This is a genomic window from Vaginella massiliensis, from assembly GCF_900089075.1.
In the GTDB taxonomy this organism is placed as follows: Bacteria; Bacteroidota; Bacteroidia; order Flavobacteriales; family Weeksellaceae; genus Weeksella; species Weeksella massiliensis_A.
Map to the genome: position 1 here is coordinate 57672 of NZ_LT593745.1, position 57671 is coordinate 115342.

Here is a 57671-nt window from a genome sequence, read left to right on the forward strand (position 1 = left end):
CTTGGGCGGAATGTGGGCAAACGAATCTTGGGGACGATACTGGTCATGGGACCCGAAAGAAACTTGGGCATTCATCTCGGTTATAGTCTACGCTTTTGTACTGCACATGCGTTTGGTTCCAGGCTTACGCGGATTGTGGACGTATAACATTGCGGCGATGTGGTCTATTTGGACCGTCATCATGACATATTTCGGCGTGAATTATTACCTATCAGGGCTACATTCCTACGCTGCAGGCGACCCCATTCCAATTCCACTTTGGGTTTATCTCACAGCGCTGGGAATGCTTTTGCTAAGCGTAGCTTCTAGAATAGGATACAAAAAATCTCATCAAAAATAGAAAAAAGCACTTATGGTGCTTTTTTTGTACATTTATAATTAAAAAAACATGATAAAATACATTTCAATCAGCCTAATTGCCCTGAGTTTTCTAGCTTGCAACGCACAGAAACAAGATAAAAACCTCAATTTACAAAAAGAAAAAAGCATGCATTTACCCAATATTTATTCCTACAGCTTCGAAGATATAAACGGCGAAACCTATAATTTTGCCGACCTAAAAGGTAAAAAAATAATCATCGTCAATACGGCTTCGAAATGCGGATACACCAAGCAATACGAGGGATTGGAACGCATTTATCAGCGATACAAAGACCAAGGTTTAATGGTCATCGGCTTTCCATCAGACAATTTCATGGGACAAGAATACGACAACAACGAAGAGATTGCAAACTTCTGCAAACTGAATTATGGCGTTACTTTTCCGCTCATGACCAAAAGCGATGTAAAAGGAAAAAATCAGAATGAAATTTTCAAATTCTTGACTAAAAAAGAATTGAACGGATTAGAAGATGCGACAGTCGGCTGGAATTTCCATAAATTTCTGATCAACGAAGACGGAACCCTCGCAACCGATTATCCATCGAAAGTTGAACCCGAAAGCGAAGAAATCATCGCTTGGATCGAAAATAAATAATAACCTCAATGAAATTGGACATCTTAGCCATCGGAGCGCATCCAGACGATGTAGAATTGGGCTGTGGCGGCACCATTGCCAAATTGATTGCCAACGGTAAAAAAGTTGGTATTGTAGACCTCACACAGGGCGAACTCGGCACGCGAGGCACAGCAGAAATCCGAAAACAAGAGGCAGAAGACGCCGCAGAAATATTGGGCATAACGGTGAGAGAGAATTTAGGTTTTTCCGACGGATTCTTCACCGATGATCCCGAACATCAACTAAAATTGGTCGAAGTCATCAGAAAATACAAACCCGAAATCATTCTGAGCAACGCGCCTCACGATCGACACCCAGATCATGGCAAAGCCTCTAAGCTAATCGATACTGCGGTTTTTCTTGCGGGCTTACCAAAAATCGAAACCAATGAGCCGGCATGGCGACCAAACAAACACTTCCACTACATTCAATGGTTACCGCTCGAACCAACATTTGTGATGGACATCAGTGGTTTTTTGGACAAAAAAGTAGCCTCTTGCATGGCGTATCAGACCCAATTTTACAACCCAAAATTGAACGACCAGCCCGCTACAGCAATTTCGTCTGAAAATTTCACCAACTCTATCCGCTATCGAGCTTGGGACTTAGGTCGATTGATTGGCACGGAGGCAGGCGAAGGATTTATCGCTCGTAGATACATTGGCGTTCAATCACTTGATGATATTATTTAATCTTTTCTACATTTTTTCTTTGATATTACAAGATTTCAATATTATATTTGCACTCCAATTACGGTGGTTGTAGCTCAGTTGGTTAGAGCGTCGGATTGTGGTTCCGAAGGTCGTGGGTTCGAGACCCATCATCCACCCAAAAACTTTAGAATTTAGTTTCAAAAGAAAATTCGTCACATGGTGGTTGTAGCTCAGTTGGTTAGAGCGTCGGATTGTGGTTCCGAAGGTCGTGGGTTCGAGACCCATCATCCACCCTGCAAAGGCTAATCTGCTTAGGTTAGCCTTTTTTATTCTCTATTTTTCATCAGCTCTATTTAAATTTAAGTCCACTCGACTGCCAAACACCTGGAGGAAATTTAATATTAAAATTCGCTTCGAATACTAAAGATGGCTTGATTCAGCACTTTTAGACTTTAGAAAAAGCTGAAACAGCATTCAATATGAAGCAGAATTCAGTACTTTTACTATTCCAAAAAATAATCATTATGAAAAAAACGCTTATCCTTTGTTGGGTTGCATTCGCTACGATACTCCACTCATGCAACACCCAACAAAGCATGACAAAAACCGAACAACACATGAACACTTTTCAGCCACAATATTATGCCGATTATACCTTAACAACCGACTTATCTCATCTGAGTTCGAATGAAAAAGAAATCATCAAACTGATGATAAAAGCAGCCGATATAATGGATGATTTATTTTGGCAACAAGCTTATGGAGCAAAAATAGACATCATAGATGCGACCAAAGGCGATTTGCGCGAATATGTGAAAATAAATTATGGTCCTTGGGATCGATTAGACAACGAAAAACCTTTTGTAAAAGGCGTTGGAGAAAAGCCTGCTGGTGCAATGTTCTACCCAAAAGACATGTCCAAAGAAGAGTTCGAAAATGCCAATCTGAAAGATGGAAAATCTGAATACACCTTGGTTCGTCGCAATCGCGATGGGCAATTGTACACCATTCCATACCACGAAAACTATAAAAATCAGTTACAAAAGGCAGCAGCATACCTCGCAAAAGCGTCTGAATTGGCAGAAGATCCAGGTTTGAAAAAATATCTTTTGTTACGCTCTTCTGCTTTGTTGAATGACAATTATTATCCGAGCGATTTGGCTTGGATGGATATGAAGAATTCTAATTTGGATATTGTAATTGGTCCGATCGAAACTTACGAAGATCAATTGTTCGGATACAAAGCATCCTACTCTTCTTACGTGTTGGTAAAAGACATAGAATGGTCTCAACGCTTATCCAAATTTGTACAATATCTTCCAGAATTGCAAGCAAATCTTCCCGTAGAGGCTAAATACAAAGCAGAAAAACCTGGAACCGATTCTGATCTGAATGCCTATGATGTGATTTATTATGCTGGAGATTGTAACGCAGGCGGAAAAACCATTGCCATCAATTTACCCAATGATGAACGCGTACAGCTTGAAAAGGGAACTCGACGTTTGCAATTGAAAAATGCAATGCGGGCAAAATTCGATAAGATTTTAGTTCCGATCGCAAACGAAATGATTGATGATTCGCAACAAAAAAACATCAAATTCGATGCATTTTTTTCTAATGTGATGTTCCACGAAGTGGCACACGGATTAGGAATCAAAAATACCATTACTGGCAAAGGAACGGTGCGCGAAGCCTTGAAAGAAACGCAATCTGCTTTAGAAGAAGGCAAATCCGATATCCTAGGTTTGTACATGGTAAACGAGCTGTTGAAGAAAGGCGAATTGCAAGGAACGCAAGAAGATTATTTCGTGACCTTCTTGGCTGGAATTTTACGTTCGGTACGATTCGGGGCGAGTTCTGCGCACGGACAAGCCAATATGATTTGCTTCAATTATTTTGCGGAACATGGTGCATTCGAAAAACTAGCAAACGGCAAATACAAAATAAACGTTGCCAATATGGAAAAAGCGATGAACGGACTTTCTGCTTTGATTCTGAAATTACAAGGCGACGGAGATTATGAAGGCGTAAAAAAACTAGTAGAAACAAAAGGTAAAATAGGAATTGCGCTTCAAAACGATTTAGATAAAATAAAAAAGGCCAACATTCCGGTAGATATTAAATTCAATCAAGGATTGGATGTTTTGGGTCTGAAATAAAATAGGAAGCACAAAAAAAGAGGCGGTATCAAAACTACTAAATTTCGCCAGACATCGATACTGCAAAAAGCTCGGTTTTGGCAAAGAATTTAACGTTACAAGACCGCCTCTTTTGAATTATATCACGCCAATATCTTGACGATAATACTCGTAATCAAAATGAATTTTCTTGATGTTTTCGTAGGCAATAGCACGGGCATCTTCCAACGTATCGCCCATTCCAACGACATTGATCACGCGTCCTCCCGACGTCACCATTTGCTCTCCCTGTAATTTCGCTCCTGCAATAAAAGTCGGACAAGTCACCTTATCCAATCCGCGAATTTCAAAACCTTTGTCGTAATTACCTGGATAACCACCCGAAACCATCACCACACAGCATGCCGATTGATTTTTGAATTCTAAGTTGAAATCTTCTCCTTTTATCGATTTGGTTACTGCATCGTACAAGTCTGTATCCAACAGTGGCAGAGTAGTTTGCGTTTCTGGGTCACCCATTCGCAAATTATATTCTAATAAATAAACGCCTTTTGGCGTAATCATCAAACCGAAGAAAATAACTCCAGCAAATGCCAAACCTTCTTTGATCAATCCGCATTTTGTAGGCTCCAAAATTTCTTCTTCGAACATGCTGAAATGTTCTTCTGTAAACAATGGATTTGGAGCAACAACGCCCATTCCGCCAGTATTGAGACCAGTTTCGCCTTCGCCAATTTTCTTGTGGTCTTTGGCAGCAATAAAAGGAACGATTTTCTTACCGTTGAAAAACGATAAAATCGATGCCTCGAATCCTTCTAAATATTCTTCGATCACCACTTCGTTTCCTGCATCGCCAAAGGTCTTATCTTCCATGATTTCGAGAACCGCTTTTTTTGCTTCTTCAAAATCTTGGCAAATAATCACGCCTTTTCCAGCAGCCAAACCAGAGGCTTTGACCACGATAGGATATTCTTGCGATTCTAAATATTCGATTGCCAACATTGGTCCTCGAAAATTTTTGTATTTTGCAGTTTTCACGCCATATTTCGACATAAAATCTTTGGCAAAAGCCTTAGACGCTTCCAATTGTGCAGCTGCTTTATGCGGACCGAAAATGGCTAAATCTTCTGCTTGGAACAGGTCTACAATTCCTTCTGCCAGCTCGGCTTCTGGTCCTACGAAAGTTAGATCGATCTGATTTTCTTTGGCAAAATTTTTCATTTCCTCAAGGGAAGAAAGCGCCACATTGGTACCAATTTGTGCTGTTCCGGCATTTCCTGGAGCGAAAAAGAGTTCGAGTTCTTTGCCTTTTCGATTGAAGTCTTCTGCAAACTTCCAACCAATGGCGTGCTCTCGACCACCACTTCCGATGATTAATATTTTTGTGGTGGAATCTGAATTATGAGTGATGTTGTTCATTTTTACTTTTCTTCTATTTTTAATGCATAAAATGTCTCATTCCTGTCACCACCATCGGAATTCCGTGTTCGTTACAAGCAGCCACAGAATCTTCGTCTTTGATAGATCCGCCAGGTTGAATAATTGCTTTGATTCCGTTTGCGGCAGCAAAATCGACCACATCACGGAACGGGAAAAATGCATCGGAAGCCAATACCAAATCCTCTTGTACCTTTTCTTTTGCTCGTTCTATCGCTTGTTGAGCAGCCCAAATGCGATTCGTTTGTCCGCCTCCAATTCCGTATGCTTGTCCGTTGGTTGCCACTACAATTGCGTTGGATTTTACCCATTTTACAATTTTTTGAGCAAAAATCAAATCGGTCATTTGTTTTTCAGACGGTTGTGCTTGGGTCACCACTTTCAAATCTTTTGAGAATTGGTTATCGGTCGATTGAACAATCAAACCGCCATCCACTTTTACGTAAGTTACTTTATCAGAAACTGGATTATTGACTTTGATGATGCGTACATTTTTTTTAGCTTTGAAAATTTCTAAAGCTTCTTCTGTAAACGCTGGAGCGATAACGATTTCTAAGAAAATTTTATTCAATTCGACAGCTGTTTTTCCGTCTACTTCTTTGTTGAAAGCTACAATTCCTCCGAAGATTGACATAGGGTCGCATTCATAAGCCTTCAGATAAGCATCGACCACTGTTTCGCCAATAGCAACGCCGCATGGTGTAGAATGCTTCACGGCACAGCAGGTTGTTTCTTCGAATTCGACAACCACTTTGTAAGCCAAATCCATATCTCGAATATTATTGAAAGACAACTCCTTACCTTGTAAATATTCGAAATCTTTCATAGCACCATTTTTTGTTTTATCTACGTAGTAAGCCGCTTTTTGGTGTGGATTTTCACCATAACGCAAGTCCATTACTTTTTCGTAAGAAGACTCTAAGAATTGAGGGAAGTCATCACCCAACAGGTAAGACGAAATAGCCGCATCGTAAGCAGCCGTGAGGTTGAATACCTTTCCTGCACACCTTTTACGGGTTTCGATCGAGGTGGTTCCGTTTTCACGGATTTCATCCATAACTTTTTGATAATCACTCACATCTGTCACAACAGTTACGTCATAAAAATTCTTTGCAGATGAGCGCAACATCGAAGGACCACCAATATCGATAAACTCGATCATTTCTGCTTCTGATAAACCCGTGTTCATTTTTTCGAAAAATGGATACAAATTTACGATGACAATATCGATAGGGTTAATTCCATGTTCTGCAATGGTTGCCATATGATTTTCGTCTGCACGACGAGCCATGATACCGCCGTGAATTGCAGGGTGTAACGATTTTACTCGTCCGTCTAAAATTTCTGGAAAGCCCGTTACATCTTTTACTTCGGTTACTTCAATCCCATTGTCTTGCAAGTGTTTGAATGTTCCTCCTGTCGACAAAATTTTGTATCCTTGATTGACCAAGAATGTTGCAAACTCTAATAAGTTTGACTTGTCCGAAACACTGATTAAGGCTTGTTTCTGCATTGTGATTAGTTTTATATTTTTAAGTTTTTAAAGTTTTATACTAAAAAAACCTCAAAGACCAATAGTCCTCAAGGCGATATGATGGATATTATGCTTCGCTAATTTGCTTTATGGCTTCTACCAAAATTTTCTTTTCTACCTCGGCTACTTTCCGTTGTAAATCAGAAACTTGGTCTTCATCCTCCACCTCAAAAGTTCCTTGAACGATGATGTCGCCCTCGTCTACTTCGGCTGTTACATAATGCACCGTTGCTCCAGAAATTTTATCGCCCGAAGCTAAAACCGCTTCATGCACTTTGGAACCGTACATGCCTTTTCCGCCAAATTTTGGTAACAAAGATGGGTGGATATTGATGATTTTATTTTGCCAGTTTTGGGTAAATTCGGGTTTGAGAATGCTTAGAAAACCTGCCAACACAATCAAATCGATGTCTTCTCCTTCTAAATTATGCGCCGCATCTTCGCTAAAAGTTTTACGGTCGAGCACATAAGTGCGAATGTTTTTATCCAACGATCGTTCGATTGCGAAACAGTCTCGATCTGTCATTACCATCGAGATTTCTACATTCGACAAATAACCCGATTCTACAGCATCGATAATGTTTTGAAGATTTGTTCCTCCGCCAGAAACAAACACTGCTATTTTCATTGTTTTAGAATATGAAATTAATTGGAAATCTTGCGTGATTGGTACTGCTAATGAGCGTACGACAGAAAAACAAGATTTCTACAAAGTTATATCAAATCTTAGACAGATAAAACCTGTATTCATTATTTTTTTAGGTTTAATGGTTGGAGGAAGTTTTAGCCTAAATTAAAGTTTAAAATGGTAAAGAATTAAATAAACAATAATGCTTTCTTGATTTCTTCGTAACTAAGCGCTCCATCAAAATAATCAAAAATTGGTTTGAGGATTTTGTTGTCTACAATTTCGATTTCACCATAGGCAAATCTCACCTTTTCTATAATTTCTTTGGAAGGTTTGAAAGGTGAAAGATCAATACAAGGATCTATTTCTTTTATTTTGCCAAGATGATCTACGATTACAGAGGTCGTCAAGCCTCGTTTTTCGGCAATCTGCTCCAAGCTCAAACCTTCTTTTACATAGTCTAAGGTAATTTCTACGGTTGATTTTTTCTGACCTTTTTCTTTTAACTTATTTTTCTCAACATTTTTGGCGATTTGTTTTCGATCTAGCGTTCCTCCTGCATAACGGATGAATGTAGCCCAAGTAGATTGGAGTTGCTTTTGGTCCAACACCTCATCGATATGATGCGAAAGCTCTTGAAAACGTTTGTCTGCTTTCATGGCCAACGCATCGATTTCTAATGCCGTTTGATTGAGCCCATGCAGATACAGCGATTCTAAGTTGCGCAAACGTGACAAGGCAACGTAACCTTGCCCCTTCTCGAATGCTTTCGACAAATCGATATAGGCAGAATCTAAGGTCATCCCTTGAGATTTGTGAACTGTAATTGCCCAAGCCAAACGCAAAGGAACTTGAGTGAAGGATGCTAAAGCTTTGCCCGTTTCGTCTTCTATTGCCCAGGCTTCGGGTTTTGCAACAAAAAATTCGCCATCGGTAGATTTTACAATTGGCTCATCTTTTTCGGTGTAGCCAGTTACCGTTCCCAAGGTTCCGTTGACAAATCCGACCTCGAAATTGTTACGAACAAACATCACCTTGGCTCCGATTTTCAGTTCGAGTAATTCTTCTGCCAAAACAGATTTTTTCAAAACTTCTATCAAAGCAGAATTTCCGGCAAGTTTTGCCTTGTACAACTTGGCAGTCGCATCGATTTGCTGTAATTGTCCTTTGTTGATTCGATCTACATCTATATTATGGGTAAACAAACGCGTTTGTGACTCCATTTCGTCTGGAAAATACGAGATTCTAGACTCGAGTAATTCAAGGCAACGAGAAGAGATATTTCCCGATCGTATTTCGTTCAACACATCATTCAGTGCATTGTTCGACTGGCGATATTGTTCGGTGAGATAGCAAACGTGCACCCTTGCATTGACCCAAGCCTCAGACATGAAACAGAATTTATCGCGAGACTCTTCCCACTCTTCGCCAATGGGTGGTAATTGGAAGAAATCTCCCGAAAAAACCACTTGAATTCCGCCAAAAGGTTCGTCGTTTTGTTTAAAAAATTTCAAAACAAAATCCACCGCATCCAACTGATTGCGATGCAACATCGATATTTCATCAATGATCAAAACTTTGACTTTTTCCATTTTATCGCGAAAGAATTTTTTTACGCGCAATTTGGCCAAGTAACTTTCCGATACGTGATTTTTTATACCGATTCCCGCCCACGAATGAATGGTTTGCCCGTTCATATGCGTTGCCGCAATACCCGTAGAAGCTGTGATTGCAACGGCAATACCGTGATTTTTGAGGTATTGTATATACTGGTTGAGCACATAGGTTTTACCTGCACCCGCAGAACCAGTGAGAAAGACATTTCGCCCCGATTTTAAGATTGCAAGTGCTTTGGATTGTTGCATGATTGGCTAAAGAAAATGATGAATTGCAAATATATAAATTTTAATACGATGGAATTGGTTTGAAAATTGTTGTGAATAAAGCAAACGTATGAGCTATGATTTTTATTGGAGGAGTTTCAACCAAAGGTAAAACTTTAGAAGAGGGCTATTTTCAATGTCCTATTTGTCAACAGCAACGGCAATACAAATTGCGTAGTTACCGCAAGCATCTTTCCTTATTTTTTATTCCAGTTGTCCCGATAGGAAAATCGGACGAGACGGTTACATGCCAATATTGTAAAACCGAAATGCCGACTTCTGTTTTGAAACAATAGCAAAAGGTCAGGCTTTTTGTACCTGACCTTTTTGATTGTTTTTGATTGGAAAAAGCGATTGAAATTAGTTCAAAACTATTTTTTCTTCGCCTTTTTTTATTTCTCCGATTACGGCACTATTTTCTATCAGATTCAATACTTTTTCTGCGTCATTTTGGTCGACTATCACCACCATTCCTACGCCCATATTGAATGTGCCAAACATTTCATCTTCGTTAATCGCACCTCTTTTTGCTAATTCTTTCATGATAGCCGGAACTTGAATTTTTGATTTTTCAATCACCGCACTCAAGCCTTCTGGCATGATTCTCGGTACATTTTCGATCAATCCACCTCCCGTAATATGCGCAATACCAGTCATTTCGATTCCTGCATCTTTCAACTTGAAGATGTCGTTTTGGTATAATTTGGTCGGCACCAACAAGGTTTCGTATAACGGTTTTCCTTCAAAAACTTCGTTCATATCGGTAAAAATTTTACGCACCAGAGAGAATCCGTTCGAATGAAAACCACTAGATGGTAATGCGATAATTTTCTGACCTTCTTTGATTTTTGAACCATCGATGATTTCGTCGCGTTCAACGATACCAACGCAGAAGCCTGCCACATCGTAATCTCCTACTTGGTACATGCCGGGCATTTCGGCTGTTTCTCCTCCGATGAGTGCTGTACCCGTTTCTTTACACGCATTGGCAATTCCGGTAACAATTTGGGCAGCAACATCCGAGTCTAGCTTACCACAAGCCAAATAGTCTAGAAAGAACAAAGGTTTTGCTCCGTGACACAGGATATCATTGGCACACATGGCAAAGCAATCGATGCCCACTGTGTTGTAAATTTTAGCGTCTAATGCAATTCTCAATTTGGTACCAACACCATCTGTACCCGATACCAATACAGGATTTTTGTATCCACCGATCTGATAAAATGCTCCAAAACTCCCGATGCCATTCAGCACATTGTCGTTGTGCGTCTCAGCAACGGCTTGTTTTATTTTCGATACTGTTTGATAGCCTTCTTCTTTATCTACTCCTGCTTGTTTGTAGGTATTACTCATTTTTTAACGTTTACAATTAAAGTTTTCATTTACTTTTTGCTCAACAACATGCCGAGCTTTCTTCTTTGTTTGTTTGATTGGTATAATTTACAGGATATTTCTCTGTAAAACAACCAAAACAATGGTTTTTGCTTCCAAGTAAATCGATAAGATTATCAACCGTAAGGAAATCTAACGAGTCTACTTGTAGGTATTCTTTCACCTCATCTATTGTCTTGTTTCCAGAAATAAGATCGGCTTTGGAAGGCATATCGATTCCTAAGTAACACGGTGCGATGATGGGTGGCGATGCTGATCGGAAATGAATTTCTTTAGCGCCAGCTTCTTTCAAAATTTTGACCAATAACTTAGACGTTGTTCCACGCACGATAGAATCGTCCAAGACTACAATGCGTTTGTCTTTGATTCTGTTGGCTATCGGGTTCAATTTCAGGTTTACAATTCGTTCGCGCATTTCTTGAGAAGGCACAATAAAAGAACGCGACATATAGCGATTTTTGACCAAAATTGGTTCGTACGGTATTCCCGAGGCTTCAGAAAAACCAATTGCCGACGGGACTCCCGAATCGGGTACGCCAATGACCAAATCGGCATCGACCGGATTCTGTTCATACAATTTTCGACCAGACTCTACTCGGAGATCGTAAATCTCTAATCCTTCTAAATTTGAATCTGGGCGAGCAAAATAGATGTATTCGAAAGCACAAATATCGCGATGTTTGGGCTGATTGAGCGAGTAGGAATGCAATCCAGATTCGTTGACCACTACGATTTCGCCTGGCTCTACATCACGAAAAAAAGTTGCTCCGACCGCATCGAGGGCACAGGTCTCTGAACTGAAAATGTACGCGTCACCCAATTTGCCGATACACAACGGACGGATACCATTTGGATCGCGAAAAGCTGCCAATTGGTTGTTTGCCAACAACAAGACCGAGTAAGCACCTTTTATTTTTTCGGTTCCTTTTTGTATGGCTTCGTGTAATTCTAAATGAGAATATTTTTGGATAGAACGCAAAAGAACTTCGGTATCTGAAGTCGCCAAAAACGGCAAACCTTCTTTTTCCAATTCTTCGCGCAAAGCCGCAACCTCGATTAAATTTCCATTGTGAGCAATAGAAAAATGCGGTTTCCCATACATATTGTAGGTATACAACGGCTGAATGTTTCTTCGGCTTCCGTCGCCTGCCGTCGTATAACGCGTGTGTCCAATGGCTGCATTTCCTTGGTACTCCTCGATTTCGTCTTCCATAGTTTTGAAAACATCGAGTACCAAACCGGCTTTTTTTACCGTTTTCAGCAATCCGTCTTTCAAGAAAGTCACACCACAAGCTTCTTGTCCTCTATGTTGCAAAGCAAATAAACCAAATTGTGTGATGGAATAGGTATTGATATTAGTCGGTGAATAAATACCGAATATACCACATTCCTCGTTTACCGCATCAACGGTGTCGCTTGCATATTTCTTGAGAATATTGCGTTGATAGAATTCTTTGAGGTATTGAGCTTTTAGTTGACTTTTGTAGGATATTTTATCCATTTTTTAATCTTGACTTAATTAGTTAAGAACATTGGTTAATCGGTTGTAAACTTCGTGATAAGCTTCTGATACTTCGCCCAAATCACGACGAAAACGGTCTTTGTCTAATTTCTTTCCGGTTTCTACATCCCATAGACGGCATGTATCGGGTGAAATTTCGTCTGCAAGCAAGATATTTCCGTCTTGATCTTTTCCAAATTCGATTTTGAAATCGGCCAAAATCAATCCTGCTTTTAAGAATAATTCTTTGAGCGCTTCGTTTATTTTATCGGTAATTGCATACAAAGTTTTGAGTTCGTCATAAGTTGCTGCACCCAATAATACAGCATGATGATCGTTGATCAAAGGATCGCCTAACTCGTCTTTTTTGTAACAAATATCGAAAATGGTTACGGGTGATTTTGCTCCTTCTTCCAGACCCAATCGTTGCGCCATCGATCCTGCGACATAATTGCGAACAACCATCTCGAGTGGAATTATGGATACTTTTTTCACGAGTTGTTCACGGTCGTTCAATTGTTCGATAAAATGGGTTGGGATTCCTTTATCGATGAGGTATCGAAAAATCAAGGTTGAGATTTTGTTGTTCATCTCGCCCTTATCTTGTACGGTACCTTTTTTCTGAGCATTGAATGCTGTTGCATCATCTTTGTAAAAGACGATTACTTTGTCGGGATCTTCTGTTGCATAAACTTGTTTTGCTTTTCCCTCGTAAATGAATTCTTTTTTTGATAAGCTCATCGCGTGTAGTGTTGTTTTTTGTTTTGTTTGTTTCGAAATGAAATTCACTTCGTTTGTATGTGTTTGTCTTGATTTTATTATTAAAATAGTTTCGATAAATCGTTTTCTTATCCTCTAAAATAGTCTACTGCATTTTTGAAAATATTCATGTATTCTACTCCTGGAATATTTTTGAACAAGCCTTCTTCGAATCGTTCTGGATGCCCCATTCGACCATAAATCTTTCCGCAAGGCGATACAATTCCTTCTACAGCAAAGGTAGATCCGTTTGGATTATAAGGCATTGCTGACGCTAAGTTTCCTTCTAAATCTACAAATTGCGTAGCAATCTGACCATTAACAATTAGGGTTTCTAACGATTTTTCATCGGCTACGAAACGTCCTTCACCGTGCGAAAACGGAACCCAAAATTCTTTTCCTTCCATTCCTTTCAGCCAAGGTGAATGCGATTTGTTCACTCTCACTTTTGCCAATTGGGCAATGTGACGACCGATTTGGTTGAAGGTAAGTGTTGGGGTATTTTCTTCCAAATCTTTAACTTTTCCGTAAGGTAAAAGTCCCGATTTGATGAGTGCTTGAAATCCATTACAAATTCCTAAAATCAATCCGTCTCGCTCCAATAGATTATGTATTGCTTGTTTGATCTTGTCATTGCGCAAAACCGTTGCGATGAATTTTCCAGAACCTTCTGGTTCATCTGCCGCCGAAAATCCTCCTGGTATGAATAGGATATTCGCTCGATTGATTTCGTTTACAAACGCATCTACCGATTCTTCGATATCGTTGCGACTGCGATTACGGAATGGCAGCACGCTGACCAAAGCGCCTTCTCTACGAAATGCCTTTGCCGAATCGTATTCCGAATTCGTCCCTGGAAATACCGGAATGAAAACTTTAGGTTTTTCTACTTTATGATCTGCATAAGCAAAGCAAACTCGCTCTGCCGTCATATCTTTTTCAGTAATTTTTTGGTTGGTGTTGGATTGATACGGAAATAATGATGCAAAAGTCTCTTTCCATTTAGATTTCAAATCCATCAAATCGATCTCGATAGCGTTCAATCGGAAAGTTGTAGTCTCATTGGTTTTTCCTAATCGATGATAATTCGCCTGAATATTCGCTGGAATCACCAAGTCGTCTTGATGCTCGATGATGATCGCCGCTGGGAAATATTGCCCAAGATCTAAAGTTGTATCTATCTCGAAACCAATCTCGTTACCAAACGCCATATTGGCAAGAGTTTCGGCAATTCCGCCAAATTTTACGGTCATCATCGATCGTACATTGTTTCTGTCTAGCGTATTGATAAAATCGAAAATATCTTTGGTATTCTCACTATCTAACAAATAATCTTGATCTAATGACGGAATAAAAATTGATAACACTGATTGTTTTCCCTGAAGCGTTCCCGAAACAATTTTATCAACTTTTGATGGTGCAACTGCAAAAGAAATCAAAGTTGGTGGCACGTCTATATCTTGGTAAGAGCCCGACATCGAATCTTTACCGCCAATGGCAGGTAAGCCAAATTGTTTCTGCGCCTCTACACTACCCAACAAAGAAGCAAAAGGTTTGCCCCAACGCTCGGGTTCTTGTCTCAATTTTTCGAAATATTCCTGAAAAGTCAAGCGTATATCTCGGTAATTTGCACCTGCTGCAACAATTTTGGTAATCGAATCGATCACGGCAAAATAAGCTCCGTGATAGGTTGACCAGCGTGCAATTTTTGGGTTAAAACCAAACGAAGCAACAGAAACGCTATTTGTAAATCCATCAGTTGGGAATTTTTGTACAGAGACATCCTCTGGCGTGTCCATTGTTTTCCCTCCGAATGCGTTGAGAATAGTAGATCGTCCTACATTGTTATCAAACATTTCGACCATTCCTTTTTGTGAAGCATGATTCAATTCTTGCATCAACTCGATAAAACTTTCCTTGGTAAAAGGTTTGAGCTCGAAAGGATTATCTGCTGCTTCGTCTTTCACTTCTACTTTGGCTTGTTTACGAACGCCATTGGTGTCGAGAAAATGTCGATCGAGTTCTACGATTTTATTTCCTTTCCAAAGCAAGGTCATGGTCTCATCACCGGTAACATCGGCAACACAAGTCGCTTCTAGATTTTCTTCGTTTGCCAACGCGACAAAAGTATCGACATCTTTTGCTTCAACCGCAACTGCCATGCGTTCTTGCGATTCAGAGATGGCAAGTTCGGTCCCATTCAGCCCTGCATATTTCAACGGTACTTTATCCAAATCTACTTTTATGCCTCGAGCAATTTCACCGATGGCAACCGAAACGCCTCCTGCTCCAAAATCGTTGCATTTTTTGATTAGCGCCAACACTTCCGGATTTCTGAAAAGTCGTTGAATTTTTCGTTCTACAATTGCATTTCCTTTTTGTACTTCTGCCGACAAATCGTCGATTTTGAGTCCATCGTGAGTCTTAGAAGAACCAGACGCTCCGCCCACACCATCGCGACCTGTAGCGCCACCAAGAAGGATAATTTTGTCTCCAGCAACAGGTTCTTCTCGTCTTACATATTCTTTTTTCACCGCACCTGCTACAAAACCTACCTCCATGCGTTTGGCTTTGTAACCTGGATCGAAGATTTCGCGAACAAAGGTAGTCGCCAATCCGATTTGATTTCCGTACGAACTGTAGCCGTTCGCTGCTTCTTTCGAAATTTTACGTTGTGGTAATTTCCCTTCTAAGGTATCTTCTATTTTTTCTAACGGATTTGCTGCACCTGTGATACGCATTGCCTGAAAAACATAAGCTCGACCACTCAAAGGATCGCGAATCGCTCCACCTACGCAGGTCGAAGCTCCACCATAGGGCTCTACTTCTGTCGGATGATTGTGTGTTTCGTTTTTGAATTGCAACAACCATTCTTCCTCTTTGCCGTCGACATCGATTGGCACAACAATGGAGCATGCGTTGATTTCTTCCGAAACATCAATATTTTTTACAGTACCATTTTTCGAAAGGTATTTGCCCATTATGGTAGCCAAATCCATCAATCGGATAGGTTTGGTGATATTGAGTTCTTGTCTTATTGTGGTATAAAAATCAAAGGTTTTTTGGAGTAATGCATTGAATTGTGAATTGAACTTCACATCTGTAATTTCGGTCTCGAAGGTCGTATGTCGACAGTGATCGGACCAATAAGTATCCAAGACTTTGAGTTCGGTTTCGGTCGGATTTCGCTGTTTGGATTTGAAATAATCTTGAATGAAAACCAAATCATCCATTTCCAATGCAAGTCCGTACTGCGCATGAATTGCCAACAAAGCAGTTTCGTCTGCTTCTAAAAAACCTTCGACAATCGGCACGTCGCTAGCTTCTGGATTTTGCGGTATTTCTAATTTTGCGAGATCTTTTTCGCGCGATTCTATCGGGTTGATGAGATAAGCTTTTACTTTTTGCAATTCTTCTTGCGTCAACTCTTTATTGAACACATAAAGCAAGCCCGATCGTACTTTTGCATTATCTACGTTCATCAGCACCAAACATTGCTCTGCCGAATCGTCTCGTTGGTTGTACTGACCAGGTAAAAACTCGGTAGCAAAATAGTTGGGCGTATAGGGAAAGACTTCATTCACAGCGTCTTCAACATATTTATAAACCAAATCGGTTACCGGATCTACAAATATTTTGTTGAGCACTTTTGCCAACTGTTGTTCGTCTATATTGAAAAGGTCATAAACGACAAAAACCTTGCATTCGATATGAGAAACAAGGTTTTTGAGTTCTATAGTCGTTTTTTGACTGATGATGTCAAAATCTGATTTTTTTTGAATGAAAAGTCTGTGATTCATTATCTTGTTTGCTGCTTTATTAATCCTTGATGTTAAAGATTTGTATACACTCAACAAACAAATTTATTTCTCGGACAACTCCTAGAAAAAAATCCATTTGTAGTGGCAATTTTACGGTCTGCCGTAGAAACACTCAACCCTATTATGAGAATATACAAATGTTGTAAACTTTAAATAAAATACACTATTTAAAAGTGAAAGACAAAATTAATCAATATTCCAAGGAAAGACAAATGATTCATGACAAAAATATCATAAATTATAAACAATTTGACAACAAAATAATGATGAGGATTTGTGAAGAAAAAAATCATTTGTAGTGAAAGATTTACGGTCTTACGTAGAAACACTCAACCTTATTATGAGCATATACAAATGTTTTCATGAAAAAAACTTTAAAAACTAAAATTACTCTTATTTACCAATCGCAATTTGTCGCAAATTTAAGATAAGATTGTTAATTTCCAAATATTCTTCTATCGAATTATCAACCAAATATTTTCTTTAAATCCAGTCCGCCAAAATTACCCGAACTCATTATCAGAAATACTTTGTTGTCTTTGTTCATTTTTTCTAAATACTCTTGCAATTCTTCTGCTTGGGTCATGACCAAAATCGAGGGGTCGCCAAAGCTGTTTCGGATGTCGTCTGGCGAAATCATTTCCATACGTTTTATCTTCAAAGCTTCGGGATCATAAAAAACAATTTTCACATCGCCTTGGTCCAATGCACCTTTGTATTGCGACAAAAAGTTGGCGTTGAGCGAAGAATAGGTATGGATTTCTAAACAAGCGACAACCTCTTGGTCTTTGTACTGCGTTTTCACAGCATTGGTTACAGAAGTCACCTTGCTTGGTGCATGAGCAAAATCTTTGTAGGCAACAAATTTTGCTGTTCGGTTGAGGAGTTCTAATCGCTTCGAAGCGCCTTTGAAACTTTGAATCGCTTCGTAAAAATCATCTTCCATCACGCCCAGTTGTTTACAAATAGCCTTGGCGCCTTCTAAGTTCATCAAATTGTGTTCGCCAAAAACCTCCAAAGGTATCGGACCGTCTTGCGTTTCGAGATAGGTAATTCCGTCTTTTATAAAGGATTGCGGAACTTCGTATGGAAATTTCTTCAAGGGTTTTTCGATACTTTCGACAACCTCTACCACTTCTTTATCCGTCGCATTATAAATCAATGCGCCGCCATCGACTATGCTTTCTGCAAATTTTCTGAACTGTTCTTTGTAACTTTCGAACGTTGGAAATACGTTGATGTGATCCCAAGCAATACCCGAGATAAGGGCGATATTGGGTTGGTATAATAAAAATTTCGATCTTCTATCAAGTGTAGACGAGAGGTATTCATCGCCTTCCATAATCATGAATTCGTTCTCTTCTGTGAGGTGAACCATCACATCGAAACCTTCGAGTTGCGCGCCCACCATATAATCTACCTCGATGCCGTGAAAATGTAAAACGTGCAACACCATAGTAGTGATGGTTGTTTTGCCATGCGAACCGCCGATTACGACTCTTGTTTTGTCTTTCGATTGCTCGTAAAGGTATTCTGGATAGGAATAAATTTTGAGCCCTAATGCTTGTGCTTTCAACATTTCGGGATTGTCTTCATGTGCGTGCATTCCTAAAATTACCGCATCCAAATCTTCGGTAATTTTTTCGGGGAACCAACCCAAAGTTTCGGGTAAAAGACCACGTTGTTGTAGTCTCGATTTCGAGGGTTCGAAAATCGCATCATCCGATCCGGTTACCTGATATCCTTTTTCGTGTAGAGCTATGGCTAAATTGTGCATGGCACTCCCGCCAATGGCTATAAAATGAATTTTCTTCATCCGAAATATTTGCTTTTTTTGTAGACGTTTATTGCTTCAGTTCTGTGTCAGCTAATGTTTCATCTTCCTCATCATCTAAGTCCTCGTTGAGGTAGTCATCGAGAGAAGAATCTTTGATTTCATCCAATATCTCGTCTATCGGTTTTACTTTGTTGTATTCTGGTGATTGCTCTATGGCATCCATTATTTTTTTCATGATTTCGTCCGACGTATCGTTTTCGTAATCGATATCCAAAGGATCTTTGAAAGTCATGGTCGCTCGAATTCCTTTTTTCTTTATAATCAAACCTTTTTTGTCGAATGCTCGTCGAAATCCGTCGATAACAACGGGGATCACAATGGGTTTGTTGGTCTTGATCAAATGCGCCGTTCCTCTTCTGCCTGGCGCAAATGCTTTGGTCGTCCCTTGCGGAAAGGTTACCACCCAACCGTTTTGAATGGCTTTGTCGATATTCGAAATTTCGTTTAAGTTAACTTTTCGTTGTACATTTTCACCTTTCGATCGCCAAGTGCGTTGCACGGTAACAGCGCCTGTGTAGGCAAATAGTTTGGTAAGGAAAGAGTCTTTCATCGTTTCTTCTGCTGCCACATAATAGAAATCTATTTTCGGATTTAATAGATAAACCGGATTCTTGATGGTGTCGATAAAACCATTCTGAACGCTACAAAAAACATGGTACATGGCAAAAACATCGGCAAAATAGGTCTGATGATTCGACACAAACAAAACATGGGTTTTGGGTAAAGATCTTAATTTTGCAGTTCCTTTTACTTCTAATTTATTGAATCCATTGTATCGATTGTACGTGAGACCTCCTAAAATGAAAATCAAGCTTCTTTTCAGGAAATACAGATGCCCAAAGACATCGCGATAGACGGTTTTCTTTTTTACTTTCTGAGCCAAAATTTAATCTTTTTTTGCTTTACAAAGTTATGCTCTTTTTCACTAATTCTTTGAATTCTTCTAAAATCATTGCGGTTGCTCCCCACAAATAGACTTCTTCACCTATATCATAGCCTGGCATTTCTACAATTTGGTCGCCAACGCTGTAATCGAAACTGGAAATCTCTGCCTCTAAAAACGCTTCTAAATTGATCGGAATAATGTACTGCACCTCCGATTCTTGCGGGATAAAATCTGGAATACCCGGATAATAGCCTACAAAGGGATAGATTAAAAAATTGCTGGGCGGAACGTAAATTTCGGTCAATTGTTTCAGCACTTCGATATCTTCATACACCACGCCCAACTCTTCTACGGTCTCTCGCATTGCCGTTTCGTCAAGCGAAATATCTGCTTCTTCGAATTGACCACCAGGTAAAGACAATTGGTTGGAATGTGGACCATCGTAAATGACGCGCAAAATAAGGGGGAATTCTACATCTCGATCTTCGTTTTCGTACAACAGAATCATTACGGCTGCTACCCGCGGATTGGTCTTTTTGACGGCTTCTATATCAAATTTCTCTCGGTATGGCGGCGAGGCTATTTTCTGAGAATCCCACCCTGGTAAAGGTTCGTTGTAATCTAACAGTAACTCTTTTAAGACTTCTAAATTCAATTGGTATTATTTTAATCAAATGTAAAGAGAATATTTAAAACTGAAAGTCATTTATTGTTTGATATTAATCTATTTCAGCACGGATAAAACGCCTAAACCTTAAAAAAAGTAGGACTATTTTTTTTATTAAAAAGCGAAAGCAATAAATTTGTAACTTAAAATTTAATTCATGGGAAGAGCATTTGAATTCAGAAAAGGACGTAAAATGAAGCGTTGGGCTGCAATGTCCAAAGCATTTACCAAAATCGGGAAAGATATTGTAATGGCTGTAAAAGAAGGTGGTCCAGACCCAGCAGTCAATTCACGTTTGCGTGCTGTAATTCAGAATGCTAAGGCAGCGAACATGCCAAAAGAAAACATCGAGCGAGCGATAAAAAAAGCGACCGACAAGTCGACAGAAAACTATAAAGAAGTACTTTTTGAAGGTTACGGACCTCACGGAATTGCGATTTTGGTAGAAACTTCTACCAACAACAACAATCGTACAGTAGCCAACGTGCGTTCTTATTTCAACAAATGCAATGGGACATTGGGGACGCAAGGTTCTGTAGAATTTATGTTCGATCATTTATGCCATTTCAAAATTGTAAAACCAGAAAATTTCGATTTAGAAGAATTTGAATTTGCGATGATTGATTACGGTGTGGAAGAGGTTTTCGAAGAAGAAGACGGCATAGTTTTATACGCTCCGTTCGAAAATTACGGCACCATTTTCAAAGCATTAGAAGAGAACAACTACGAGATACTTTCTTCTGAGTTCGAACGTATACCGCAAACGACAAAAGAATTGACAGCTGAGCAGCGTGCCGACATCGAAAAGTTGTTAGAAAAATTTGATGAAGACGATGATGTGAATCACGTTTACCACACCATGAAAGAGGAAGACGAGGAAGAAGAATAATCTTGTCTAAATACAAAAAAATCCTTGCCAAGACAAGGATTTTTTGTTTGGTGTTTTTATGCTCTTAGTTCGTGTAACCTGCAAACCATAGATTCAATGGTCGATTTCTTCCTTCGTAACCATCGATCGCATTGATTTGGACTTCTGCATAGCCATCGTTATAATATTTCAGACTCAGCGTCCCAGACACGAAATCTTGATTTCTAATTTCAAAATCATATTCCACAATCTGATTACCACTTATTTTCACACCTTCGTAATACCAAGCAAAATTGAAGGTACGACCGTTGAGATCTAACATATCATAATTGCCTGTAATCGAAGCATTTCTAGGTACAATAATATCGGCCTGAAACAAGGCATCGGTCTGAATAGTATTGTTGTTTGAATTGAGGTAATTGGTAGACAAATCGATCTGATACACTCGGCTTCCATCGGTCAATACTTCTCCGCTAGGGCGAATATTCATGAATTTTATCGGATAGGATAATCCATCATAGGTTACCTCTCCTCTATTCTGGCTATAATCTATCACTTGATTATTTCTCCATCCGTCGTCATCACTAAGACAAGATGTAAAAACAAGCGTCATTGTGAGATACATCAAACCAAAAAGTAATCTTTTAAACATTGCAAACTAATTTATTTCTTTTTCGTAAAAACAAAATTTATACCAATAAAAAAAGGTGCAAAAAATGCACCTATTAAATTTATGAAAAATTGATCTATTTGAAGATTGCTTCCATTTTTTGCCTTTCTTCTTCAGCCAATTCGAGGTCTACCAAAATTCGCCCCGAATGTTCATCGGCAATAATTTTTTTGCGTTGTGCGATATCCATCTGCCGTTGTGGCGGAATTGTAAAGAATGACCCAGCAGATGCACCGCGTTCTACTGGCACAACTGCCAAACCGTTTTTCACATTTTCGCGAATTCTGCTATAGGCTTTGAACAAACGCTCTTCTAATTTCTGTGCGTATTCTTGCGAAAGTTTGATGAGTTTTTGTTCTTCTTTCTCTGTATCTTTCACAATATTTTCTAGTTCGTTTTTCTTGTGAGCCAAATGTTCTTTTATTTTTTCTAACTTCTCGACGAAAGTTGCCTTATTTTGATTTTTGTGTTCGATTTTGGCATTGTATTCCCGAATTCTCTTCTCTGCCAATTGTATCTCGAGCTCTTGATATTCTACTTCTTTTGCCAACGCGTCGAACTCACGATTGTTGCGCACATTGTCTTGCTGTTTGGTGTACTTTTTTATCAAAGCTTCTGCGTTCACAATAGTTTCTTTCTTTTCAGCAATCTGATTTTCTAGATCGGCAATTTCATCGTCAACTTTAGAGATTTTTTTCTCCATTTGAAGAACATCATCGTTCAAATCCTCTACTTCTAATGGTAATTCACCTCGAGTATTACGGATTTCGTCTAGACGAGAATCGATCAATTGCAGATCATACAATGCGCGTAGTTTTTCTTCTACACTCATTTCTTTGCTATTTTTTGTTTCAGCCATAGTTAATAATAATTAACAGGATTGGATTTTATTTCGGAATTAAAGACCACAAAATTAGTAATTTTTTTGCTAATATGTGCAGTCAAAAGATTTTTTGTAAATTGTTCTGATTCAAAATGCCCAATATCCATCAAAACGGTTCGATTTTCTGCCAAAAAGAAATCATGGTATTTGAAATCGGCACTGATGAAAGCATCGGCTCCTTGAGCGATTGCATTTTTGATGGCAAAAGCTCCCGAACCGCCAAGAACAGCCACTTTTTTAATTTTTTTACCCAATAGTTGAGAATGCCGAATAAGCGGTGTATTCATTTGTGATTTTACCAAATCCATAAAAACTTCTTCGTCCATTTCGGCTTCCAATTCGCCAATCATTCCCATGCCAATACGAGAATTTGGGTTTTGCAACGACAACAATCCGAAAGCAATTACTTCGTACGGATGATGGTCTCGCATAGCTTTCAGAATATTTTGCGTGAGATGCGTTGGCACCACAACTTCTATTCGAATTTCTTTTTCGGTATGCAACTCTCCAATTTCACCAATGACCGGATTTGCATTTTCCAAGGCGCGGTATGTCCCATGCCCAGCGATATTATAACTGCACGAATCGTAATCTCCTATTTTACCTGCACCTGCGGCGAATAAAGCCTGTCGCAAAGTTTCAGCGTTTTGTTCGGGTACATAAACAAATAATTGCTGCAAAGAATGCGGTTGCGGAATCAAAATTTTGCGATTTACCAAGCCTAAGCGTTCACAAATTTTGTCGTTGACGCCAACAAACGAATTGTCCAAGGCCGTATGTATGGCATATAAGGCAATATTGTTTTGTATCGCCTTCAGCACAGCTCGCTCGACATAGGTTTTTCCGGTCAGCTTTTTCAAACCAGAAAAAATAATGGGATGAAAACTGACGATGAGGTTGCATTTTTTATCGATTGCCTCCTGCACTACCGATTCGGTTGTATCGAGCGTTACCAAAACGTTGGTCACCTCTAAAGTCTCATCGCCCACTAACAAGCCTACATTATCGAAATCTTCAGCATAGTGCAAAGGGGCGATTTCTTCAACGATTTCTATTATTTGTTTGATTTTCATGACTCAAAAATAAAAATTAAAAGTCAATTTTCGGTAGCGATTCGAGCTTCTATCTCGATTTCTAAAAACTTAAGCCACGAAAAATGTAGGATTATTCGCCCTAAAATTTTCGATTCATTGAAAACATTGACTGGTTTGTAAAAATAATTTTGTTGGAAGTGAGGACTGTATGTGGAATAAATATTCTTGTCTTTGCGTCTATCATTTTTATTTGAGATTAAACAGAAACGAATATAAAAAAAAGCAAGCTCATCGCTTGCTTCCTATATTAATCTAAAATTTCCATATCGAAATAGAGTGTTGCGTTTGGCGGTATCACACCTCCTGCGCCTCTTGCGCCGTATCCTAATTCTGACGGAATAACCAACAAGACTTTAGAACCTCTTTTGAATAGTTCTAAGGCTTCCATCCAACCTTGGATAAGTCCTGTAACACCCACCGTAACTTCTAATGGTTCTTTGCGATCGTAAGACGAATCGATCTTTTCGCCGTTGGCTAATCGTAGAGTATAATGCACTTTGATTGGGTCTCCGTGCACTGGCACTGCTCCATTACCTTCTTCTAGCATTACATATTTCAATCCAGAATCGGTTGAAGATGCTTTTGCCTCCAAGTCTTTCAAACGTGCAATTTCAGCTGCCTTTGCTGCTTCTTCTTTCGCTTTTTTCTCTGCCATTTTTTTTCCATGATTAGCTTTTGCCTCTTCAAATGCTTTTGCTGCGTCGTAGTTTTTGTAATGTTCACCTTTGCGTATTACCTCAACTTTCTCGATTACCACATCTTCTTTTGGCTTATCTTGTGGTCCTTTTTCTACATTTGCAATGGTATCTATAACGTCTAAACCTTCTACCACTTCGCCAAATATCGCATGGCGATCGTCTAACCAAGGAGTCGCCACTTCGGTAATGAAGAATTGCGATCCGTTGGTTGCTGGCCCTGAATTTGCCATCGATAGCAATCCTTTTTTGTTGTGCCGCAACGACTCGTCAAACTCATCTTCGAAGCTATATCCTGGTCCTCCTGTACCCATTCCGTCGGGGTCACCACCCTGAATCATAAAATCTTTGATAACGCGGTGAAAAATAACGCCGTCGTAAAACGGAACCCCTTCGGCTTTTGCTGAGTTTTTTATTTTACCTTCTGCCAGACCAACAAAGTTGGCAACCGTCATAGGTGCTTTATCTTCATAAAACTTAATCAGCATGGTTCCTTTAGAGGTCACCATATTGGCATACAAACCATCTTCTAAACTTTTAAATTCTTCTTTACTCATTGTGCTTGGAATTTTCACACCGCAACTTATTATGGTAAGCATAAGTGTGAGGATTAATACTAGTTTTTTCATTGTTATTTTTTTCGAATTTCGTGAATTTTTATTTCCATAATGATGGGCATGTCTGCCTCAATTTTTTTCTGATCTCCAAATCCTCCATATGCTAAAAACGAAGGCAACAACACGGTCGCTTCCTCCTGCTGATCGATCAATTGCAAAGCGGCATGCAAACCGCGGGGTAAATCTACTCTTCCCAACACAATTTTTTGCACTCCATTTTCTTCAAAACTATAAATGATAGAATCGTCTAGGTTTTTGATTTGATATTCGAATGCTACAAAATCACCTGTTTTGGCCATGGCATCGTTCGCTTTGCCTTCGTTGGAAATCCAAAACCCCATATCGGTTGGTTGAAAGGTGAGTTTAGACGTTTTTCGATAGGCTTCGAACCATTGATTTTCTTCTGCTAAAAGCTGCTTGCCACGTTGTTGCGACCGTTTTAAAAAATCATCGTTGTGATAAGTTACAGGACGCTGAACTACCTTGTCGCCACAGCTAAACAAGCAAAAAATAGCCACCAAAAGCAAACTTATTTTTTTCATTATAATTCAATATTTTTTAGTTGTTCTTGGTATAATGGCAACAAACTTTCGAAATAATGTAGCGTTTCTTCGATAGGCAAATCAGATCGTCCACCAGCGGCATTCATATGCCCTCCTCCGTTGAAATGTTTACGCGCAAATTCGTTGACATCGAAATTTCCTTTGGAACGAAGCGATATTTTAATAAAATTATGATGCGTATCTTCTATAAAAATGACCGAAAAGACGTAATTATCAATGCTCAGCCCGTAATTTACAAAGCCTTCGGTATCGCCTTTCTGAAAACCATTTTCTTTCATTTGCTCGCGAGTGAGGTACATGAATGCAGTACGATAATCTGGCAAGAAAGTCAATTGGTCTAAGGTTACAGCCAATAATTTGAGTCGCGAAGGCGAGCTGGAATCATTGACGTAGGACGAAACCTTGTCTACTTCTACCCCAGCATCGATCAGATTTGCCACAATACGATGTGTTGACGAGGAGGTATTCCTGAAACGAAATCCGCCAGTATCGGTCATGATGCCTGTATAAATACAGCTTGCTATGTCTTTATCAATTTTAGACAAATCGCCCATTGCTTCGATAAAATTGTACACCATTTGGCAAGTTGCTGGCATCGAAGTATCGGAATACATAAAATCGAACAGATCTGGTGCTTGATGGTGATCGATCAACACTTTGGGCGCATGCGATGCTTTTACCCAATTGCCCAAATCATCTATACGACTTAACGTATTGAAATCTAAAATAAAAATCAAATCGGCTTGATGAATGATGGCTTCTGCTCGTTTGGGCTGATAATCTGCTATGACAATGTTTTTTGCTTCGGGCAACCACTTCAGGAATTTGGGGAACTCGTTGGGAGCTACCACATTACAACTATGGTTGAGTTTTTTCAGATACAAACTCATCGCAAGAGTAGCGCCAATGGCGTCACCATCTGGATTCTTATGCGGTAGAATGGCAATCTTTTTGGGCGATGCCAAAAGATTTTTTAAACCTTCGAAATTTGTCATTTGCATAGGTGCAAATATAACGAAATAGACTTGATTTATACATCTCTTTTCTTGAACAACCAATAGCTAAGTGCAATAAACAAGATACAATAAACGATTGCTACGCTACAGATTGCCCAGTCGAATGGTTTTGGGATGAAAAATTCGCCCGTCATCAAGAATTTCCCGATGTCTACCGACGGATAATCTACAACCGAACAATTGACCTCGAATGGCAGATAAGTTGACCATAATTTCAGCTGTTCTGGTGCGTTTTCAAGTGCACTATACCGAACTAAATACTCGATTCCTTTCACCATGGTCTCGCCAAAACTCAACACCACCAGTAATAGAATTGCAAAAGTGCTTTTGCGCAAAAGGAAAGTCAAAAACATCGCCATCACCAAATAACCAAACACCTCTATCAACAACCCAAACGCAAAGACAAAACCACCGAAAGCATGCTGATTCTCGCTATATAAGCTGCCCAAAATCACCACAATTCCGATCAAAATAAAGGTTGAAAAAAGCGAAAGTAAAAACGCCAACAACAATTTCGAAAGAAAAAATTCGCCTTTAGAAAAACCATCGATAAGGTTCTGTTTAACGGTTCCAAAACTGTATTCATTGCTGATGTTGTTGATGAGAATCACGGCAAGAAAAAACTTACCAAACCCCATAAGCCAAGCAATATTGTGCCAGATTACTGGATATTCTAACGCTTTCATTTTGATAAAATCGACCGCTATCCCGTTGATATTCGGGTGAAAATTTGGCAAAATAAAGCCCATCGCAACAATCATTAGAAAATATAAAATCAGAAAAATGCGAGTTCCTCGATTGTAAAAAGTTTTTTTCCACTCGATTAAAAATAGTCGAATCATGCGTTGTAGTTTTGGATTAATTGGAAAAATTGAGTTTCTAAGCTTTCGCGTTTTTGCACCAAATGATTGAGAACAATTCCGCGGTCGAAAAGTTGTTTGTTGAGCTGCTCACCCGTGAGTGCAGTATTCAACCTCACCACTACGAAATTTGTAACTTTTTCTACTTTCGAAAAATAAGGCATCTGTTTCAACTCTCTCACCAAAGCCTCGAGATCAGCTGCACCTAATTCTAAGATTCCGAAACTTGGATGCATCTCTTCTACCGAGCCAGCATACAGTATTTTACCCTTGTTGAGCACCACCACATGCGAGCATACTTTTTCGACCTCATCCAACAAATGACTTGCCAGAATAATGGTTGTTCCCAAAGCTGCAATTTTCTTGATTATTTCTCGTATCTGGATGATTCCCTGCGGGTCTAAACCGTTGGTAGGCTCGTCTAAAATCAAAACTTCGGGGTTATTGAGCAATGCCGAAGCTATTGCCAATCGCTGTTTCATCCCGAGAGAATAGGTTTGAAATTTATCTTCTTTACGATCAGCCAAGCCCACCAATTCCAATTTTTCTTCTATATTTTGATAAGGAACTCCTTTGATCTCGGCTACAATTTCTAAATTCTTTTTAGCCGATAAATACGGGTAGAATTTCGGGCTTTCGATGATGGCGCCAATTTTTTTCATCACCTCGTGAGAGGCATCTTGTCCGAACCATTTCCAACTTCCGCTTGTGGGATTGATAATTCCCAAAATCATCCCTAAGGTTGTCGATTTCCCGCTTCCGTTTGGACCGAGAAGTCCGTAAACATTACCTTTCTCTACCGAAAAAGTAACGTTGTCAACAGCTTGCAGCGAACCAAAACGTTTCGAAAGTTCGTTGATTTCTAAAACTTTTTCCATTGTAATTCTGTCTTTTCGATTAGTCTATATTAAGAAAAATTTCTTACATTCAGCCAGAAAATTTACAATCATGTATCGGATTATTTTTTTAGTTATTTTACTTTTAATTGGCAATTTTTCTTGGGCTCAAGAACTGAAAAACTATCAGTTTTACAACCAAAAAAAGCTAGCGATAAATTTTCATCATGCCGCTAAAATTTTGGCGAAATATGATATTGTACTCTTTGGCGAACACCACAACGACGCCATTATCCATTGGTTACAACTGAAACTCGCAGAAGAGCTTCACAAAAAATCGGAAAAAAAATTGGTCTTGGGCTTCGAGATGTTCGAACGCGACAACCAGGCCGAAATAGAACATTTTCTCAACGGAGAAATAAGCGAAAAAACATTCACAGATTCTGTAAGGTTTTGGTCTAATTACAAGACCGACTACAAACCGCTGATTCTTTTTGCGAAAGAAAGAAACCTGCGCGTAATTGCAAGCAACGTACCCAGAAGATATGCCGCTTTGGTAGCAAAAAATGGTTTAGCAACCTTGGATCAATTGCCAAAAAACGAAAAAAAATGGATGGCTACATTGCCTTTGGTCGTGGACGAAAAAACACCAGGATACCCCGAAATGATCGACATGATGAAAGATCATTCTACCATGAACGCCCAAAACTTTGTTTACGCCCAAGCATTGAAAGACGCAACCATGGCAGAAAGCATTTTACAACATCGCAAAAATGACGAACTCATCCTTCACTACAATGGTGATTATCATTCTAAAAATTACGGAGGTATTTTTCATTACCTGAAGCGTTTCGAGCCGAAATTGAAAGTCGCTGTAATTTCTGTTATAGCAAACAACAAGCTTCTTCCGGAATTTGAAGATCAACAGCAATATACGCCAACCGAAATTTTGTTGGTGATACCCAGCGATTCTCCCAAATCTCATTGATCGACTATCGAGCAAGTTTGCGTGAGGGATTGAAGGCTTGTTTGAGCTCTTGTCTGAAGCGTAGCGAAAGGCAAAGCGAGGCCGGAAAGCCCGACCGAAGGGCACGCCCAAAAAGACTTTCTACTGTGGGTCAACATCGATTTCTAATCGTACCGAACGGTAGGCTGCAACGGTATGCAGTTTTTCTAACTGTTGCAGAATCAATGCTTTTACTTTGGTTAAGGATTGATTGGGTTGAATTTTGAGCATGGCTTGCATGAGGTACAAATTGTTGATGCGTGCAATTGCCGGAGCTTCTGGTCCCAACAACAAATGATTGGCAAAATGTGGGCGCAACAAGTTGATGAATTGCTCTGCCGTCTTCTGTACACGGTCTGGATTTTTGTGTTTGAAACGGAATTGTATCACCCGCACAAAAGGCGGATAATGAAAGGCTTGCCGCTCGTACAAAATATCTTTCATGGTCTGATGATAGTTGTACGTGGTGACGTTCTGCAAGACTTGATGATCGGGTTGAAAACTCTGAATCAACACCTTGCCGCGTTCTTCTCTTCTGCCCGCTCGCCCAGCGACTTGCGTGAGCAATTGAAAGGCTTTTTCGTGTGCTCGGAAATCGGGGAAATTCAGCAATGAATCGGCACGAATCACACCGACCAAGGTTACCTCGCCAAAGTCGAGCCCTTTGGTCATCATTTGCGTTCCGACTAAAATGTCAACTTCTTTTTGTTCGAACTCTTCGATGAGTTTTTCGTAGGCGAATTTTCCTCGCATGGCGTCGACATCCATGCGTTTTATCTTGGCATCGGGGAAGAGTTCTTCGAGCTGATTTTGAATTTGCTCGGTTCCAATACCTTTGGTAACCAACGAATTGCTCCCACAGGCTGGACAACGAAGGGGCTTGCTCTGTGCGTGACCGCAATAGTTGCACTTGAGCAGGTGTTGTAATTTGTAATAGGTAAGGCTTACATCGCAATTGGGGCATTCGGGGGTATGACCACAGCTTTCGCATTCGACAACGGGTGCATATCCTCTGCGATTTTGGAAAATGATGACTTGTTTTTTACGGCTCAGTTCTTCTTGTATGGCATCGCGCAATACGTGCGAAATATCGTTGGTAATTTCTTTTTCTTTAATGGCTTTGCGCAAATCGACAAGGTTGATTGCTGGTAGCGGAACGCGACCAAAGCGCTCGGTCAATTCAACGTATCCGTATCGCCCACTGCGAGCATGATAATAGCTTTCTAAAGCTGGGGTTGCCGAACCTAAAATGACTTTTGCATCGAACATTTTCGCCAATACAATCGCCATATCTCGTCCGTTGAAATACGGTTTTACATCGCTTTGTTTGTAGGTTGACTCGTGTTCTTCGTCGACAACGACCAATCCCAAATTGTCGAAAGGTAGAAAGATTGCCGAACGTGCTCCAATGATGATGTCGTAATCGCCACGCAAAGTCTTTTGCCATAATTCTACTTTTTCGTTTTGATTGAATTTAGCATGAAAAACACCTACCCGCTCGCCATAATGTTTTCTGATGCGATGAACAATTTGCGTAGTGATACTAATCTCGGGCAAAAGATACAACACTTTGTGTCCTTTGCGAATCGCCTCGTCGATAAGATGGAGATAAATTTCTGTCTTTCCGCTTGAGGTGACGCCGTGCAAAAGGCAAACCTCTTCTTGCTGAAAGGATGCATTGATCTGCGACAAAGCTTGACGCTGGGCTAAGGTGAGTTCTGCAATCGCATTGCGTGCTGCTTGCGTCTCTTCTACTCTTGAGGTTTGCAATTGGTAAATTTCTACGATTTGTTTTTCGCTCAGTGATTTGATTACCGCATTGGTGCTCCCTTGTTTTACCAACTCTGAAACTTTGATGGGTTTTTGAAATTGAGTTTCTAAAGTGATGAGCTTCAAAATTGTTTCGCGTTGCTTGGGGGCGTTTTTCAAACCATCTAACGCTTGGATGAAGGCAGAATCGTTGTTTTTGAGTTGAGGGTGAATTCGAACATAATTTTCGATTTTCGGCGTGTACTTTTCGTACAGTTTTTCATCCAACCGAATTATTCCTTTTTCCCACAAAGATTTTAAAATTCCGATTGTCGATTTAGCTTCCGCTACCTGCGCCACTTCGTCTACCGAAAGAATTGACTTGTTCTGTAATGCCCTAAAAACCAAATATTCGCTTTCGCTGAGTTCTTCTAAATGGTCGAAATTTGCATCGATCAGGCGCACATAAGTTGCACTCTCGAGCTTGAGGGCAGACGGAAACGCATTTCGGAAAACATCGCCGAGCGGACATATATAGTATTTTGCCATCCATTCCCAAAGCTCGATTTGCTTTTGCGTCACCAGCGGCTCATCATCCAAAAAAGAATGAATGCCTTTGGTTTTGTACAATTCGGGACGATGTTGATGAATAGAATGCACGATGCCGGTATACAACTTTTGCGTACCAAAAGGCACAGAAACCCGTTGCCCGATTTTGATCTTGCGCAAATCTTCAGCTGTTAAATGATAGGTAAAAGTGCCATCTAAGGCTAAAGGTAATATGATTTCTGCAAAATGCTGATGTTTCATCGTAAAATTAATTCGATTCAAAAATAAGCTTTTTTGAATTCATTAATCGATGGATTTGGATGATTGGATGCCTGTTTTGGCGTTTCTGAAAAGCAATACAACGCCAGAAAGTAACCAGAACCAATACGCCAAGATTTTTTCATCGTAGCTTCTTGTCTCAAAAAAATTGAGCCTGAAAATATAATCGATTCCGTAAGTTGCCATTAATATAACGGTTGTCCAAACCCAATATTTTTGGTACGATTTGTTGATTAAAATCCAAGAAGCAAGCAGTGTAAAATTGGCTAACCAACAGAAGAAATCGAGGCTTGGAAATACTACCCATCCCAAAAGCAATGCGTTGAAACCATAAAATTCGAAGTCGTCGATAGTGAATGGGCAAAGCAATGACACCAGATAGAAAACGATGCTTACGATAAGAAGTTTTGGAATAGCTTTCATAAGCGTGAAGGTACAAAAAACATCCGCTAAAAAACGGATGTTTTTGAATTAAATATTAGACTTTTCTACGTTTGATTTCTTTTTCTATAAGTCCAAGTTCGCGACCAGTTTGCCCTGCAACCGAGGTGTTTTCTTGCGCTCGACGCAACAAATAAGGCATGACTTCTTTTATGGGACCGTATGGTAAATATTTGGCAATATTGTATCCTAAATGAGCCAAATTGAAAGAGATATTATCACTCATGCCATAGAGTTGACCAAACCAAAAATTAGGATTATGGGCATCGATTTGATTTTTTTTCATTTGCTGAATCAACAATTCGCAACTGTGCTCGTTATGCGTCCCAGCAAATAGACCGAAACGTTGATGATGCTTGGTAATAAACTCGATTGCGGCATTGTAATCACGATCGGATGCATCTTTGTTTGGCTGTATTGGCGACGGATACGATTTTTCTTCTGCCAAAGCGCGTTCTTTTTCCATATAAGCACCGCGTACAATTTTATAGCCCAAGAAATAGTTTTGTTTTTCAGCTTTTGCAAACATCTTTTTCAGGTAATCCAAGCGATCGTGGCGATACATCTGAAGTGTATTCCAAATCAACGGGCGTTTGGTATTGTACTTCATCATCATCTCGTCTGTGAGCTCGTCGGCTGCATCTTGCATCCAGGTTTCTTCGGCATCGACCATGATGTTGACATCTGCTTCATATCCTTTGGCACAAATGCTTTTGAAGCGTTGTTTGGTATTTTCCCAAGATTGTTGTTCGGCTTTTGACAAGCTTGCTTTATTACCAATTTTTTCCCAAAGTTCTATTCTTCCCAAAGCAGTAGGTTTGAAAACAACAAAGGGAATAGAAGGATTGTTTTTGGCCAAATCAACCAGCTCCAACATCACATCGCGTACATGATCGAAATCTTCTTCTTCTGTCTGCCCTTCGACCGAATAATCGAGGATAGAACTCACCCCGAACTTGTACAAATCATTGGCAACTTTCACGGCTTCTGATGTAGTTTCACCGCCTACAAATTGGGCATAAATGGTATTTTTGATAAGCGGTTTTACCAAAGGTAAATTTACAATGAATGGAAGTTTGCCAAAGACAGTCCCGCCCAACTTTGTGAGAAAAGGATTGCCGATCATTTTGAAAAGAAAATGTGCTTTTTTTAAATCTTGATTCGATTTTGCTTGAAATGCGAACTCGGTATTGTCGAACAATGACATCATTAAACTATTATGATTATAATCTGCAAATTTAAACATAAAAAAAACCTATAAGCAAACACTCATAGGTTAATTTATAATAACAATAGAAATTAATTTTGAAGTAAAGATGACTTCTATTTTCTATTAATTTTTAGCTTTTTTAGCGTATTTATTTCTAAACTTGTCGATTCGACCTGCGGTATCCACTAATTTTTGTTTACCGGTATAAAATGGATGCGAAGTAGATGAAATCTCCATTTTCACTAATGGATACTCAACCCCATCGATCTCGATTGTATCTTTTGTATCTGCACAAGATTTTGTGATAAATACCTCTTCGTTCGACATATCTTTGAATGCCACTAAACGATAATTCTCTGGATGGATATCTTTTTTCATAACAATTATGATTTCTTATACTATTTAAACGGAGTGCAAAGATAATAATAAATCTATACAAAACAATAAAAATATAAATATTTCTTTATATTTGTTTAGACAAATTTACGACCATGAGATTCAAAACTCCTTTATATCTTACTCTATTGTTTTCGGCAATGACTTTTCAGTCGTGCCGAGAAGATTTTGATTACGAAACCATCACTACTGGACTCAGTTTCAATCGCGACACTGTCAATGTAGACACGGTTTTCAACCATCGAAAATCGGAAACCTATGTTCTAAAAGTTTACAACGCAGATAAGGACAATAAACTAATTCCGAAAATTTACCTCAACCGTGGAAGCGATTCCTATTACGAATTGAATGTTGATGGGAGAGCTGGAAAATCTTTCGAAAACATCGCCATTAGAGGCAAAGACAGCCTATTTGTATTTGTAGAGATACACGCCAAAGATGCAAATACGAATCCGCTATACGAAGACGATTTGATTTTCGAAACCGCTACCGATTCTAAACGTGTAAAATTGTTGTCTTGGGTAGAAAAAGCAGATTTCTTGAAGGATCAGACCTTAGCAACTGCCAACTGGGATCAAAATACAGCCAAGGTAATACAAGGTAAGGTGACGGTAACCAATAGTCTGAATATTTCGTCGGGTACGAAAGTTTATTTTGAAAAAGACGCAAGTCTTACAATCGGAGAAAATGCCAATTTTACGGTAGAAGGAAGCGTAGACCATTTTGTGAAATTCCGTTCGGCTCGCCATGATAGCCGATACGATTCCCTGCCCAATCAATGGAATAAAATAGAACTGAGACCGAATAGTATTTCCACAATCAATTATGCTAAAATCATCGGTGGTGATACTGGATTAGAGGTAAACAAAGCAAAATTAGACCTCAGCAATTCTTATATCGTCAACCATCAATCGTACGGAATTTTGGCAAGAGATGCCGAAATCAATGGGCACAACCTCATTTTGAACAACGCAAACTTGGCAGCATTGGCAATTCTGGATGGCGGTAAATATGCCTTTTACCATTCTACATTTGCCAACTATTTCAACATGATTGGCACTGCAGGACCTGCTTATGCGTTGTATTTGAGCAACAGCAACGAAGAAGACACCTCGAGCAATGCGCTGGTACAGGCAATTTTTGGCAACAACATTTTCTATAGCGATCGTTCTGCTAATGCCATCGCCTTGTATCATAATGCTGGGTCGAGTTTCAATTATCTTTTCGATACTAATCTTTTCAAAAATACAGATCAATCGACTCTGGATGTGACGACTGCTACAGGTTTTGTCGGAAGCATTGTAGGTGAGCCGAAATTTTTAGACCCAAAATACACAGCAAATAATTTGCGATTAGACGAAGAGTCGGCCGCTTGGGGCAAAGGTAAAATAAGTTTTGCTGCCCTGTTCCCAACCGACATTTTTGGTTATACCAGAACATCAAACCCCCATTTGGGTGCTATACAATAAATCAAAAGAGGCCGTCTCAGAAGGCTGCCTCTTTTTTTATAAAAAATTATAAATCCAACTCGAATACTCCAGTGGTAGCCTGCGCCGGAATTACTGTAAAATTTTTCGGGAGATTCATACTCGCAGCTTGCGGATCGATGACATAAACGGGTTTATGATCGGGTACAAAATCGATCAACGATGCAGCAGGATAAACTTGCAACGATGTCCCGATTACGATAAAGATATCGGCCTGCAAAGTAGCTTCAATAGCCTCTTCCATCTTAGGAACCATTTCGCCAAACCATACAATGAAAGGGCGCAACTGTGCTCCGTCGGAAGCTAAATCGCCAATATTGATATCATCATACCAATCCACCACTAGGTCTTTATCATTTTCGCTACACGCTTTCCGCAATTCGCCATGTAAATGAATGACGTGGGTAGAACCAGCCCGTTCGTGCAAATCATCTACATTTTGTGTTATAACGCTTACTTGATATTTCTTTTCTAAGGCTGCCAAAAAACGATGTGCAGCATTGGGTTCTACTTGATTCAATTGCTTTCTTCTCTGGTTGTAAAATTCCAAAACCAAGGCTTTGTTTCGCTGCCATCCCTCGATTGAAGCCACTTCCATGATGTCGTGATTTTCCCACAAACCATTCGCATCACGAAAAGTCGAGATACCACTCTCTGCGCTGACTCCAGCTCCTGTTAAAACCACTATTTTTTTCATTTTGATAAATTCTTTCTGGTGAGTTGTTGTGTTATAAAGGCAATTTCAATACCAATATGCTACGAAAACCTCAGATCGTCAAAATGTCAAATGATCATAAATTACTTTTGAGACAGCCAGTGAGATTTATTCCCATTCGATTGTTGCTGGTGGTTTTGAACTGATGTCGTACGCTACGCGATTGATTCCTCGTACTTCGTTGATAATTCTGTTCGAAACTATTTCTAAAAATTCATAAGGAAGTTTAGACCAAGTTGCGGTCATAAAATCGATGGTGTTTGCCGAGCGTATAACCGCCGTATATTCATAGGTGCGCTCGTCGCCCATTACGCCTACCGATTTTACAGGTAACAAAACCACAAAAGCTTGCGAAACTTCGTCGTATAAATTGTGCTTATACAATTCTTGAATAAAAATATCGTCGGCTTCTTGCAAGATGCGTACTTTCTCAGCGTCGACTTCACCTAAAACTCGGATTCCTAATCCTGGACCTGGGAATGGATGACGATAAACCAATTCGCGCGGAATTCCTAGCTCTACTCCTACTTTACGCACTTCGTCTTTAAACAATTCGCGTAAAGGTTCCAACAATTCCAATTTCATATCTTCTGGTAATCCGCCCACATTGTGATGCGATTTTATGGTTGCCGAAGGACCTTTTACCGATTGCGATTCGATCACATCGGGATAAATAGTTCCTTGTGCTAAGAACGAAGCATCGTCGAATTTTTTCGATTCTTCATCGAAAACGGCAATAAAATCATGTCCGATTGATTTGCGTTTTGCTTCTGGTTCGTCGATTCCTTTTAAATTGCTGAGAAAACGTTCCGAAGCGTCAACCATCTTAATATTCATATTGAAGTGCTTTCCGTAATTTTCCATTACTTTTTTGCCTTCGTCTTTTCGTAATAATCCGGTGTCAACAAAAATACAGGTCAACTGGTCGCCAATTGCGCGATGAATTAAAACCGCTGCAACAGAAGAATCGACACCTCCCGAAAGACCTAAAATTACCTTTTTATCGCCTACAACTTCTCGGATGCGTTGGATTTCGGTTGCGATAAAATCTTTTATAATCCAGTTTTTCTCTGCTTTACAAATTTTAAAAACAAAGTTTTCGAGCATTTTGGATCCGTATTCCGAATGCGTCACTTCTGGGTGGAACTGAACTGCGTACATTTTACGATCTTCGTTTGCAAGTGCTGCGATATCAATATTCGACTTTCCTGAGACTGTAAAGCCATTTGGCGCTTTCACCACCTCGTCGAAATGACTCATCCATACGGTTGATTGCGCTGGAACATCTTCAAATAGACTGTTTTCTGCCAAAACCGTAAGTTCTGATTTTCCGTATTCGCCTTTGCTTCCTTTTTTTACTTTTCCGCCCAATAAATGCGAAATCAATTGCATTCCGTAACAAATTCCTAAAACCGGAACGCCCATTTCGAACAATTCTTTTTCTACCAAAGCCGCTTCTTCTCCAAAAACAGAAGAAGGTCCGCCAGATAAAATAATTCCTTTTGGATTGTGTTTTTTTATTTCTTCTAATGAGGTAAAATATGGGAGGATTTCGGCATAAACTCCGAATTCTCTAATTCGGCGTGCAATTAATTGATTGTATTGTGAACCAAAATCTAAGATGATAATTCCTTGCGTCATGTTTGTTTGTTTGCGCAAAATTAATCAAGGCTGATTTATTTTACTAATATTTGAAGACTAAATTTTGGTATGCAATCAATATCAAAAAAACAAAAAGGAGCTGTCAAACCAACTCCTTTTTTAGATTATTCTTTTTCTCTATTCAATCTTTCGATCTTTCTTTCTACCGCTTCCAAACGAGTATGCTCCCATTTGTTTACCGAAGCCGTTGCCAAAGCATTACCCAAAACATTGGTCATACTGCGCGCCATATCGCAAAAATGATCGATTGGCAAAATTAAAGCAATGCCTTCTGGCGGAATACCAAACATGGTACAGGTCGCGATAACGACGATGAGCGATGCTCTTGGCACACCCGCAACGCCTTTACTCGTGAGCATCAAGACGAGCAACATCAAGATTTGTTTTTCCAACGGCATTGGAACATTATAAACCTGTGCGATGAACATGCTGGCAAACGTCATATACATCATACTGCCATCTAAGTTGAAAGAATAGCCTAATGGTAGGATGAAAGAGACGACTTTAGAATCTGCTCCGTAATCCTCTAATTCTTCTACCAATTTAGGGAAAACTGCCTCGCTACTTGTCGTAGAAAAAGCGATGAGCAAAGGCGCTTTGATGTGTTTCAATAGACTGACAAGTTGTGCTTTTCCTAAAATAAAATAGCCTACAGCGATCAAAACTATCCATAAAATAAATATCCCAACCGAAAAGGCGAGTAAGAATTTTCCGTACATTACAAATACTCCGAATCCATGCAATGCAATTGCAGCGGCAATCGCTCCAAAAACTCCAACTGGTGCAACCCACATGATGTATTCGACCATTTTGAGTACCACATGAGCTACTTTGTCTAACGCTTTGGTGAGGACTTCGCCCTCTTTACCATAAGCTGCCAAAGCCACGCCAAAAAAGATAGAAAAAATTACAATTTGTAGAATTTCATTCGTTGCAAAAGCCTCGAAAACAGATTTCGGAATCACATGGCTCACAAAGTGTTCTAGCGTGAGAGCCGAACTAGAATTTTGCAGCAAATCGCCTGCATCTGCGCTATCGATCGTCAAGTTCATGTTTTCTCCAGGGCGTATAATATTCACGATGATCAATCCGATTGTGAGTGAAATAAGCGAGGCTGTAATGAACCAAACCATTGCTTTACCTCCTACACGTCCTACCAGTCGCATATCGCCCATTTTGGCGATACCCACAACCAAGGTTGAAAAAACCAAGGGAGCAATGATCATTTGAACCAATCGTATGAAAACGGTTCCAAGTAGTTTGATGTTTTTCGAAAAACCGGCAATCGCATCTGGAAAAACGTAATGTACGATTCCGCCTAATGCAACACCGGCAACTAGCCCAATGATGATGGCAATAAAAAGCTTATTGTTTTTCATTTGATGATATTTTTCGGGTGTGAAATTAATAATTTGAAATCACTTTGTGTTGACTATTTCGAATTTTCTTCGAATGGAATGGCCGGATGAAGGATTTCACGAATCAGATTTTCTAATAATTCTTGCGTTTGTTCTATTATACCAAAATCTACTTTATCTACCTTATCGATTGCGAATTTCAACAAATCTAAATTCGGATATTTGAGCGGATAGATACAAAGTTGAATTGCCTGCTTTTCGTGTTCTTCTTGCCTTAGATACAAATGAGCATAAAAGAGCAACTGCAATGCTTTAGCATTTTTTTTATCAGAAAAAACATCTTCGAGCTTTTCCAAAGTGATTTGAAGATCTTTTCCATCTGTTTGTACATTACCTGTTTTGTAATCGATGATTCTTTTGAGTCCGTTTACGCTATCAATCCGATCGACAAATCCTTTCAGTTTGATTGGTGTTTCATCCAAATCAATGATTAGTTCTAATCGTTTTTCTAATGCCAAGACAATCAATTCGTTCGATTTGGCAGTTTCTTCGTCTCTAAACAATACGCCCTCGATTATGCGAAGAACAATGCGCTTTATTAGTAAATTTTGTCCGCGATCGATTTCGCCCTCTTTGTATTCCAACTTGAAATTATCCTCCAACAACTTCACTTTTCGAGCGTGCATTTCTTTGAAATCATTTGCGTGCAATTGCCTGCCTATATAGGGTTTGTAGAGATCTTCTAGCGTTTTGTGCACTATATTTCCCATTGTTTTTGTCGAGATATCTTCTTCTGCCTCTTCTACATCATTTACCCCCAGAACAATTTTCTCGTAAAACTCGATCGGATTTCTCAAATACAAGCCCAGCGCAGTAGGTGTAATTCCGGTATTGCATGCCCAATTGTTGAGCACTTCTAAGGTTTTGGGCGTTTTTTGTATTTGAAATAATTTTTTGGGCACAAGTTCGAAATGCGGTTTGGCAAAACCAAAATTGAGGCGATGCGGACTCTCGAAATGCATTTGCTCGATGAATCTACTTTTGTCGCCTGCTCCCAAACCATCGGGATCAGTATTGTAAATCAGATTCACTCGAGAGGCTCTCGATAGCAGACGATAAAAGTGGTAAGCATAGATGGCATCGTTATCGCTAAAGGTATTCAGCCCTTTTTCTTTGCGAATATCATAAGGTATAAAGGTATTGTTTTGGCGACCAAGCGGTAAAACATCTTCGTTGACAGAGGTGAGGATAATATGCTCGAAATTGATCAATCGCGTCTCTAGAAGCCCCATAATCTGCAAGCCTTCTAAGGGTTCTCCAATAAAACTTAAATTTTCGGTTTGTATCAATTTTTGGTACAACAAATACAGCGTTCTGTAATTGGTCACCGTTTCTAAAACTTGTATTTCATTCGACAATTGTGCAAAAACTTTTTCGAAATAAAAAAGGTGCTCTCGCATAAGCGCATTTGTTTTATCGGTGTTTTGCAACAAGTTTTGAGTAAACGTCAACACTATATCGACGAAATGTTTTGGCGAATTGGGAATTTGAAATAAGTTTTGAAAAAACGAACCGTTGAGGTTATCGAGCAAAAATTGAGGCGAGTTGAAAATGCGGTTATTCGATTGAATGCGCAGTATCAATTCTCGGTCAACCTTTTGCTGAAAAGTTTTCAGCGATGAATTTTCTAAAATTTGAACGATGTTTTTGAAGTAAAACGCCTTGTATTTTCCCAATTTTTCTCGGTTCATTTGCAACTCAAAAACCGATTTGAAGAATTGTGCCAAAGGCACCGTTTTCAACGGAATTCCCATCGAAATATTCACGTGTTGGATATTGGCAGGCAACGCATTCAGCACGGCGGGCAATAGCGCTTCATCTGCCAAAATCAAAGCGGTTTTTTTCAATTCATCTTCAGACTTTTCGCTCAGCAATTGACTGATATATTTGGCTTGCCCAACTTGTTTCGAAATGCCTGTAACTTCAATTTCTTTTGGTTTTTCGAAATCCTCAAACGTCCAATTCCAGTCGGCTAATCGTGCTTTGTATCGACGCAAAAAGGTTCCAGATTCTTGCGCTTCTTGCAGAAAATATGCATCACAATCCCAAAAAATTTGAGCTTGCTTTTCTTTAACCAATCCTAATAAAATCTTTTCTTCGGCGAGCGTCAAAGCATTAAACCCAGCAAACACAAAATTTTGTGTATTCTGCGCCATGAAAGCTGGCAAATTTTCTACCGCAAGCCTGTTTGCCAAACCATGATAAGCCGTTTTTTGGGCAAGTAAATCGGATTTGAATTGCGAATAAAAAAGTTTGACCATCTTCCAAAACTCCAAATGATTTTTCATGATCGGATTTTGTTCTACCGCCTCTTGCTCTACTCCCCAATTTTTGATTCGCTCGATCGACACCAAATAATCGAAAAACAGATTGGGTTGCAAAAGGGTTGAGTCGATATCGTCGAAATCTTTGAGCAGTGTTGGAATCCATTTGATAAAATCATCAAAACTATCCCCTTCTGGGAAACATGTTTTATATGATTTATAAGCCCGAAACCATAAGGGTAAACCAGAAATCAATTGTACTTTGCCCATTTCTGCGACAAAATCTTCTATGCTGATCATTTTGGGTAAAACAATTCCGGTTTGTTGACGCTGAAATTCTTGTTTGATGAAAAGCATGGGTCGTTTACCAGGCAAAACCAAGGTCGTGTGCATAAGATTTTTTGGATTTTGCAACAATGTTTTCACTAATTTCTGTATAAAAGCACTCATGGTTTCGAAAATATTTTTTTACGAAGATACAAGTAGCAACTCAAAAAAAGATGGTTTTGATTGTCTAAAAAAAATTCTGGTCTACAAAATATCGAATAGAGTTTTCTAATTTATAAAAAAATATCCTGCTCGCTATAAACGCCAAACGGATGCAAATGCATCCGTTTGGCGCTAAATTTCGTTGGGTAAGAATAAGCCTATTCCCACTCTTCTTTTATTTCTTTAGCCTCGTAATCGGCTACCATTTCTGCGGCGTAATCTATTTTTTCTCCTTTTCTGAATCGATCCAAGACCGAGTCGAATAAAGAATAAACAACAGGTACGATAATCAACGTAAGGAATAATGACGAAATCAAACCTCCGATAATTACCCAAGCAAGTCCTTTGTTCATCTCTGCGCCATCGCCATTTGCCAAAGCAATTGGCAACATCCCAAACACCATGGCAATGGTGGTCATCAAGATTGGACGCAAACGAGCATGATTTGCCTGTATCAACGCCTCGTGTGTATCAGCACCAGCAGCTTTACGCATATTGGTGAAATCGACGATAAGAATTGCATTTTTGGCTACCAATCCGATCAGCATTATCATGCCAAGTAAGGTAAAGATATTGAGTGAATTCCCAGTCAAGGCGAGGATGACCATTACCCCAATCAATGCCAACGGAATCGAGAACAATACCACAAATGGGTACACAAAACTATCGTACAACGACACCATTACCAAGTACACCAAAATAATTGCGGCTACTAATGCAATCAAGATTGTACCAAAACCATCTTGTTGATTTTCCATATCACCCGACCATATATAATTGACGCCAACTGGTTTTTCTTGTCCGTCCATAAACATTGCAGACCATTCGTTTGCGACATCACCAACGGGTCTTCCGACCACTTTTGATTGCACTTTTACAGCAGGTGCTTTGTCGCGACGTTGCAACAAACTTGGTCCAGAACTCATCTCTACATTGGCGAACTGGCTCAATCGAATTTTTTGACCCTGTGCATTGGTAAACATCAGGTTGCTTACATCTTCGATGGATTGGCGATTGGCATCGGCAAAACGGATGTTGATGTCGTACTCGTACTCACCAGCTCGAAATTTACCATCGGTATTCCCGCTGAAAGCTGTTTGCATGGTTTGTCCGACGCTTGCCAAATTAAGACCCAATGCAGCCATTTTATCTCGATCTATATTGACCCGAACTTCTGGATTTCCTGTATCGGTAGACAACTCGGCATCGACTGCACCTGGAACGGTTTTCAGCAATTCTAATAGTCGAGTTGCCTCTTTTGTTGCCGTTTCGTTATCAGGAGCTGTCACCACCAACTCGATTGGAGCATTCTCAGCTCCCATCAATCCGACCGGAACGGTTTTGAATTCTACGCCCGTAAATTTTTCTTCTAATGCTCGTTTTATTTTGGCAGATTTGATTTCGGTATTCACATCACGCTCCGATTTATCGGTAAGGATGACTTGAATTTCAGACTGATAAGCGGTTGCCTGTACGCCTCCAAAACCAGAAGATTGCTGCCCCACAGTGGTAATCATATCGACTACATCTGGATCGTTGCGTAAGAATCGTTCAACTTCTAAGGTAACTTGATTCATTTTTTCGATGGTTGCATCTTTGGGCAATTCCATTTGAACTAAGAATTGTCCGCGATCTGTATTCGGCATAAATTCTCCTCCGATGAAACCAAAAGCTACTAATCCGAATGATGAAAATAGGATGATAAACGTTCCTACAACGGTTACAATTCTTCTAAAAGTTGTTGTCAAACACCATCTTAGAATATCTGAAATCCAATGGGTAAAATCGTCCAAAATATTTTCGAACCAAAGGATGAATTTTTCGAATAAATTTTTACCAGTTAAATGCTCCAATTTCCCGAATCGAGACGATAACCAAGGAATAATCGAAAAAGATGCCAGATACGAGAACAGCGTTGCAATGACAACCGTCACACAGAACTGCGCCAAAATATTGGCAACCAACCCGCTACTCATTGCAATAGGCAAGAACACTACCACAATCACCAAGGTAATTGCCGAAACGGTGAATCCGATTTCTGAAGCACCGTCGTAAGCAGCACGAATTCTAGATTTTCCCATTTCCATGTGGCGATAAATGTTTTCTAAAACTACAATTGCGTCGTCGACCAAGATCCCAACCACCAACGAAAGTCCGAGCAAACTCATCAAGTTCAAAGTATAGCCCATCAGATACATCCCGATGAATGTTGATACCAACGAGACCGGAATTGCCACCATTACGATGAATGCATTTCGGATGCTATGCAAGAACAACATCATCACCACTGCCACGAGAATTACCGCTAAAAACAAATCGAAAATCACGTGATTGGCTGCTGCAAGTGTAAAATCGGTGGTATCGTTTACCAAACTCAATTTCAAGCCTTGTTCTTGGTAATCAGACTCTACTTCTTGTATGGTTTTTTTTACCAATTCGGATACCTCAACGGCGTTTGCATCTGACTGTTTTTTTACCTGTAATAAGATGGTTGGCTTTTGGTTGAATCGTGCAATTTTATCGACATCTTTTTGGGTATCGAACACCGTTGCCACATCTCCCAATCGAATTTGTGCACCGTTGCGGTTAGACACAATGAGGTTATTCAACTCGTCTACCGACTGAAATTTTCCCGATAAACGGATAGTCGATTTGGTTGAACGAGATTTTAAGCTCCCGGTCGGAAAATCTAAATTCGACGATAAAACTGCTTGCTGTACTTCTGCAATCGAGATGCCATATCCTTGCAGTTTACGCTCGTCTACATTCACTTGTATTTCGCGCTCTTGCCCACCAATCAGGTCTACCTGTGCAACTCCATTTACCCGAGAAAAGATAGGTTCTACTTTCTTATCGAGTAGATCGTACAATTCTTTATCGTTCAACTTGTCGGATGAAATACTCATGGTGATGATTGGTAAATCGTCTAACGAGAATTTGTTGAGCGAAGGCGGATCTACATCATCAGGCAATTCAGACAAAATTGCATTTACTTTTCGCTGAGCGTCGTTGAGGGCATAGTTCACATCGGCACCCGTATTCAACTGAACCATGATTACCGACAAACTCTCGTACGACGAGGCTTCTACTTTTTTTACATTCTCCAAAGATCCTACAGCATCTTCTATTTTACGCGTCACCGATGTTTCGACTTCGCTGGGCGAGGCTCCCGGATACACGGTAGAGATGGTCACGATATTGGTTTCGAATTTTGGAATCAACTCGTATCCCATCAAACTATAACTCAATATCCCGCCCAAGGTGAGCAAAGTAAAAAGTACAATGACCAGTGTAGGTCTTTTGATCGATATTTCTGCTAATTTCATTTTGGCTTTACTTTATGATGTTCACTTTCGATCCATTGTCGAGGTTAATTTGTCCGCTGGTCACGACTTGTTCTCCACCATTCAGTCCGCTGAGGATTTGAACTTTGTTTCCGTAAACTTTACCTGTAGACACTTTGATCAATTTTACAGCTCCATTTTCTACTACAAACAATTGCCCCGAGCTCACGCCGTTTACAAAAGCTTCGGCTGGTACGGTAATCATGTTTTGTGTTTCTACGCCATGATTGGTTTTGAAAGTAGCCGTTGCATACATCCCCGCTTTTAACTGTCCGTTGTTCGACACTTCTATTTCTACTGGAAAATTGAGCGAAGCATCACTTTTAGGAGCGATGAATGAAATGCGACCAGAAAAGCGTTCTTCTGGCAACACATTCACCTTGATGTCGACGATTTGTCCAACTTGGATGCGGCCAACCTGACTCTCGTCTACCAATACAGAAAGTTTGAGCGTATTGATGTTGACCACCTCGAACATGGGTGTCCCGGGAGAAACAATTGCGCCCGGCTCTACCATTCGTTTGTTGATTGTACCGCTAATTCCCGAACGAACATTGGCGGTGTTTTCTCTTACTTTCTGAGCTTGTACAGCGGCTTGTGCGTTTTTCAGTTGTAAGCGAGAATGGTCTAATTGCTGTTTGGTTACACCTCCCGTCTGATAGGCATTTTCGTAACGCTGATTGTCGATGATGGCATTTTGTAAATTGTTTTGTGCCTGACTCATCTCTACGTCGATCGCATCTTTTTTGATGACTGCCACCGTCTGCCCTGCTCCTACTCTCGAACCTTCTTTCACGTAAACATTCACCACTTTACCAGCAAGTTCTGATGAAATTTGAGTTTCTTGTTTCGGGATGAATGTTCCGTTTGCCGAATAATCGGTATTGATATCTTCGCGCGTCACTGTGATCACATTCACGTTGATTTTATCAACTTGTTTTGCTACTTCTTCAACCTGCGCACGTTGTTGATTTCGGTTGTCGATGATTTTATAAGCTGCCAATCCGATCAACAAAGCAGCGACTACAAGGTATATAATTGTTTTTTTCATTTTTTTATTTCGATTAAAAGTCGTTCGTTATCATTTATAATTGGGTGAGATTAAATAATTCTCCTTTGGCTTTTATCAGCCCTATTTCGGCTATTTTATACTCCAACAAAGCATTAGAATAATTGTTTCGTGCGTCTGTAAGGGCATTTTCGGCATCGATAATATCGGTAAGATTTGCCAAACCTTGTTGGTAATTGGCTTGGGTGTTGCTCAACACTTTATCGGCCAACGCCACGTTTTCGGCTTGGATTTCGACGCTTTTCAAGGTGTTTTCAATTTGAGATTTCGCATTCTGATATTCTAAATCGAGTCCTAATTTTGTATCGTTGATTTGTTCTTCCAAATCGAGTAAATCGACCTCTGCCTGCGCAATTCTCGCTTTGGTTGCACCACCAGAGAAGATTGGGACTTTTACGCTCAATCCGACCGAAGCCAAATCTGACCAATAATAATCTTTAGAGGTCATGAATTTCTCACCAAAACCTTGCACTCCATAGTTTGCCGTAAGCCCTACGATCGGGTATAAGGCTGCTTTCTCTGCTTCGCGGGCGTAGGTAAGCAATTCTTTCTGTTTGCTCAACACCTGATATTCTGTTCTATTCTCGGTATTGACTTGCTCGTCGAGGCTCAACAAACTGGGTTCGAGACTCCGTTCTTCCAATTCGATGTCTTGATCTATGGGGTATCCCATGTAGAATTTCAGTGCATTTTCGGTCATGTCTACGGCGTTTACCAATTGTTGTCGCGACGATAAAATATTGTTCACTTGCACATTGATTCGATCCAAATCGATTGGGCGAGCCAAACCGTTATCTACCAAACTTTTGATGATTTTCTGTACTCGTTTGGTATTGTCTAAACTTTTGTCGATGGTTTTCAGTTTTTCTTCTTGTATAAAAACTTCATAGTAAGCTGTTGCTACTCGTTCTATAATTTGCTCATCGGTAAGTTGAGCATTGATAAGGTAAAAATCTCGTGTCGATTTTGCTGCTTTCAAACCTGTAAATACACGTTGATCGAAAAGATTTTGATAAACACTCACTCCTAAATTGGTGTTCCATGGTTGCCCCATTTTGATGACCATCACTCCCTGACCAATGTCCATAGACATTTCTTGAATGATGGCATTATATGTCAAACCAGCATTTGCCGAAATCTGTGGCAAAGCTCCTGCTTTTGCTTCAGAGATTTTATACTCTGCTTTCTGCACTGCTAAGTCTGCTCGTTTGGCTTCTGCCTTGTTTTCTAGAGCATATTGTATTGCCTCTTGTAACGTAATCTTTTTCTGGGCTTGTAAAAATCCGAATAAAGACAATGCGATTGCAGAGACCAAAATTTTGATGTGTCGCATAATGTTTTACTTTTTAAAAAGTGTTTGGAGAATGACTTCTTTTCGACGAGAAAGTATTCGTTTGTATTCTTGATTGGATATGTTGAGATTTTGTTGAATTAACGGACGATTTACTAACGGAAAATTCACCAAAGAAATCATGTTCAGCAAAAACTGAATAGGCTCGACTTTTTCGATATTTCCTTTTTCCATTTCTTCTTCGAGGCACTGAAACAACACGGTGACAATTTCGGAAACATCAGACTGCTCGAAAAAACTACCATTGTTCATTTGCGATACAATATAGGTTTCTAAATACGGATACTTCAACGAATTCTCGATGGTGTTGTCGATAAAAACACTCACCATCGACCGTATGTCTTGTTCGTTATTCTGCAAGATAATCTTGTAACGTTCCATATCCAGCATCTTGGCTTCTTCTAAAATAATACTCAACAAATTGTCTCGCGACCTGAAGTAATAATTGATTAAAGTGCGATTGACACCCGCTTCATCGGCTATCTCTTGCGTGGTCGCCATAAAACGACCTTCTGCAAAAAACATCTTCTTGGCGGTTTCTTTGATGATTTCTTCTGTCTGATCTTTCATTTATACTCTTATTTAACAAAAATGTCAAACAAAATTATTAAACCAATTTGTTTTGACAAAATTGTTAAACCAAAAATTATAAAACTTTAACAATTCGACCTCTATTTCAATTTGTAAATTTGCTATATGTCGAACACAGTTGATCTTATCATTGTAGGCGCAGGTCCGATCGGATTGGCCTGTGCCATAGAAGCCAAAAAAGAAAATCTTCGGTATATAATTTTAGAAAAAGGAACATTGACCAACAGTTTGTACAACTATCCGTTGTATATGACTTTCTTTTCTACTGCCGAGCGATTAGAAATCGGTGACATCCCATTCAATTGCATTGCACCAAAACCCGGGAGACAAGAAGCCTTGGAGTATTACCGAAACATTCATCGTTACCATCAATTCAACTTGCATCTCTACGAAGAGGTAATAAATATAGAAAAGTCGAGCGATGAGTTATTCAAAGTCGAAACCGTCAAGACGAGCTATACAACCCGTCATATAATTCTTGCTACAGGCTTTTACGATCATCCTATCTACCTAGGCATCGAAGGCGAAAACTTACCAAAGGTTCATCATTACTTCAAAGAAGCTCATCCGTTCGCTTTCCAAAAAGTGGTGGTAGTAGGCGCCAACAACTCTGCCGTAGATGCCGCTTTGGAATGTTATCGAAAAGGTGCTCAAGTGACGATGATCATTCGAAATGACGGATTTACCGATCGGTTGAAATATTGGGTAAGGCCGGATATCGAAAATAGAATAAAAGAGGGAAGCATCAAAGCTTATTTTGAAAGCAATTTGATCGAAATAAAAGAAAATTCTGTTATCTTTAAAACCAAACATGGAACGGAAGAAATTGACAACGACGTCGTATTGGCCATGACGGGTTATCAACCCGATTTCGATTTTCTAGAAAATTGTGGAATAGCATATCAGAATCCATACCTGAAAATTCCAATTTATAATCCTGAAACAATGGAGAGTAATGTAAAAAATTTTTACCTTGCTGGGGTGGTTTGCGGCGGTATGGAAACCCACAAATGGTTTATAGAAAATTCTAGAATACATGCTCAACAAATAATAAACGATATAAAAACAAAACGATGAATACGCTATTGGGAAAAGATTTGATGGGAAAAGCCATCAGCGATTATTATCATAACCAACTGAAAGGGAAACTGGAAACCGAAACCAATATTTCGGAATTAGACGATTTCCCTATAGAATACCTCTTTCGAGATTTTGGTGAGATGAACGACCTCGAGCAAAACGCCTTGATGCGTGCCAAAGGTCGTGTTCTAGACGTAGGTTGCGGCGCTGGATCGCACAGTTTGTACCTACAAGATGTGAAACACCTCGACGTCACTGCCTTAGACAAATCACCTTTGGCCATCGAAATCGCCAAAGCTAGGGGTGTAAAAAATGCGATTTGCACCGATTTGCTCTTTTTAGAAGAAACACCGTTTGACACCATTTTACTTTTGATGAATGGCACAGGAATTTTTCAAAACCTAGACAAAATAGATGAGTATCTTCAAAAATTACATACTTTGCTAGTGGAAAATGGCGAAATTCTGATCGATAGCAACGACATCGCCTATATGTACGATCGTGATGAGGATGGCGGAATTTTGATTCCAGCGAATGGTAGATATTATGGTGAAGTGGAATTCATCACGCATTACAATCACGAGATCGAGGTTTTCCCTTGGCTCTATTTGGATTTCAACACCTTGCACCATGCCGCTAGAGCTAATGGTTTTCTGTCTGAAATCGTAATCGAAGATGGACCAGCATATTTAGCTAAATTAACCAAGATATAACCGCACAAACAAACAACTTATATGGAAGGACACTTACCGAAACTCATCGTCGATTTAGCTCTGATCTTAGGTGTTGGTGCAATTACCACAATTATTTTCAAACGAATCAACCAACCTTTAGTATTGGGTTTTATCATCGCTGGCTTTTTGGTAGGACCTCACTTTGAGTATATACCAAACGTTGCCGATGCTCACAATGTGGAGATACTTGCCAAGATTGGGGTCATTTTTTTACTTTTCAGTTTAGGATTAGAATTTAGTTTCAAAAAATTGTTGAATGTGGGAGGCGCGGCTTCCATCACTGCCTTGTTCGAAATCATCTGCATTTGTACAGTGGGATATTTTGCGGGTCAAGCGCTGGGTTGGAGCCAGATGGACAGTATTTTTCTGGGCGGTTTGCTAGCAAGTTCTTCTACTACTATTATCATTCGAGCATTTGAAGAATTGGGTTTGAAACGAAAAAAATTCGCAAGTGTAGTATTTGGCATTCTCATCGTAGAAGATATTGTGGTGATTTTGCTTATGGTGATGCTTTCTACTTTAGCCATCAGTCAGCAATTCAACGGTTCGGAAATGTTTGGCTCGTTGCTCAAACTCTTATTCTTTCTTATCATTTGGTTTGTCGCTGGTATCTTTGTAATACCGTCTTTGCTTAGAAGTCTAAAAAAACATTTGGACGATGAAGCTTTGCTCATCCTCTCGATTGGATTGTGTTTCGGAATGGTTTTCATAGCCGATTCGGTTGGTTTCTCTATCGAGTTGGGTGCCTTTGTTATGGGCTCTATCTTGGCAGAAACAGTTTATGCAGAACGCATAGAACACACAATAGCTTCTGTAAAAAACCTATTTGCTACCATTTTCTTTGTATCGATCGGGATGATGATAGACCCAGCGGCAATGTACGAACATCGTTGGGCAATTTTTGTGGTCACGCTCATTACCATTGTGGGTAAATTACTTTTCACAGGGATGGGCGCGCTGATTTCTGGTCAACCTCTGAAACAGTCTGTACAAGTGGGGATGAGTATGGCACAGATTGGCGAATTTGCTTTTATTGTTGCAAGTTTGGGACTCACATTGGGTGTAACCAGCGATTTCCTATTTCCGGTTGCGGTTGGGGTATCGGCTATTACAACCTTTACTACACCTTATTTGATAAAATTATCAGAACCAACTTACGAATTTCTCAACCGTAATTTACCACCCAAATTCATTCACGCCATTTCTGTATATTCGACCGATACCCAGCACATACAAGATGAGAATTCTTGGAAAAAACATTTGAAAAAAACCTTTACAACCATTACGATCAATACTGTTCTGATCATTGCAATTACTCTGGCCGTGGAGTTTTTTGTAGTTCCCTATCTTTTCGATTTGACCCATAATCTCACCTATGCTCATGGCTTTGGTTTGGCGCTTGCTTTGTTGATTTCGATTCCGTTCGTTTGGGCAATTTTAGGAGATCGTCCGACCAAAAACGAAATCCAGAGTATTTGGAACGAATCGCCTTTCAATCGAGGTCCCATCATCACCATTACCGCAATCCGAATCATTATTTTGATCAGTTTGATTCTCTTCATCTACCATCGCTTTTTCGATAGTATCATTGTGAGTCTTATCTTTACGCTTTCGCTCGGATTGGTGATGTATTTGATAAATCCAGGATTACGAAATTATTACAAAATGCTCACCAATCGATTTGTTTTCAACCTTAATGAACGCGAAATACAATCGAAAAAATCAGAACAAAAATCCCTCTATCGATACACTTGGGACAACACCCATATATCGGAGATCAACGTCCCGAAGCACATCGATTTTGCCGGGAAGACTTTAGAAGAACTCAATTGGCGTAAGCGATTCAATATCAATATTGTATATATCAAACGCGGTGGAAATATCATCCAAATGCCCAGCAGTTCAGATGTGCTTTTTTCGAATGACATTTTGGGAATCATCGGTACAGACGAACAAATTCAGGGTTTTGAACAATACATAAAATCGATCGAGAAACTTATCGAAGCATCAGAAGTCTCGACCGACCTCAACATTACGATGGATAAAGTTGCGGTACCTGATAGCGTATCGGCAGCCCTTTGTAAGAATGTTGGTTGGGTAAAAGACAAGGCAAAAGGTTTGGTTGTCGCGATCGAACGCAATGGTGAAATGATCTACAACCCAGACCGAAACATCCCGATTCTCGAGGGCGACTACATTACCATTGTGGCAGATAAGAAAAATCTACGAGAATTCATTCAAGAAAATCATCTCAAATAATGCTTCGCAAAATCATTCATATCGATATGGATGCATTTTTTGCGTCTGTAGAACAACGAGACCATCCAGACTTGCGCGGAAAGTGCATAGCGGTTGGTGGCGATGGAGAACGCGGTGTGATTTCGACGGCAAGTTACGAGGCAAGACGCTATGGCGTAAAATCGGCAATGTCTTCAATGGTTGCGAAACGCTTATGTCCTGAACTGATTTTTGTAAAAGGAAACTATCAAAAATACAAAGAAGTTTCGCGTCAGGTACGAGAAATTTTTGCAGAATATACCGATCTTATCGAACCATTGTCGATTGATGAAGCCTACTTAGACGTCACCAAAAATCATTTCGATAGGCAGATTGCAACCGATATTGCAAGAGAAATAAAGCAAAAAATAAAAGATCGTACCCAATTAACAGCTTCGGCAGGCGTATCGTTCAACAAGTTTTTAGCTAAAATTGCTTCAGACTACAACAAACCAGACGGATTGTTTGTGATTACGCCAAAAATGGCAGAAAAGTTTGTAGAAGAACTCCCGATCGAAAAGTTTTATGGCATAGGAAAAATGACTGCTCAACGCATGCATTTGATGAACATTCATACTGGGTTGGATTTGAAGAAGCTTCCGCTTGAACGCTTGATAAGAGAATTCGGAAAATCGGGGCAATACTACTTCAACATTGCGCGTGCAATAGACCACCGAGAAGTAAAAGTAGAGCGAATCAGAAAATCGATTGGCACCGAAAATACTTTTCCGAAAGATTTGGAACGCTATGAAGAGATGCATTTGAATTTGCTTCCGATGATTGAAGAAATTTGGGATTGGAGCGAGAAAAATCGAGTCTTTGGACGAACCCTAACTTTGAAAATGAAGTTTAATGATTTTCAGGTTCAAACGAAAAGCAAAACTTTTTCGTATCCCATCAAAAACCGCGAATTATTTTCAGAGACGGTGAGCGCACTTCTCCACGACTCTTTTACCCCTTTCAGACCTGTGCGTTTACTCGGCATTAGCCTAAGCAATCTCGACAACCATAAAGCCAACGGTAAACAATTGGAAATCATCTTCCCGAGTAGGTAAAAATTAAATAAAAGTTTTAGAATGAAATTTTAAAAAAGCAATAAATTTATGGTTTAACTAAAAAACATACTATTTTTGAAAACTTTTTTTCAATATTTTTAATTTTACGTGACTATAAAACACAGATTATGAAAAAACAATATTTACACCTGCTAACAATAGCATTTTTGACGGGTATTTCACTTTCAGCTCAAGAAACAGCAGTAAAAAAATTTGAAACTAAAGCAGCGGTATCAGCTTTTGCAAAAGTAAATTCAGAACCAGTTTTTCTACAAAATGTCAATCCACAAACCGCAATAATGAGTACTAAGTTGCCAAACGGAGAAGGAATCTTTGTGGCAGAAGATTTTCAACTTTCAACCACGACAGCTGTAAAAACTTTTGAGTTTGTAGGTTTTCAGGGAGAAGATAATTTTCTAGACGTTTGTACTGGAGCTTCACTCTACATTTATGCAGACAACAATGGCAAACCAGCTGGAATTCCGACACAATCTGGCACTCCAATATATGAACTCAATCTTGAGAGAAGCGACGAACGAATGCAACTTACAAAATTGGATTCAGACCTAGTTTATAGTTTTTTGATAGACACCTCTGGTTTCGTAGCAGAAGCTAACACGAGGTATTGGGTAATTTTTACACCAACAATTTCTGAGGATACCAACTTGGCTGACGAATTGGTTTTCAATTGGTTTTTCAGTACAGATAGCCATTATAATGATGCCCTTTTAGTAGACCCATTTGATTTGTGGAATGCTGGTATTAGCGATTGGATTTCACTCAACGACACTTTTGGTCCTTTGATATTTACGGATCTTAGAGGATTGGCCATGGCTCTTTATGATGAAAGTTTTTTGAGCACCGAAAACATGGCACTTTCTAAGGAAATCACTATTTTCCCAAATCCAGCATCAGAAAAATTTACAGTAAATGTTAAAGAATTAGAAAGAATAGAAATTTATGATCTTTCTGGTAAACTTATCAGTATTTCTACTTCTAATACAAACGATATATCTTATTTACCAAAAGGTATTTATACCATAAAAGTCAACACTAAAGATGGGCGATCAACCATAAAAAAACTAATCAAAAAATAAGATCAGGATAAAAATATTTTAGAATAAAATTTTAAAACTTTCACCTAAAAACACTGCCTCCAAAGGAATTTAGTCACTTTCTGTTGGAGGCAGTTTAATTTCTATTTTTATCAATCTATATTTTGGGTTCTTGCTGACTCAGGCAATGAAAACTACCCAAGCCCCAAATGATATCGGTAGAATCGATGCCGACCACCTTACGATCTGGAAAACATTCTTGAATAATAGCCAAAGCAATTTTATCTTTTTCGCAACGATAGGTCGGCACAATTACGCTCTTGTTGGCGATGTAAAAATTTGCATACGAAGCAGGCAAGCGCTCCCCTTCACAATACACAGGATCTGGCATTGGCAGTTGAACGATATTGAGCAATCGCCCGTCTTCCAACTTCATTTCGTAGAGTTGTTTCAGGTTGTGTTGTAAAATCTCGTAATTATCGTCTTCTTTGTTTTCTTCTACCACACACAAGACCGTATCTTCGTTTACAAATCGTATCGTGTCGTCTATATGCCCGTCGGTATCGTCTCCTACAATTCCGTCATCAACCCAAAGCACTTGCGATACGTTGTAGTAATTCTTCAGATATGCTTCGATTTCTTCTTTGGTCAGATGCGGATTTCGATTTTCATTCAACAAACACGACTTCGATGTCATCACTACGCCAGCGCCATTAAAATCAACCGCCCCTCCTTCCATGATAATTTTAGGATGAAACACTGGCAAATCCAAGGCTTCGCCTACCCTAGTCGGAATTACATCATCTAAATCGAATGGAGGGTATTTTCCGCCCCAAGCATTGAAATCCCAATCTACAATTGCTTTTTGTTTGGTTTGGTCGTTGACCAAAAATGCTGGTCCATGATCTCTACACCAAGCATCGTTGGTTGGATGAATATAATATTCTATCTGATCGAGAAAGGCATCTGTTTTCATGATATGCGACGCTGCAAACCGTTTCATTTGCTCGTCTACGACATTTATTCTCACCTTTTCGCTCTTAGACAATTCGGCGATGAATTGTGCGTAAGCTGGATAGATGAGGTGGATACGATCTGGCCAAGAAGCTTCTTTGTGCGGCCAAGAAAGCCAAGTTGCTTCGTGTTCTTCCCATTCGGCAGGAAAACGAAATCCTAAATCTTTTGGATATTGAGTGGTGTCTATTGTTTTCAATTTTATGATTCTTTAGCTGATTATATTGTATATTCTATCTGTTTTTGCCTCGTTATGCTGTATGCAAACTATTATTTTTCATTTAGAATGATGATTTACTTGAATTTTTTAACTCTGTAACCACCCTGATAATCATTAAATTAAAAAAAACAATGGGATACAGTTTAACGCTCGCCTGCTCATCAATCTTCGTCTAAAAAACGTTTGGTAATGGGTTGATAAGAATCTATTCTGCGATCGCGCAAGAAAGGCCAATGTTTACGGAAGAAATCAGAATCTTTCAGATCGACTTCCACTACTTCTGTTTCTTCCTTATCGTGCGATGCCAAGTACAGCAATTTGCCTTGTGCATTGGTTACAAACGATCCGCCCCAAAACTTCATTGCACCGTCTTGCTCAAATCCAACTCGGTTCACCGATACCACCGGAACTCCGTTTGCAACGGCATGTGATCGTTGAATGGTCTGCCAAGCGTTGTATTGATCGCGATTCGTTTCTTCGTCTTGGTCGGTTGCCCAGCCAATTGCGGTAGGATAAAACAGAATTTCCGCTCCCATGAGTGCCGTGATTCTTGCCGCTTCTGGATACCATTGATCCCAACAAATCAGCACGCCTATTTTGCCAAATTTGGTCTGGAATGTTTTGTATCCTAAATCACCAGGTGTAAAATAAAATTTCTCGTAAAATGCTGGATCATCGGGTATATGCATTTTTCTATATTTACCCAAATACGTTCCGTCTGCATCCAGTACTGCCGTCGTGTTGTGGTACAAACCTTCGGCGCGTTTCTCGAACAAAGAGGCAATGATTACAACGTCCAACTCTTTTGCCACTTGCGACAAAGCATCTGTCGATGGTCCTGGGATAGACTCTGCCAAATCGAAGTTGTCATAATCTTCTACATCGCAGAAATATAAGGAGGTAAACAATTCTTGTAAACAAACGATCTCGGCGCCTTTTGAGGCTGCATCTTTTACTTTCTGAATTGCTTTTTCTAAATTTTCTTGTTTGTTAGCTGTACAAGACATTTGCACAACTCCTATTTTCACTTTAGACATGATGATATTTGGTATTAATGAACAACAAAAATAACAAATATTACACCAAGCGAAGCATTATCATTGAACTTACAAAAAAATAAAATAACATTTTACAAAAACAACAAATCCATACTCGCATTTTGGTATGGTTTTGTTTTAAATAAATAGGTTTAGGTTGGAAAGGTTATGAGTTATGAGTTTACCCTATTTTCAGTTGCAAATCAATTTTTAAATATAAAACTAAAAAAACAACTGTCGAAAAGCTACTCTATATAAATGCTTTACCTCACAGAAAAAACATTCATCAAGCAAACTATTGAACGCGAGTAATTTTCTTTGCAAAAAATATAAATTTTATTACATTTATGATAAAAATTAAAAAAATTATTCAATCGAGCAATAACTTTAAGAATGTTTTAGCAAAATTTTATAATTTATCGGCTAATTTTCAGGGCTGAAAGTTTTATTTTTGGCGTTGTAATTTCTTAATGAGTCAGAATGAAAAGATTTTTTTATGCCGGCGCAATGATGAGTTCGATCGGATTGTTTGCACAATCGAGTGTAAATGTTGAGGATTACATCCTGAACATGAACCTAGCAAATTATAAAAAAGCAGCCACGGTAGACTACACCACCGAAATAAAAAATCAAACCTCTTTTTCTGCCGTTTCATCGAGTTCGTCTACCAAAAGAGCGGTCTTTTTGAAAGATAAAATCACCTATTCTGACCACGTTTTCGAAGCCTCATCGTTCGATGTTCCGCTGATAACCGATTTTATCCATATGGAATCGTTGGTGAATGAAAATAAACTGTTCGAAGTGCCCGAAATTACGGACACCTACGTGCTGCAAAAACTGACGCACAGTAGACCTTACCTCATAAAACCCGCTTTGGAAATCTTGTATGAAGTTTCGGAGAAATTTAAACTGGAAACTGGCACTAGACTGAGCATTTCTTCTCT

At 39.5% G+C, this 57671-nt stretch carries 47 protein-coding genes, 2 tRNA genes and 2 riboswitches (2 of these 51 cut by a window edge); of the genes, 16 read left to right on the forward strand and 33 right to left on the reverse strand.

What is annotated here, in order from left to right:
- The 6 genes from ccsA to BN8061_RS00275 form a co-directional block, all read left to right on the forward strand.
- Window positions 1-340: the 3' portion of a cytochrome c biogenesis protein CcsA gene (gene ccsA / locus BN8061_RS00250; protein WP_068595177.1), read on the forward strand. Its footprint begins 2921 nt before the window's first position; only the last 340 of its 3261 coding nucleotides appear in the window; the start codon falls outside the window, past its left edge; it ends in the stop codon at window positions 338-340.
- Window positions 341-388: 48 nt separating this feature from the next.
- Window positions 389-976 (forward strand): glutathione peroxidase, encoded by a 588-nt coding sequence (locus tag BN8061_RS00255; protein ID WP_068595179.1) that lies wholly within the window; start codon window positions 389-391, stop codon window positions 974-976.
- 8 nt (window positions 977-984) lie between these two features.
- Window positions 985-1689 carry a bacillithiol biosynthesis deacetylase BshB1 gene (bshB1, locus tag BN8061_RS00260; protein ID WP_068595181.1) on the forward strand — a complete coding sequence of 235 codons (705 nt, stop codon included), beginning with the start codon at window positions 985-987 and terminating at the stop codon, window positions 1687-1689.
- A 63-nt stretch (window positions 1690-1752) separates the two neighbouring features.
- Window positions 1753-1826 (forward strand) — tRNA-His (locus BN8061_RS00265).
- Window positions 1827-1869: 43 nt separating this feature from the next.
- Window positions 1870-1943, forward strand: a tRNA-His gene (locus BN8061_RS00270).
- 231 nt (window positions 1944-2174) lie between these two features.
- On the forward strand, window positions 2175-3809 hold the full coding sequence (locus BN8061_RS00275; RefSeq protein WP_068595183.1) for a dipeptidyl-peptidase 3 family protein: 1635 nt from the start codon (window positions 2175-2177) through the stop codon (window positions 3807-3809).
- Between the two features lie 117 nt (window positions 3810-3926).
- Here BN8061_RS00275 and purD read toward each other — a convergent pair whose 3' ends face one another.
- The 4 genes from purD to BN8061_RS00295 form a co-directional block, all read right to left on the reverse strand.
- A complete protein-coding gene (gene purD / locus BN8061_RS00280; RefSeq protein ID WP_068595185.1) occupies window positions 3927-5207 on the reverse strand; it encodes a phosphoribosylamine--glycine ligase in 1281 nt (426 codons plus the stop codon).
- Window positions 5208-5226: 19 nt separating this feature from the next.
- Window positions 5227-6738 carry a bifunctional phosphoribosylaminoimidazolecarboxamide formyltransferase/IMP cyclohydrolase gene (purH, locus tag BN8061_RS00285; RefSeq protein WP_068595186.1) on the reverse strand — a complete coding sequence of 504 codons (1512 nt, stop codon included), beginning with the start codon at window positions 6736-6738 and terminating at the stop codon, window positions 5227-5229.
- An 88-nt stretch (window positions 6739-6826) separates the two neighbouring features.
- Window positions 6827-7387, reverse strand: coding sequence for a phosphoribosylglycinamide formyltransferase (gene purN, locus BN8061_RS00290; protein WP_068595188.1), 561 nt, complete (start codon window positions 7385-7387; stop codon window positions 6827-6829).
- 188 nt (window positions 7388-7575) lie between these two features.
- The gene (locus BN8061_RS00295; protein ID WP_068595191.1) at window positions 7576-9252 is read right to left on the reverse strand and encodes an AAA family ATPase; all 1677 of its coding nucleotides are present in this window, start codon (window positions 9250-9252) and stop codon (window positions 7576-7578) included.
- A gap of 95 nt (window positions 9253-9347) precedes the next feature.
- Between BN8061_RS00295 and BN8061_RS00300 the strand changes: the two genes are divergently transcribed.
- Window positions 9348-9566, forward strand: a complete 219-nt coding sequence (locus BN8061_RS00300) for a zinc-ribbon domain-containing protein (RefSeq protein ID WP_068595194.1) — start codon at window positions 9348-9350, stop codon at window positions 9564-9566.
- Window positions 9567-9630: 64 nt separating this feature from the next.
- Here BN8061_RS00300 and purM read toward each other — a convergent pair whose 3' ends face one another.
- The 7 genes from purM to BN8061_RS00335 all read right to left on the reverse strand — a co-directional run bounded on the left by purM (window position 9631) and on the right by BN8061_RS00335 (window position 20121).
- Window positions 9631-10623 carry a phosphoribosylformylglycinamidine cyclo-ligase gene (gene purM / locus BN8061_RS00305; RefSeq protein WP_068595196.1) on the reverse strand — a complete coding sequence of 331 codons (993 nt, stop codon included), beginning with the start codon at window positions 10621-10623 and terminating at the stop codon, window positions 9631-9633.
- Window positions 10624-10663: 40 nt separating this feature from the next.
- Window positions 10664-12163 (reverse strand): amidophosphoribosyltransferase, encoded by a 1500-nt coding sequence (purF, locus tag BN8061_RS00310; protein ID WP_068595197.1) that lies wholly within the window; start codon window positions 12161-12163, stop codon window positions 10664-10666.
- Window positions 12164-12181: 18 nt separating this feature from the next.
- Window positions 12182-12904 carry a phosphoribosylaminoimidazolesuccinocarboxamide synthase gene (gene purC, locus BN8061_RS00315; protein WP_068595540.1) on the reverse strand — a complete coding sequence of 241 codons (723 nt, stop codon included), beginning with the start codon at window positions 12902-12904 and terminating at the stop codon, window positions 12182-12184.
- A 107-nt stretch (window positions 12905-13011) separates the two neighbouring features.
- Window positions 13012-16722, reverse strand: coding sequence for a phosphoribosylformylglycinamidine synthase (locus BN8061_RS00320; protein WP_068595199.1), 3711 nt, complete (start codon window positions 16720-16722; stop codon window positions 13012-13014).
- An 80-nt stretch (window positions 16723-16802) separates the two neighbouring features.
- Window positions 16803-16900: riboswitch (purine riboswitch) on the reverse strand.
- 119 nt (window positions 16901-17019) lie between these two features.
- Window positions 17020-17117: riboswitch (purine riboswitch) on the reverse strand.
- A gap of 92 nt (window positions 17118-17209) precedes the next feature.
- Window positions 17210-18559 carry a UDP-N-acetylmuramate--L-alanine ligase gene (locus tag BN8061_RS00325; protein ID WP_068595201.1) on the reverse strand — a complete coding sequence of 450 codons (1350 nt, stop codon included), beginning with the start codon at window positions 18557-18559 and terminating at the stop codon, window positions 17210-17212.
- 28 nt (window positions 18560-18587) lie between these two features.
- Complete coding sequence (locus BN8061_RS00330; protein WP_068595203.1) at window positions 18588-19463, reverse strand: lysophospholipid acyltransferase family protein; 876 nt, start codon at window positions 19461-19463, stop codon at window positions 18588-18590.
- A gap of 19 nt (window positions 19464-19482) precedes the next feature.
- On the reverse strand, window positions 19483-20121 hold the full coding sequence (locus BN8061_RS00335; RefSeq protein ID WP_068595205.1) for an NUDIX hydrolase: 639 nt from the start codon (window positions 20119-20121) through the stop codon (window positions 19483-19485).
- 169 nt (window positions 20122-20290) lie between these two features.
- Here BN8061_RS00335 and BN8061_RS00340 point away from each other — a divergent pair, with 169 nt between their 5' ends.
- Window positions 20291-21022, forward strand: coding sequence for a YebC/PmpR family DNA-binding transcriptional regulator (locus BN8061_RS00340; RefSeq protein WP_068595207.1), 732 nt, complete (start codon window positions 20291-20293; stop codon window positions 21020-21022).
- Between the two features lie 64 nt (window positions 21023-21086).
- On the opposite strand, the gene BN8061_RS00345 is transcribed toward BN8061_RS00340, so the two are convergent.
- The 8 genes from BN8061_RS00345 to BN8061_RS00380 all read right to left on the reverse strand — a co-directional run bounded on the left by BN8061_RS00345 (window position 21087) and on the right by BN8061_RS00380 (window position 28277).
- Window positions 21087-21653, reverse strand: a complete 567-nt coding sequence (locus tag BN8061_RS00345) for a hypothetical protein (RefSeq protein ID WP_068595209.1) — start codon at window positions 21651-21653, stop codon at window positions 21087-21089.
- Between the two features lie 94 nt (window positions 21654-21747).
- Window positions 21748-22530 (reverse strand): zinc ribbon domain-containing protein, encoded by a 783-nt coding sequence (locus tag BN8061_RS00350; protein ID WP_068595211.1) that lies wholly within the window; start codon window positions 22528-22530, stop codon window positions 21748-21750.
- A 2-nt stretch (window positions 22531-22532) separates the two neighbouring features.
- Complete coding sequence (locus BN8061_RS00355) at window positions 22533-23627, reverse strand: Nif3-like dinuclear metal center hexameric protein (RefSeq protein WP_068595214.1); 1095 nt, start codon at window positions 23625-23627, stop codon at window positions 22533-22535.
- Between the two features lie 268 nt (window positions 23628-23895).
- The gene (locus BN8061_RS00360; RefSeq protein ID WP_068595215.1) at window positions 23896-24972 is read right to left on the reverse strand and encodes a peptidylprolyl isomerase; all 1077 of its coding nucleotides are present in this window, start codon (window positions 24970-24972) and stop codon (window positions 23896-23898) included.
- Window positions 24973-24974: 2 nt separating this feature from the next.
- Complete coding sequence (locus BN8061_RS00365; protein WP_068595218.1) at window positions 24975-25502, reverse strand: FKBP-type peptidyl-prolyl cis-trans isomerase; 528 nt, start codon at window positions 25500-25502, stop codon at window positions 24975-24977.
- Window positions 25502-26524 carry a DHH family phosphoesterase gene (locus tag BN8061_RS00370; RefSeq protein WP_094745807.1) on the reverse strand — a complete coding sequence of 341 codons (1023 nt, stop codon included), beginning with the start codon at window positions 26522-26524 and terminating at the stop codon, window positions 25502-25504. The genes BN8061_RS00365 and BN8061_RS00370 overlap by 1 nt, the downstream gene beginning before the upstream one ends.
- Window positions 26525-26553: 29 nt before the next feature.
- The gene (locus BN8061_RS00375; RefSeq protein ID WP_068595220.1) at window positions 26554-27381 is read right to left on the reverse strand and encodes an ABC transporter permease subunit; all 828 of its coding nucleotides are present in this window, start codon (window positions 27379-27381) and stop codon (window positions 26554-26556) included.
- Window positions 27378-28277 carry an ABC transporter ATP-binding protein gene (locus BN8061_RS00380; RefSeq protein WP_068595222.1) on the reverse strand — a complete coding sequence of 300 codons (900 nt, stop codon included), beginning with the start codon at window positions 28275-28277 and terminating at the stop codon, window positions 27378-27380. Before BN8061_RS00380 ends, BN8061_RS00375 begins: the two co-directional genes overlap by 4 nt.
- A gap of 70 nt (window positions 28278-28347) precedes the next feature.
- On the opposite strand from BN8061_RS00380, the gene BN8061_RS00385 reads away from it, so the two are divergent.
- Complete coding sequence (locus tag BN8061_RS00385; RefSeq protein ID WP_068595224.1) at window positions 28348-29223, forward strand: ChaN family lipoprotein; 876 nt, start codon at window positions 28348-28350, stop codon at window positions 29221-29223.
- Window positions 29224-29343: 120 nt separating this feature from the next.
- On the opposite strand, the gene priA is transcribed toward BN8061_RS00385, so the two are convergent.
- The 4 genes from priA to BN8061_RS00405 all read right to left on the reverse strand — a co-directional run bounded on the left by priA (window position 29344) and on the right by BN8061_RS00405 (window position 33847).
- Window positions 29344-31800 carry a replication restart helicase PriA gene (priA, locus tag BN8061_RS00390; protein ID WP_068595226.1) on the reverse strand — a complete coding sequence of 819 codons (2457 nt, stop codon included), beginning with the start codon at window positions 31798-31800 and terminating at the stop codon, window positions 29344-29346.
- Window positions 31801-31842: 42 nt separating this feature from the next.
- The gene (locus tag BN8061_RS00395; protein ID WP_068595228.1) at window positions 31843-32241 is read right to left on the reverse strand and encodes a hypothetical protein; all 399 of its coding nucleotides are present in this window, start codon (window positions 32239-32241) and stop codon (window positions 31843-31845) included.
- A 55-nt stretch (window positions 32242-32296) separates the two neighbouring features.
- Window positions 32297-33466, reverse strand: coding sequence for a proline dehydrogenase family protein (locus BN8061_RS00400; RefSeq protein ID WP_068595230.1), 1170 nt, complete (start codon window positions 33464-33466; stop codon window positions 32297-32299).
- Window positions 33467-33592: 126 nt separating this feature from the next.
- A complete protein-coding gene (locus BN8061_RS00405) occupies window positions 33593-33847 on the reverse strand; it encodes a type B 50S ribosomal protein L31 (protein WP_068595231.1) in 255 nt (84 codons plus the stop codon).
- A 113-nt stretch (window positions 33848-33960) separates the two neighbouring features.
- Between BN8061_RS00405 and BN8061_RS00410 the strand changes: the two genes are divergently transcribed.
- The gene (locus BN8061_RS00410; RefSeq protein WP_068595232.1) at window positions 33961-35334 is read left to right on the forward strand and encodes a hypothetical protein; all 1374 of its coding nucleotides are present in this window, start codon (window positions 33961-33963) and stop codon (window positions 35332-35334) included.
- Between the two features lie 46 nt (window positions 35335-35380).
- Here BN8061_RS00410 and BN8061_RS00415 read toward each other — a convergent pair whose 3' ends face one another.
- From BN8061_RS00415 to BN8061_RS00450, 8 genes are all read right to left on the reverse strand, one after another.
- Window positions 35381-36049: an SIR2 family NAD-dependent protein deacylase gene (locus BN8061_RS00415; protein WP_068595234.1), complete on the reverse strand. Its 669-nt coding sequence runs from the start codon at window positions 36047-36049 to the stop codon at window positions 35381-35383.
- 126 nt (window positions 36050-36175) lie between these two features.
- Window positions 36176-37708: a glutamine-hydrolyzing GMP synthase gene (guaA, locus tag BN8061_RS00420; protein WP_068595236.1), complete on the reverse strand. Its 1533-nt coding sequence runs from the start codon at window positions 37706-37708 to the stop codon at window positions 36176-36178.
- A gap of 125 nt (window positions 37709-37833) precedes the next feature.
- Window positions 37834-39108, reverse strand: a complete 1275-nt coding sequence (locus tag BN8061_RS00425) for a dicarboxylate/amino acid:cation symporter (RefSeq protein ID WP_068595238.1) — start codon at window positions 39106-39108, stop codon at window positions 37834-37836.
- Window positions 39109-39161: 53 nt separating this feature from the next.
- A complete protein-coding gene (locus tag BN8061_RS00430) occupies window positions 39162-41861 on the reverse strand; it encodes a PD-(D/E)XK nuclease family protein (RefSeq protein WP_068595240.1) in 2700 nt (899 codons plus the stop codon).
- Window positions 41862-42058: 197 nt separating this feature from the next.
- Entirely contained in the window at window positions 42059-45226 is a 3168-nt protein-coding gene (locus tag BN8061_RS00435; protein ID WP_068595242.1) for an efflux RND transporter permease subunit, read from the reverse strand.
- 7 nt (window positions 45227-45233) lie between these two features.
- Window positions 45234-46295 carry an efflux RND transporter periplasmic adaptor subunit gene (locus BN8061_RS00440; RefSeq protein WP_068595244.1) on the reverse strand — a complete coding sequence of 354 codons (1062 nt, stop codon included), beginning with the start codon at window positions 46293-46295 and terminating at the stop codon, window positions 45234-45236.
- Window positions 46296-46329: 34 nt separating this feature from the next.
- Window positions 46330-47646: a TolC family protein gene (locus BN8061_RS00445; protein ID WP_068595247.1), complete on the reverse strand. Its 1317-nt coding sequence runs from the start codon at window positions 47644-47646 to the stop codon at window positions 46330-46332.
- A 6-nt stretch (window positions 47647-47652) separates the two neighbouring features.
- Window positions 47653-48234: a TetR/AcrR family transcriptional regulator gene (locus tag BN8061_RS00450; protein WP_068595249.1), complete on the reverse strand. Its 582-nt coding sequence runs from the start codon at window positions 48232-48234 to the stop codon at window positions 47653-47655.
- Between the two features lie 126 nt (window positions 48235-48360).
- Between BN8061_RS00450 and BN8061_RS00455 the strand changes: the two genes are divergently transcribed.
- The 5 genes from BN8061_RS00455 to BN8061_RS00475 all read left to right on the forward strand — a co-directional run bounded on the left by BN8061_RS00455 (window position 48361) and on the right by BN8061_RS00475 (window position 54498).
- Window positions 48361-49332 (forward strand): YpdA family putative bacillithiol disulfide reductase, encoded by a 972-nt coding sequence (locus tag BN8061_RS00455; RefSeq protein ID WP_068595252.1) that lies wholly within the window; start codon window positions 48361-48363, stop codon window positions 49330-49332.
- Window positions 49329-50048: a class I SAM-dependent methyltransferase gene (locus tag BN8061_RS00460; RefSeq protein WP_068595253.1), complete on the forward strand. Its 720-nt coding sequence runs from the start codon at window positions 49329-49331 to the stop codon at window positions 50046-50048. Before BN8061_RS00455 ends, BN8061_RS00460 begins: the two co-directional genes overlap by 4 nt.
- A 21-nt stretch (window positions 50049-50069) precedes the next feature.
- Complete coding sequence (locus tag BN8061_RS00465) at window positions 50070-52328, forward strand: cation:proton antiporter (protein WP_068595255.1); 2259 nt, start codon at window positions 50070-50072, stop codon at window positions 52326-52328.
- Complete coding sequence (gene dinB / locus BN8061_RS00470) at window positions 52328-53401, forward strand: DNA polymerase IV (protein WP_068595257.1); 1074 nt, start codon at window positions 52328-52330, stop codon at window positions 53399-53401. Before BN8061_RS00465 ends, dinB begins: the two co-directional genes overlap by 1 nt.
- Before the next feature lie 128 nt (window positions 53402-53529).
- A complete protein-coding gene (locus BN8061_RS00475; protein WP_068595259.1) occupies window positions 53530-54498 on the forward strand; it encodes a T9SS type A sorting domain-containing protein in 969 nt (322 codons plus the stop codon).
- Between the two features lie 115 nt (window positions 54499-54613).
- On the opposite strand, the gene BN8061_RS00480 is transcribed toward BN8061_RS00475, so the two are convergent.
- Both BN8061_RS00480 and BN8061_RS00485 read right to left on the reverse strand, forming a co-directional pair.
- Complete coding sequence (locus tag BN8061_RS00480; protein ID WP_068595260.1) at window positions 54614-55669, reverse strand: agmatine deiminase family protein; 1056 nt, start codon at window positions 55667-55669, stop codon at window positions 54614-54616.
- Window positions 55670-55851: 182 nt separating this feature from the next.
- Window positions 55852-56727: a carbon-nitrogen hydrolase gene (locus tag BN8061_RS00485; protein WP_068595262.1), complete on the reverse strand. Its 876-nt coding sequence runs from the start codon at window positions 56725-56727 to the stop codon at window positions 55852-55854.
- A gap of 480 nt (window positions 56728-57207) precedes the next feature.
- Between BN8061_RS00485 and BN8061_RS11700 the strand changes: the two genes are divergently transcribed.
- A protein-coding gene (locus tag BN8061_RS11700) for a DUF5715 family protein (protein WP_094745808.1) crosses the window boundary here: on the forward strand, window positions 57208-57671 show its 5' portion. 301 nt of this gene lie beyond the right edge of the window; 464 of the gene's 765 nt are visible here — the first part of the coding sequence; the start codon lies at window positions 57208-57210; its stop codon lies beyond the right edge, outside the window.

Bases quoted from the DNA above. Each gene is read 5' to 3' on its own strand.
- BN8061_RS00460 (WP_068595253.1), top strand. From the start codon at position 49,329: ATGAATACGCTATTGGGAAAAGATTTGATGGGAAAAGCCATCAGCGAT.
- BN8061_RS00435 (WP_068595242.1), bottom strand. From the start codon at position 45,226: ATGAAATTAGCAGAAATATCGATCAAAAGACCTACACTGGTCATTGTA.
- purC (WP_068595540.1), bottom strand. From the start codon at position 12,904: ATGAGCTTATCAAAAAAAGAATTCATTTACGAGGGAAAAGCAAAACAA.
- BN8061_RS00275 (WP_068595183.1), top strand. From the start codon at position 2,175: ATGAAAAAAACGCTTATCCTTTGTTGGGTTGCATTCGCTACGATACTC.
- purH (WP_068595186.1), bottom strand. From the start codon at position 6,738: ATGCAGAAACAAGCCTTAATCAGTGTTTCGGACAAGTCAAACTTATTA.
- bshB1 (WP_068595181.1), top strand. From the start codon at position 985: ATGAAATTGGACATCTTAGCCATCGGAGCGCATCCAGACGATGTAGAA.
- purM (WP_068595196.1), bottom strand. From the start codon at position 10,623: ATGAGTAATACCTACAAACAAGCAGGAGTAGATAAAGAAGAAGGCTAT.
- BN8061_RS00300 (WP_068595194.1), top strand. From the start codon at position 9,348: ATGATTTTTATTGGAGGAGTTTCAACCAAAGGTAAAACTTTAGAAGAG.
- purN (WP_068595188.1), bottom strand. From the start codon at position 7,387: ATGAAAATAGCAGTGTTTGTTTCTGGCGGAGGAACAAATCTTCAAAAC.
- BN8061_RS00345 (WP_068595209.1), bottom strand. From the start codon at position 21,653: ATGTTTAAAAGATTACTTTTTGGTTTGATGTATCTCACAATGACGCTT.
- BN8061_RS00370 (WP_094745807.1), bottom strand. From the start codon at position 26,524: ATGCAAATGACAAATTTCGAAGGTTTAAAAAATCTTTTGGCATCGCCC.
- BN8061_RS00485 (WP_068595262.1), bottom strand. From the start codon at position 56,727: ATGTCTAAAGTGAAAATAGGAGTTGTGCAAATGTCTTGTACAGCTAAC.
- BN8061_RS00350 (WP_068595211.1), bottom strand. From the start codon at position 22,530: ATGGCTGAAACAAAAAATAGCAAAGAAATGAGTGTAGAAGAAAAACTA.
- priA (WP_068595226.1), bottom strand. From the start codon at position 31,800: ATGAAACATCAGCATTTTGCAGAAATCATATTACCTTTAGCCTTAGAT.
- BN8061_RS00340 (WP_068595207.1), top strand. From the start codon at position 20,291: ATGGGAAGAGCATTTGAATTCAGAAAAGGACGTAAAATGAAGCGTTGG.
- BN8061_RS00355 (WP_068595214.1), bottom strand. From the start codon at position 23,627: ATGAAAATCAAACAAATAATAGAAATCGTTGAAGAAATCGCCCCTTTG.
- BN8061_RS00295 (WP_068595191.1), bottom strand. From the start codon at position 9,252: ATGCAACAATCCAAAGCACTTGCAATCTTAAAATCGGGGCGAAATGTC.
- BN8061_RS00320 (WP_068595199.1), bottom strand. From the start codon at position 16,722: ATGAATCACAGACTTTTCATTCAAAAAAAATCAGATTTTGACATCATC.
- BN8061_RS00475 (WP_068595259.1), top strand. From the start codon at position 53,530: ATGAAAAAACAATATTTACACCTGCTAACAATAGCATTTTTGACGGGT.
- BN8061_RS00400 (WP_068595230.1), bottom strand. From the start codon at position 33,466: ATGTCATTGTTCGACAATACCGAGTTCGCATTTCAAGCAAAATCGAAT.
- BN8061_RS00360 (WP_068595215.1), bottom strand. From the start codon at position 24,972: ATGAAAAAACTAGTATTAATCCTCACACTTATGCTTACCATAATAAGT.
- BN8061_RS00385 (WP_068595224.1), top strand. From the start codon at position 28,348: ATGTATCGGATTATTTTTTTAGTTATTTTACTTTTAATTGGCAATTTT.
- BN8061_RS00375 (WP_068595220.1), bottom strand. From the start codon at position 27,381: ATGATTCGACTATTTTTAATCGAGTGGAAAAAAACTTTTTACAATCGA.
- BN8061_RS00405 (WP_068595231.1), bottom strand. From the start codon at position 33,847: ATGAAAAAAGATATCCATCCAGAGAATTATCGTTTAGTGGCATTCAAA.
- dinB (WP_068595257.1), top strand. From the start codon at position 52,328: ATGCTTCGCAAAATCATTCATATCGATATGGATGCATTTTTTGCGTCT.
- BN8061_RS00450 (WP_068595249.1), bottom strand. From the start codon at position 48,234: ATGAAAGATCAGACAGAAGAAATCATCAAAGAAACCGCCAAGAAGATG.
- BN8061_RS00440 (WP_068595244.1), bottom strand. From the start codon at position 46,295: ATGAAAAAAACAATTATATACCTTGTAGTCGCTGCTTTGTTGATCGGA.
- BN8061_RS00430 (WP_068595240.1), bottom strand. From the start codon at position 41,861: ATGAGTGCTTTTATACAGAAATTAGTGAAAACATTGTTGCAAAATCCA.
- BN8061_RS00395 (WP_068595228.1), bottom strand. From the start codon at position 32,241: ATGAAAGCTATTCCAAAACTTCTTATCGTAAGCATCGTTTTCTATCTG.
- BN8061_RS00445 (WP_068595247.1), bottom strand. From the start codon at position 47,646: ATGCGACACATCAAAATTTTGGTCTCTGCAATCGCATTGTCTTTATTC.
- BN8061_RS00455 (WP_068595252.1), top strand. From the start codon at position 48,361: ATGTCGAACACAGTTGATCTTATCATTGTAGGCGCAGGTCCGATCGGA.
- BN8061_RS00325 (WP_068595201.1), bottom strand. From the start codon at position 18,559: ATGAAGAAAATTCATTTTATAGCCATTGGCGGGAGTGCCATGCACAAT.
- BN8061_RS00415 (WP_068595234.1), bottom strand. From the start codon at position 36,049: ATGAAAAAAATAGTGGTTTTAACAGGAGCTGGAGTCAGCGCAGAGAGT.
- BN8061_RS00425 (WP_068595238.1), bottom strand. From the start codon at position 39,108: ATGAAAAACAATAAGCTTTTTATTGCCATCATCATTGGGCTAGTTGCC.
- guaA (WP_068595236.1), bottom strand. From the start codon at position 37,708: ATGACGCAAGGAATTATCATCTTAGATTTTGGTTCACAATACAATCAA.
- purF (WP_068595197.1), bottom strand. From the start codon at position 12,163: ATGGATAAAATATCCTACAAAAGTCAACTAAAAGCTCAATACCTCAAA.
- BN8061_RS00380 (WP_068595222.1), bottom strand. From the start codon at position 28,277: ATGGAAAAAGTTTTAGAAATCAACGAACTTTCGAAACGTTTTGGTTCG.
- BN8061_RS00410 (WP_068595232.1), top strand. From the start codon at position 33,961: ATGAGATTCAAAACTCCTTTATATCTTACTCTATTGTTTTCGGCAATG.
- BN8061_RS00255 (WP_068595179.1), top strand. From the start codon at position 389: ATGATAAAATACATTTCAATCAGCCTAATTGCCCTGAGTTTTCTAGCT.
- purD (WP_068595185.1), bottom strand. From the start codon at position 5,207: ATGAACAACATCACTCATAATTCAGATTCCACCACAAAAATATTAATC.
- BN8061_RS00365 (WP_068595218.1), bottom strand. From the start codon at position 25,502: ATGAAAAAAATAAGTTTGCTTTTGGTGGCTATTTTTTGCTTGTTTAGC.
- BN8061_RS00465 (WP_068595255.1), top strand. From the start codon at position 50,070: ATGGAAGGACACTTACCGAAACTCATCGTCGATTTAGCTCTGATCTTA.